Below are 56159 nucleotides of genomic sequence, written 5' to 3'. Positions count from 1 at the left end.
GCTACGCCAGCACCTACAAGATCCCGGTCTACCCCAGCCACCGCAGCGCCGCAGCGCCGCAGGCCATCTACGACGCGGCGAAGCAGAGCGCCCTCCATACCCAGCCGGTCGATGGCGGAAACGGCCTGTCCAACTTCGCCGAGAGCCACTACTACGCTTTCCCGATTCCCAAGGACGGCGTCCAGGTGCTGTGGAACCACATCACCCGCTACCGCGGCGGCAACGCCCGGCGCCTGGTGGTCCAGGCGACGCCACAGACCAACGGTTCCTTCACGCCGGTGCAGTTCGAGGACGAAGTCGCCTTCCCGGCGGACATGAACCAGCTGGACAAGGAAAAGGCGGCCAACGTGCTGCTCTACTTCAAGCAGCGGGTCCTGGCGCCCTCGCGCCTGGCCGGCAATGTGCTGCTGGTCCACGAAACCATCGACCAGGTGAAGGAACCGCGCCTGGCCTGGCTCTACAACGCCGGCCAGCGCCGCGTGCGCCGCGCCCCCCAGGTGGCCTACGACGGCCCCGGCACCGCCGCCGATGGCATGCGCACCTCCGACAACTTCGACATGTTCTCCGGCGCCCCGGACCGCTATGACTGGAAACTGGTGGGCAAGAAGGAGATGTACATCCCCTACAACAGCTACAAGCTCGAATCGCCTGCGCTCAAGTACAAGGACATCATCCAGCCCGGCCACCTCAACCAGGACCTGACCCGCTACGAGCTGCACCGGGTCTGGGAAGTGGTCGCCACACTCAAGCCGGGCGAGCGCCACATCTATGCCAAGCGCCACTACTTCATCGATGAGGACAGCTGGCAAATCGCCTATGCCGACCACTACGACGGTCGCGGCCAGCTCTGGCGCGTCGGCGAAGGCCATGCCAGCTACCACTATCAGCGCCAGGTCAGCTCCTACGCGGTGGAGACCCTCTACGACCTGATTGCCGGGCGCTACATCGCCCTGGGGATGAAGAACGAAGAGAAGCACGGCATCGAGTTCGGCTTCGCCGCCAACGGCGTCGATTACACCCCGGCCGCCCTGCGCAACGCAGGTATCCGCTGATCCACCCAGGCGCCCCGGATCCGGGGCGCCCTTCCCCACCCCTCCTCTTATGGCGCGCCATCAGCGCCGTCCATGCTGCTTCAAGCCCACCAGTCGGCCCACTAGTCTGCGGGAGCCCGGTTCATCCATAACAACAAGTCCGCGAGAACCGCCCCATGCCCCACCCCGGCCAGACACCGCACGCCCTTTCGTCTCGCCTGCCGCGCCTGCCTCCGGCGCACGTACCACGCCCGCAGCTGGTGCAGCGTCTGGCCACCCAGGATGCCCGGCTGCGCCTGCTCTGCGCCCCGGCGGGTTTCGGCAAGAGCGTGCTGCTCAATGAATTCCTTCGCGCCCAGGCCGAGCCCGGCCTGGTCATCTGGCTCAATCTCGCCGGTCAACCGCTGACCCCGGAACAACTGCTCGCCCAGCTCGCCGCCGAGCTGGGCCAGGCTATCCCGGCGCTGCCCGCGGCACTGGCCCTGCAGCAACTGCTGGCCCATCGCAGCCAACGGATCTGGCTGGTGCTGGACGATTATCCCGGTCACCCACCTGCCGGCCTTGACGACTGCATCGACCAGCTGCTGACCCGCGCCCTGCCCGAACTCTGCCTGCTGGTCAGCGTGCGCCAGCGCCCAGCCTGGAACCTGCCGCGCCTGCTCCTGGCCGGTGAGCTGCTGGAACTGGATGCCACGCAACTGGCCCTCGTCCGTGCGGAGCACGAGCGCCTGGTGGACCAACTGGCCCCGCAAACCGGCGCCATCCTGCGCGAGGAACTCTGGCGGGAAACCGAGGGGTGGTGTGCCGGCGTGCGCCTGCAGCTTTCCGGCAAGGCTCCGGCCAGCACCAACGGCAACCATTGCTGGCTGAAGGAGTACCTGGACCACGAGTTGCTGAGCCGACTCGGCCCGGACGAGGCGAACTGCCTGTTCGCCCTGGCGCACCTGCCCAAGGTGTCGGCCAGCCTCTGCCAGCATCTCTGGGAGGACAGCGACGGCGCCGTGCTCTTCGAACGCCTGCTGGCGCGCCAGGCCTTCTGCATGCCGCTGGACGAACACGGCACCTGGTATCGCGTACTGCCTGCCGTGGCCCGCGCCCTGCGCCACCGCATCAGCGAGGCCGCCGCCACCCGCCTGCACCTCAGCGCCTGTCGCATGTTCATCGCCGCCGGCCAGGTGGAAGACGCCATCGAGCAGGCCCTCTGTGCCGACCAGCCGGAAGCGGCGGCCAACTACCTGGAGCGTCTCGGCCAGGAGTGGCTGACCGGCGAACAGCATCTGGCTCATCTCCTTGCCTGGCGCGCGCGCCTGCCCGCCGCCCTGCTGGAAAGCACGCCGCGCCTGCTCAGCCTGAATGCCTGGGGCCTGCTGATTTCCTGGCGCCTGGACGAGGCCGAAGCCTGCATCGCCAAGCTCGCTCATTTCCTGCCGCAGCCAAGCGCCCAACGCAACCGCAAGTTGCTGGCCAACTGGCAAGCCCTGCACGGCGTACTCGCATGCCTGCGCAGCCAATCCGCGGCCGATGCGCGGCAGCACTGCCGCGATGCCCTGGCGCACCTGCCCGAACACGACTGGATGCCCATCCTGTTCTGCTACTCCAGCCTGGCGCGGGCCGCCATGGCCAACGGCGCTCCCGAAGAGGCGCCGCCGCTTCTGCACAAGGCCCTGGAAATCGCCCGCCGCCACGGCAGCCTGCTGTTCGAGGTGTTGATCAACCTCGACCGCATTCGCCTGCTCCTGCTGCGCGGCGAATTCGGCCGCGCCCAAACCCTGCTGGAGCAAAGCTTCGCCCTGATCGGCCAGCGCAAGCAGGTGGATAGCCTGATGCTCGGCCGCCTCCACCTGATCCAGGCCGAACTGCATCTGATCGGCGACCGCCTGGACGCGGCCGAATGCGCCCTGCACGCCGGTCTGGAACAGGCCCAGGGCTGCCTGGACCCCTTCGCCCTCCACGGCTTCCTTGGCCTGGCGGAACTGCACGCCCGCCGCGGCCAGTTCGACCAGGCGTTCCAGGAGCTCCGGGAGGCGGAGCGGCAGATGCACTGCCGCCAGGTCTGGCGCTACGCCTACAGCGGCGTGCTGAACCTGCAGGGCATGCGTGTGCTGGCGCGCCAGGGTCGCTGGGAACGAATCGAGCCGGTGGCCCTGCGCATCCGGCGCTACTTCGTTGGCGAATGCGCCTGGACGGCCCCCCTGGACTACCCGACCCTGCCCCTGCGCAACCAGTTGCTGCTGGCCCGCTCGCTGCTGGAAAGCGGCCGTGCCGAGCAGACCGAAGCCTTGCTCCAACCACTGCTGGAGCAATGCCAGACCCTGCAGTTCGCACCCTTGGCCTGCGAAGTGCGCCTCGCATTGGCTGCCACCTGGCGCGCCCTCGGCCGTGCCGAAGCCGGCCAGTTGCAACGCCAAGCCCTGGAACAGGCCGAACGCCTGGGGATGCATTGCCTGCTGCGCGACGCACCGCGCGGCGACGGCACGGGCGCCTCCGAGAACGACCCCACCAGCCTGCTCAGCCAGCGCGAACGTGCAGTATTGCAATTGCTGGCCGAGGGCTTCTCCAACCAGGAAATCGGCGGCTATCTGTTCATCTCGGTGAACACGGTGAAAACCCACACCAAGAAGATCAACAGCAAGCTCGGGGTGAAGCGCCGCACCCAGGCGGTCATGCGCGCCAAGACGCTGGGATTATTGGTCTAGGTCCACCAGCGTGTAGCGCTCCTCGCATTCACCCTGCGGACATTTCGCCTGCCCCCCGAAAGCGCTTGCAGAAATTCGCTCCTGCGACATCGTCCGTTCCCGTTACGGCAGCCGCGACAAAATGGCGCAGCCCGCGAGGCGACTGGCTTGCATGCGAACTACGCTTCCCCTCACCTATCAGCCGAAATCGCGATCTTGACCCTGTAGTCAGGCATTCAAAAAAACTACAGAACGCCCATTTTCCGCAGCCTTATGGCAACTATTAAAAAGTCTTACTAACAGTGCGCCAGCCATTAACGGCAGGATGTCACGTACCGAAAGCCTCTACTGGCGCTGCTTTGATGGATAGTCATTCAGCCTGGGGATGGAGACCGGTACCGGATTCCTCGTTGAAGGCTCACCTCCACCAGTGATGACGGGGCCTGGAACGGAAGCCAGGGACAACAAGTCTAATCGTGACTTGTAGTTATTGTATCGTTTTACTCCAGAACTGCTTGAAGCAGTTGAGGTTCCGATTGCAGAATGCCGCGCCACCAGGTTTCGGCTGTTGCGATACCAGGCTGTTGAAAGGCGGATCCGCCTCGCCAGAGCACCATCCGCAGTGCACTGGTTCACCAGATCGATCACGCAGGAGATTTGAAGTGCACATCGGTGTTCCTCTCGAAAGCCATGCTGGCGAGACGCGGGTTGCCGCGACGCCCGAAACCATCAAGAAGCTGGTGAGCCAAGGCCACCGGGTGACGGTCCAAAGCGGGGCTGGCGTCAGCGCCTGCATCCCGGACAGTGCCTATGAGGCCGTTGGCGCCACCATTGGCAACGACGCCGCTGCCTTCGGCGCCGATCTGGTGCTGAAAGTGGTTGCCCCGACCGAGGGCGAGCTGGCGCACATGCGCGCCGGTGCCGTACTGGTCGGCATGCTCAACCCCTTCAGCAACGAAGTCATCGCGCGCATGAACGCCCGCGGCATCACTGCCTTCGCCCTTGAAGCGGCGCCGCGCACCTCCCGCGCCCAGAGCCTCGACGTGCTGTCGTCCCAGGCCAACATCGCCGGCTACAAGGCCGTGCTGCTGGCGGCTCACCACTACCCGCGCTTCATGCCGATGCTGATGACCGCCGCCGGCACCGTAAAGGCCGCGCGCATCCTCATCCTCGGCGCCGGCGTCGCCGGTCTGCAGGCCATCGCCACCGCCAAGCGCCTGGGTGCCGTGATCGAGGCCTCTGATGTGCGTCCTGCCGTGAAAGAGCAGATCGAATCCCTCGGCGCCAAGTTCGTCGACGTGCCCTTCGAGACCGATGAAGAGCGCGAATGCGCCCAGGGCGTCGGCGGCTACGCCCGCCCGATGCCGGCCTCCTGGATGGAGCGCCAGGCCAAGGCCGTGCACGAGCGCGCCAAGCAGTCCGACATCGTCATCACCACCGCGCTGATCCCGGGCCGCAAGGCGCCGACCCTGCTGCACGAAGCCACCGTCGCCGAAATGAAGCCGGGCTCCGTGGTCATCGACCTCGCCGCGTCCCAGGGCGGCAACTGCCCGCTGACCGAAGCGGACCAGGTGGTGATCAAGCACGGCGTGACCATCGTCGGCCACAGCAACCTGGCGGCCATGGTGCCGGCGGACGCCTCGGCCCTCTATGCGCGCAACCTGCTGGATTTCCTCAAGCTGATCATCGACAAGGACGGCCAGCTCACCATCAACCTCGAAGACGACATCGTCGCCGCATGCCTGATGTGCCGCGACGGCAATGTCGTGCGTAGCAACGGCGCTCCCGCCGCGACCGCTGCTCCGCAAAAAGCGAACGCATAAGGATAGAGACCATGGACCTGATTTCCGACGGCATCTACAACCTGATCATCTTCGTGCTGGCCATCTACGTCGGCTACCACGTGGTGTGGAATGTCACCCCGGCCCTGCACACCCCGCTGATGGCCGTGACCAACGCCATCTCGGCCATCGTGATCGTCGGCGCCATGCTGGCCGCCGCCCTCACCGTCACCCCGCTGGGCAAGGCCATGGGCACCCTGGCCGTGGCGCTGGCCGCGGTGAACGTCTTCGGTGGCTTCCTGGTCACCCGTCGCATGCTGGAAATGTTCAAGAAGAAAGCGCCGAAAGCGGCTGCGGAGAAACACTGACCATGAGCATGAACCTGATCACTGTTCTCTACCTCGTCGCCTCGGTGTGCTTCATCCAGGCGCTCAAGGGCCTGTCGCACCCGACCTCGTCCCGTCGCGGCAACCTGTTCGGCATGGTCGGCATGGCCATCGCCGTGGTCACCACCATCGGCCTCATCTATAAGCTGGGCGCGGACCTCGCCACCCAGGGCATCGGCTACGTGATCGTCGGCCTGCTGATCGGCGGTACCGCCGGTTCGATCATGGCCAAGCGCGTCGAAATGACCAAGATGCCGGAACTGGTGGCCTTCATGCACAGCATGATCGGTCTGGCTGCGGTGTTCATCGCCATCGCCGCCGTGGTCGAGCCGCAGTCCCTGGGCATCGTTGCCGCCCTGGGCGACGCCATCCCGGCGGGCAACCGCCTGGAACTGTTCCTCGGCGCGGCCATCGGTGCCGTCACCTTCTCCGGTTCGGTGATCGCCTTCGGCAAGCTGTCCGGCAAGTACAAGTTCCGCCTGTTCCAGGGTGCCCCGGTGCAGTTCGCCGGCCAGCACAAGCTGAACCTGCTGGTGGGCCTGGGCATCGTCACCCTCGGCCTGTACTTCACCTTCACCGGCAACATCGGCGCCTTCGCCCTGCTGGTGGCCCTGGCCTTCGTCATCGGCGTGCTGATCATCATCCCGATCGGCGGCGCTGACATGCCGGTGGTGGTGTCCATGCTGAACAGCTACTCGGGCTGGGCGGCGGCCGGTATCGGCTTCTCGCTGAACAACTCGATGCTGATCGTCGCCGGCTCCCTGGTGGGCTCCTCCGGTGCGATCCTGTCGTACATCATGTGCAAGGCGATGAACCGCTCCTTCTTCAACGTCATCCTCGGTGGCTTCGGCGCCGAAGCCGACGCGGGTGCGGCGGCTGGCAGCAAGGAACAGCGCCCGGTGAAGTCCGGCTCGTCCGACGACGCCGCCTTCCTGCTGACCAACGCCGACAGCGTGATCATCGTCCCCGGCTACGGCCTGGCAGTGGCCCGTGCCCAGCACGCGCTGATGGAGCTGTCGGAGAAGCTCTCCCACCGCGGCGTCAACGTGAAGTATGCGATCCACCCGGTAGCCGGCCGTATGCCGGGCCACATGAACGTCCTGCTGGCCGAGGCCGAAGTGCCCTACGAGCAGGTGTTCGAGATGGAAGACATCAACTCCGAGTTCGGCCAGGCCGACGTGGTGCTGGTACTGGGCGCCAACGACGTGGTGAACCCGGCGGCGAAGAACGATCCGAAGTCGCCGATTGCCGGCATGCCGATCCTGGAAGCCTTCAAGGCCAAGACCATCATCGTCAACAAGCGCTCCATGGCCAGCGGCTACGCCGGCCTGGACAACGAACTGTTCTACATGGACAAGACCATGATGGTGTTCGGCGACGCCAAGAAGGTGATCGAGGACATGGTCAAGGCGGTGGATTGATTCCTGCCCTGCGGTAACGAGAACCCCGGCCTGGTGCCGGGGTTTTTGTTTTGGGGTCGCTGCGGGCAGGCTCTTGTGTGGGGGCGAATTCATTCGCCAAGCAGGCCGCAGGCCTGCCATTGAAGTTCCCGGGGCAGCTGCGCTGCCCTTGGCGAATGAATTCGCCCCTACAGATGATGCACCCACCGCCTCCTCCCCGACAGAAGGCCCAAAATAGAGCCATTTCTTCGACCTTGGTATAGAAGTCGGACGCCCCGCCAGCCCCTAGACTGCGCGCTTTCCCCCGTTGTCCGAGGTTATCCCCATGTACTCTGATCGCGTGCGCCTGCCCTCTCTGCTGGGCAAGGTGATGAGTGCGGCCGAGGCCGCTGCCCTGATCGAAGACGGCATGACCGTCGGCATGAGCGGTTTCACCCGCGCCGGCGAAGCCAAGGCCGTGCCCCAGGCCCTGGCCGCTCGCGCCAAGGAGCAGCCGCTGCAGATCAGCCTGATGACCGGTGCGAGCCTGGGCAACGACCTCGACAAACAGCTCACCGAGGCCGGCGTGCTGGCCCGGCGCATGCCCTTCCAGGTGGACAGCACCCTGCGCAAGGCGATCAATGCCGGTGAGGTGATGTTCATCGACCAGCACCTCTCGGAGACCGTCGAGCAGCTGCGCAACCATCAGCTCAAGCTGCCCGACATCGCGGTGATCGAAGCCGTGGCCATCACCGAGCAGGGCCACATCGTGCCGACCACCTCCGTGGGCAACTCCGCCAGCTTCGCGATCTTCGCCAAGCGCGTGATCGTCGAGATCAACCTGGCCCACAACCCCAACCTGGAAGGCCTGCACGACATCTACATCCCCACCTACCGGCCGACCCGCACCCCGATCCCGCTGACCCGCGTGGACGACCGCATCGGCGGCACCGCCATCCCGATCGACCCGGCCAAGATCGCCGCCATCGTCATCACCGAGCAGCCGGACTCCCTGTCCACCGTGCTGCCGCCGGACAGCGAGACCCAGGCCATTGCCGACCACCTGATCGAATTCTTCAAGCGCGAGGTGGACGCCGGGCGCATGAGCAACAACCTGGCGCCGCTGCAGGCGGGCATCGGCAGCATCGCCAACGCCGTGATGTGCGGCCTGATCGAGTCGCCCTTCCAGGACTTGACCATGTATTCCGAGGTGCTGCAGGACTCCACCTTCGACCTGATCGACGCCGGCAAGCTGCGCTTCGCCTCCGGCAGCTCCATCACCCTCTCCGCGCGCCGCAATGCCGATGTCTTCGGCAATCTGGAGCGCTACAAGGACAAACTGGTGCTGCGTCCCCAGGAGATCTCCAACCACCCCGAGGTGGTGCGGCGCTTAGGGATCATCGGCATCAACACTGCCCTGGAATTCGACCTCTACGGCAACGTCAACTCCACCCATGTCGGCGGCACGAAGATGATGAACGGCATCGGCGGCTCCGGCGACTTCGCCCGCAACGCCCACCTGGCCATCTTCGTCACCAAGTCCATCGCCAAGGGCGGCGCCATCTCCAGCGTGGTGCCCATGGTCAGCCACGTGGACCACACCGAACACGACGTCGACATCCTGGTGACCGAACAGGGTCTGGCCGACCTCCGCGGCCTGGCGCCCCGCGAGCGCGCCCGGGCGATCATCGACAACTGTGTGCACCCGGATTACCGCGGACCATTACAGTCCTACTTCAGCGCGGCCTGCGCCAAGGGTGGCCATACCCCGCACCTGCTGCGCGAAGCCATGTCCTGGCACATCAATCTGGAAGAAACCGGTCGGATGCTGGCCAGCTGAGGCGAACTGACCAAAACAGTTATGGGCTTGTAACCATTGAATCTGACAAACAGCCCAGAAAACAGTTTCTAAAAAACCACAACTGTACTGTTCAAAAGCCCTGCTTTTCGACTGGATAACAGGAAAAACATTGGGTGCGCCGTTCAATCACGAGTGATTCAACGGGGCACCCATACAGTTGTGCGTTATTTCAGCAAAACAGTTGATAAGCAACCTAACAAAGACCAGCACAATATCGAGCAACTGTGACTACAGTTGCGGCTGTTCCGGGCGGATCATAGGCACCAGTTGATAACTAACCCCCGCCACAAGCGGGAAGGACCTGCCGCCATGGAACGTACCCTCAGTTCCGACCTGATTTTCGAAAGCGCCGAACAATCCTCGAAATCTTCTTGGGCCCTGCGCACTATTTCCACCCTGCTGCTGTGGCAGCGCCGCATCGCCAGCCGTCATCAACTGGCCATGCTGGACAACCGCCTGCTGGCCGATGCCGGCATCAGCGAAGCCCAGCGCGAAGCCGAACTGAACAAGCCCTTCTGGCGCTAAGCAGTTCGCCGGGCCCAGCGGCCCGCATGCAACACCCCAGACAGAACCCGTCGCCTCCTGCGACGGGTTTCGTCGTTTCTGCGGCCCGGAATTGCAAGCCCCCCGGAGCGTGCGTCACGCGCGCCACCCCGCTCCACACAGGAGCCTCGGTGCGCACAGCGCACCCTACCGATCAGCGCCGTCCTCACTCCCGCTCCGGCACAGCTGCCCGGGATCAGACCAATACAGTTTCAACAAAATCAAATCTGCTGCAGCACAATTCAGATCCACTGTGACTGCACAGACTCACCACGGAACAGGATCATGGCCTTCCATAACCAATCCCCGCGCCACAGCGGGAAGGAAAAGCGCCATGGACCGCACGTTCACTGCCTCCGCTTCCCCAGCCCGGCGCCAGGCCGGTCGCCCCGCCACCCACTGGTACCTGCGTCTGTTCGCCACCCTCGCCCAGTGGCAGCGCAACGTCCGCACCCGCCACCAGCTTGCGCAACTGGACGCGCGCGCCCTGGCGGACGTCGGCATCAGCCCCAGCGAGCGCTACGAGGAACTGGACAGACCCTTCTGGCGCTGAACCAGTGCTGGCCTGGGAAGTCCAATTTGACTAGGCTTTCCCGCTAGCGGCGGCGCTTCTCGTGCCGCCGCCCCGGTCAGTAAGAAGGAGCCCCCCATGACCTCTCTCCGCCTGCTCAGCGCCGCCGCCCTGCTGGCGCTTGCCACCGGCGCTTCCGCCACCAGCTTCGTTGTCACCACCGATGCCGTGGTCGACGGCATCAAGTCCACCTCAGATGCCACCTCCGATGTCACCTCGTCGTTCGACGACGACAAGATCGTGCTCGCCGCCCGTGACGACGCCGCCAGCTTCGTCGCCAGCGCCGGCGATATCCGTGGCGCCCGACTGGAGGCTGCCTTCAAACACATCCGCGGCCTGCAGCCACAACTGGCCGCCAGCGACATGCAACTGGCCCAGGCCATCCTCACCCTCTGATGGGTCCTTCCGGGCCGAGCAGCGCGCTCGGCCCGGAATGCTGCAAGCCCCGCAACGCCTGGCCCTCACCCGCCCATTCCGCTACCCTTCGCGCCCTGCACCCGCGGCCAAGAACTGCCTGCGGGTATTTCCGTCCAATACCTTGGAAACTTCCTACGGAGCCCCTTCATGCGCCGCTCGCTGTCTGTCGCAGCCATCGCCCTGTTCCTCGTCGCCGGTGCCGCCCAGGCCCAGACCCTGGTGGCCACCAGCAACATCATCGTCCGCGCGCTGGATCGCACCATCGACTTCACCTCTGACACCACCACCTCGATCCGCGATATGAAAGTGGTGATGGCCGCCCGGGACGACGCCGCCAGCTTCGTCGCCAGCGCCGGAGAGATCCGCGGCGCCCAGCTGGAGGCCGCGTTCGGCGCCCTGCGCGAGACATTCCCGCAAGCTCGCGAGGCCAGCGACCAGGCCTTGGCCGAAACCATCCTCGCCCTCTGATCCCTCCGAGAACGCCGTCCTGAACGCCTGGTTTCGCCTGCTCTGCCTGGGTGGCCTGCTGCTTGCGGCCACTGCCCGGGCCGATTTGCGCCTGGTGCTGGACGACGAGGACCTGACCCCGGCCCAGCGTCAGGCCAGCCAGCAGCTGCTCGACGAGGCCCGCGCAGCCCTGCCGCCGGCCTTCATCCAGCGCCTGGACCGTGATGTGGAAGTGGGCTGGAGCGACGACCTCCCGGAAAACGGCTACGGCCGCGCCACCCGCTTCGACGCCCTGGTGCTGAACCGCAAGCTGCTGCCAGGTCTCACCGACGGCAGTGCGGCGACACAGCAGACCGGCCGTGTCCACGGCACGGTGCGCCGCGAGATGCTCGCCACCGTGCTCCATGAGCTGACCCACATCTATGACCGTGCCCGCCTCTGGTCCGCGGCTGACAGGACACAACAGTTCCGCTGCCGCAACCGGGCCGACAGCAATGGCCTGGTCGGCCTGCCCGGCGAGTGCCGTGGCCAGACCGCGCGCCGCTTCACCCTGAGCGATGACCCGCGCTTGCTCGACCTCGCCGGCTGGCCGCAGTACGTCGGCAGGCGCGGCGCGCGCGAGCAGGACAACCACCAGGTGGCGCGCAGCCCGGATATCTACGAGCTGAAGAATCCCCGCGAGTTCGTCGCGGTGAACATGGAGTACTTCCTCCTCGATCCGGCCTACGCCTGCCGCCGCCCGGCGCTCTACCGCTACTATCGCGAACACTTCGGCTGGGCCCCGGGACGGCAGGCCGACTGTGCAGGTGGCTTCGCCTACCTCAACGCCGGCCGCGACTTCGGCAAGCAGCCCCTGGGCAGGCTCGACCCGGAGCGGGTCTACGAGGTGGACTACCTGTTCGCCGAGGCCAACCAGAACTGGGTCAGCCGCTGGGGCCACAGCATGTTGCGCCTGGTGATCTGCGCCCCCGGCCGTCCACGCGGGCCGGACTGCCGCCTCGACCTCGACCAGCACCTGGTGCTCTCCTACCGCGCCTTCGTCGGCGACGTTCAGCTCTCCAGCTGGGATGGCCTCACCGGTGCCTACCCCTCGCGTCTGTTCGTCCTGCCGCTGCACCAGGTGATCGAGGAATACACCAAGGTGGAACTGCGCAGCCTGGCCTCGGTGCCGCTCAAGCTCAGCCGCGACGAACTGGAAGCACTGGTGGAGCACGCTGCGGAGATGCACTGGAGCTACGACGGCGACTACTGGTTCCTCTCCAACAACTGTGCGGTGGAAACCCTCAAGCTGCTGCGCAGCGGCACCGACCATCCGGCCTTGCGCGATCTCGACAGCATCATGCCCAACGGCCTGCTCAAGCTGCTGGAAGGCCGCGGCGTGGCTGACCACACACCATTGGACGACACCAAGGAAGCGCGGCGCCTGGGCTACCGCTTCGATTCCTTCCGCGACCGCTACCAGGCCATGTTCAAGATCGTCCGCGAACGCCTGAAGGTGCCCCAGGAAGCAGTGGAGGACTGGCTGGAGCTGACCGCCGAACAGCGCCGGCCCTGGTTCGCCCAGGCCGACCTGCGTGCCAGCGCCGCCCTGCTCCTGCTGGAACAGGCCGCCCAGCGCCGGCAGCTGCTGCTGGCCCAGGACGAACTCAAGCGCAACTACCTGAATTCCCGCGAACAAGCCGGTCAGACCCGCTTCGCCAAGGCCGGCGGCACCCTGGAACAGATGCTCGCCAACAGCGGCTTCCTCAGTCGCCCGGCGGAGATGCTGCAGGGCGGCTACGGCCTGCCACAGAGCACCGAATGGCAACGCCTGGAGGCGGAGAGCAGCAGCCGCCAGCAGACCATGCGCAAGCTCAACGACGACCTCGATCGCGAAGTCCGCAGCCTGCTCGATCCCCAGCGCCTGGCCGAACTCAACGCCACCGAAGCCAATCTCAAGGCGATCGGCGATCACCTGCGCCAGCTGCACAAGGAATCCGGCGGGTTGGTGCTGCCTTGAACCGCCTCTGATGGGTATCGCGGGGCTCCACCCATCCTACGAATCGCGCCGTGCGTTAAGGGTTAGGACGTAGGATGGGTGGAGCGAAGCGATACCCATCGAAACCAGCTCAGAGCCGCTCCTCATCCTCCTCCGGTAACTGCGGATCCAGCGTTATCCAGGGCAGACGGCTCTTCACCCAGATATGCCGGTCCGCCGGAGCGTCCTCCGGGTGATCAAGGGTCGCCACGGTGAGATCCAGGGTTTCCGGGGTGAGCTGGGTGAAGAACGCCAGCTGGCTGCCACAGCGTGGACAGAAGTAGCGTACGGCGCTGCTGGAGGAGGCGTATTCGGCGGGGGTTCCGGCGGTCCAGCGGAAGCTCGCCAGGGGCACCGTCGCCCAGGTGGTGACGATGCCGCCGGTGGTGCGCCGGCAAATGGAGCAGTGGCAATGGGCGACGTCCGTCAGGGGCGCCTCGACGGTGTAGCGCAGCTGCCCGCAATGGCAGCCGCCGGTGTGGAGTGCAGCCATGGTGGTCTCCGGCTTCAGTGCTGTCCTTCACCCTAGCAGGCGGTTGCGCATGACAGGCGACATCACCAAGATGGGTACTTCCCGCTGACCCGGATGTCGCCGTGCTGATCCTCTTGCAAGCCCTCTGGCCGCTCTTCGCCCTGATCGTCGGCGGCTACCTGCTGCGCCACTGGGACTTCCCCGGCGAGGCCTTCTGGCCATCGGCAGAGCGCCTGAACTACTTCATCCTGTTCCCCGCCCTGCTGTTCAGCAGCCTGGCCACCGCCCCCCTCGACAATCCTGCCCTGCCGCGGCTGGCCCTGGCGGTGTTCCTCGGGCTCGGCATCGGCTGGGCGGCGCTGTTGCTCGCCCGACGCCTGCTCGGCTGGCCGGCAGCGCGCTTCGGCGCCATCACCCAGGGCATCCTGCGCTTCAACACCTATCTGGGCCTGGCCGCCATCGGCAGTCTGTACGGCAAGGAGGGGCTGGCCATGGCCGCGCTGATGCTGGCGCTGATGGTGCCGACCGTGAACCTGATGTCGGTCTGGGCGCTGACCGCCGAACGTGGCGTGAGCCTGCGCGGCCTGCTCCTGCCCGTGGCGACGAACCCGCTGATCCTTGCCTGCCTGGCCGGCGCCCTGGTCAACCTGGCAGGCGCGGGCCTGCCCGGCGGCACCGATCGCCTGCTCAACCTGCTGGCGGTGGCCAGCCTGCCACTGGGCCTGCTCTGCGTCGGCGCGGCGCTGCGCCCGCAGGAACTGGCCGGCGAAGTGCCGGCCCTGGTCTGGAATTGCGCCCTGCGCCTGCTGGCCATGCCCGCGCTGGCTTTCACCGTGGCCCGCGTGCTGGGTCTGCCGGCCATGGAGAGCGGCATCCTGGTGCTGTTCTTCGCCCTGCCCACCGCGCCCACGGCCTATGTACTGACTCGCCAGCTGGGCGGCGACAGCCACTTGATGGCCGGCATCATCACCCTGCAGACCCTGCTCGCCGCCGGCACTCTGCTGCTGGTGATGCGCGCTGTGACCACCTGAGGCAAGGCCGCCGTTCGTCGCTTTATCCCCTCGCAATCGGCACCGATCACCACCGAAAGCTCGTTGAAAGGTTGGCACCTTAGCATCCGTCCCACAGCCGGCACCCGACCGGCTACCTGACAACAACAAGATTGGTGATTGCCATGTTCCGTTCCTGCTGCCGCCCCGGCACCGCTCCGTCCTCCCTCCGCACGCCTTCGGCCCAGCGCTGATCGTTCCTCGCCCCACCCGAATCACGTCCGGAGAACCGCCATGCTGACTCTGCTCGGCTTCGCCATGGTCATCTGCTTCATGTACCTGATCATGACCAAGCGCCTGTCCGCCCTGATCGCCCTGATCATCGTCCCCATCGCCTTCGCCCTGATCGGCGGCTTCGCCGCGGGCATCGGCCCGATGATGCTCGAAGGCATCGGCAAGCTCGCCCCCACCGGCGTAATGCTGATGTTCGCCATCCTCTACTTCGCCCTGATGATCGACTCCGGCCTGTTCGACCCGGCCGTGCGCAAGATCCTCAAGCTGGTCAAGGGCGATCCGCTGAAAGTCTCCATGGGCACGGCCGCCCTGGCCCTGATCGTTTCCATGGATGGCGACGGCGCCACCACCTACATGATCTGCGTCGCCGCCCTGCTGCCGCTGTACAGCCGCCTGGGAATGAGCCCTCTGATCATGGCCGGCCTGATCATCCTCGCCGGCGGCATCATGAACATGACCCCCTGGGGCGGCCCCACCGCCCGCGCCGCCAGCGCGCTGCACGTGGACCCGTCGGAAATCTTCGTGCCGATGATCCCGGCCATGGCCGCTGGCGCCATCGCCCTGTTCGGCCTCGCCTGGGCCTATGGCAAGCGCGAGCGCGCGCGCCTCGGCGTGCTGCACCTGCCGGACGACCAGATCAACCATGACGAGATCAGCGTTTCGCAGTACCCGGAAGCCCGCCGGCCCAAGCTGCTGTGGGTGAACGGCGCCCTGACCGCCGCCCTGATGGTGACCCTGATCGCCGGCCTGCTGCCGCTGCCGGTGCTGTTCATGATCGCCTTCAGCCTGGCGATGATCATCAACTACCCCTGCCTGCAGCAGCAGAAGGAGCGGGTCGCCGCCCATGCCGGCAACGTGCTGGCGGTGGTCGGCCTGATCTTCGCCGCCGGCATCTTCACCGGCATCCTCTCCGGTACCGGCATGGTGGAGGCCATGTCCAAGAGCCTGCTGGCGGTCATCCCGCCGTCCATGGGGCCGTACATGGCCGTGATCACCGCGGTGGTGAGCATGCCGTTCACCTTCTTCATGTCCAACGACGCATTTTATTACGGCGTATTACCGGTTCTGGCCGAGGCCGCAGGCCACTACGGCATCAGCCCGGTGGAGATGGCGCGGGCGTCTATCGTAGGCCAGCCGGTGCATTTGCTGAGTCCGCTGGTACCCTCCACCTACCTGCTGGTGGGCCTGGCCAAGGTGGAGTTCGGTGACCACCAGCGCTTCACGTTGAAGTGGGCGGTGATGATTTGTCTGTGTATCCTCCTCGCCGCCTTGCTGCTGGGTGTGTTCCCACTCTTCGGGTCGCACTGACAGTCGCAGAAGTCGCTGAACGACACCTCGATCAAGCCGGAAACTGCGTAAGCTCTTTCCGGCTTGATTGTGCCCCATCCCTAGACCAAGAACCTCGTGAGGACCAACGCATCATGGAATGGCTGACCAGCCCGGAAATCTGGGTCGCCTTCTTCACCCTGACCGCCCTGGAGATCGTCCTCGGCATCGACAACATCATCATGATCGCCATCCTCGTGGGCCGCATGCCGCCCCACATGCAGGCGCGCACCCGCTTCTTCGGCCTGGCGCTGGCGATGGTCACCCGCATCGCGCTGCTGCTCTCCATCACCTGGATCATGCGGCTCACCAACGACCTCTTCCATGTGTTCGACCAGGGCATCTCCGGCCGTGACCTGATCCTCTTCTTCGGCGGCCTGTTCCTGCTGTGGAAGAGCAGCACCGAGATGTACCAAAGCCTGGAAGGCGAAGATGAAGCGGACGAGCAACCTGGTTCCGGTGCGGCGCGCAACTTCATCGGCACCATCATCCAGATCGCCATCATCGACATCGTGTTCTCCCTGGACTCGGTGATCACTGCTGTCGGCATGGTCTCCAACGTGCCGGTGATGGTCGCCGCGATCATCGTCGCCGTCCTGGTGATGATGATGGCCGCCGGCACCATCAGCGACTTCATCGATCGCCACCCGAGCCTGAAGATGCTGGCGCTGTCCTTCCTGGTGGTGGTGGGTACCGTGCTGATCGCCGAATCCTTCGAAGTCCACGTGCCGAAGGGCTACGTCTACTTCGCCATGGCCTTCTCCCTGGCCGTGGAAGCGCTCAACATCCGTGCCCGCACCGCCCGCGGCCGCAAGGAAGACCCGGTGAAACTGCGCAAGGACATTCCTGGCCAGTAAGCCGATGCAATGAGAAACGGGGCCTGATGGCCCCGTTTTTCGTTGCGCCGGGCTCTCCGGAAACCACATCAATTTTCTTCGCCAAGCCCTTGATGAATAACAGGCGGGATCGGCGATGTCAGGCTTTAATACGGAGTACGAACCCAGCGAGTCAGGCGATTGCCGGAGACCGGGCCCGTCCGTGACGGTCTAACGATGGCGACTTTTTTACAACCTGCCTGATTGCGCCGCTGTATCCCCACGCATGGGCACAGCGGCCTTCGAGATCGCCAGGAGGGCCACCATGCTGACGCTGCTCAATCTGCTTTCGGCCGTCGCCTTGCTCATCTGGGGCACGCACATCGTGCGCACGGGCATTCTGCGCGTGTACGGCGCCCACCTGCGCCGCCTGCTCAGCCGCAGCGTGCACCGTCGGCCCCTGGCCTTCGCCGCCGGCATCGGCGTCACCGCCCTGGTACAGAGCAGCAACGCCACGGCGTTGCTGGTCAGCTCCTTCGTCGCCCAGGGACTGATGCTGCTGGCCCCGGCGCTGGCCATCATGCTCGGTGCCGACGTCGGTACGGCGCTGATGGCGCGGGTGCTGACCCTGGACCTTTCCTGGCTGTCGCCCCTGCTGATCTTCTTCGGCGTGATCTTCTTCCTGTCCCGCAAGCAGACCCGTCTCGGCCAGCTCGGCCGCGTCGCCATCGGCCTCGGACTGATCATCCTGGCGCTGCAGCTGATCATCGCCGCCGCCGAACCCATCACCTCCGCCAAGGGGGTGAAAGTGCTGTTCTCCTCCTTGACCGGCGACGTGCTGCTGGATGCCCTGACCGGCGCCCTGTTCGCGATGATTTCGTACTCCAGCCTGGCCGCCGTGCTGCTCACCGCCACGCTGGCCGTGTCGAAGGTGATTTCCCTCAAGGTGGCGCTGTGCCTGGTGATCGGCGCCAATCTCGGCAGCGGCATCCTCGCCCTGATCAGCAGCAGCCTGCAGAACGCCGCCGGGCGCCGCGTGGCCCTCGGCAGCCTGCTGTTCAAGCTGGCCGGCTGTGTTGTCGTCCTGCCCCTGGTGGGGCCGCTGGCCAACTGGATCGACGCCTGGCCAATTTCCAATGCCGAACTGGTGATCGCTTTCCACCTGCTCTACAACAGCGTTCGCTGCGCCCTCTGCCTGCCGCTGACGGTACCCATGGCGCGTTTCTGCGACTGGCTGCTGCCGGACCGCACGCAGCCCGATGACGTGGTCAAGCCGCGCTACCTGGACCCGGCGGCCCTGGATACGCCGAGCCTGGCGTTGGCCAATGCGGTGCGCGAGACCTTGCGCATGGGCGATATCGTCGAGCAGATGCTGCACAACCTGCTTCACCTGTTGCGTGGCGGCGACCCGCTGCTGGGCAAGGATATCCACAGGCTGGACGACGACATCGACGCCCTCTACACCGCCATCAAGCTCTACCTGGCGCGCATGCCCCACGAGGACCTGGGCGATCGCGACAGCCGCCGCTGGGCCGAGATCATCGAGCTGACCATCAACCTGGAGCAGGCCGGCGACATCATCGAGCGGATGCTCGACGACGTGCAGAGCAAGAACAAAGCCCAGGGGCTGGCCTTCTCCGATGAGGGGCTGGAGGAAATTGTCAGCCTCCACGACCAACTGGTGGAAAACCTGCGCCTGGCCATGTCCGTGTTCCTCAACGGTGATCAGGAGAACGCCAAGCGCCTGCGCCGGGCCAAACAGCGTTTCCGCATCCTCGAACGGCGGCTCTCCCACGCCCACGTCGCACGCCTGCACCAACAGGTGGTGCAAAGCATCGAGACCAGCGCCCTGCACCTGGGCCTGATCAGCGACATGAAACGCCTCAACTCGCTGTTCTGCGCCATCGCCTATGCGGTGCTGGACAACCCCGACGCGCCGGAAGTCGCAGCAGAGGAGCTCGACCAGCCAGAGCCCCAGCGCTACTTCGAAGCGGAAATCGGCTCCCACCGCTGAACCGCGCCCTTTGCAGCGCGGCCGCTCCTGCGCCAGAGTGGCGACATCGGCCCAGGAAGCGGTTGCCATGCCCATCAGGAAGCTGCGCATCAGCGATATCGAGGCCCTACATCGGCTGCTCGCCGAGGTGAGCGCCGAGGGCGAGTTCCTGCTGCGCGCCGAAGCGCCGCCCATCGAGCGGATGCGCGCACTGCTGCTGCGGGCGCTGCCGCTGGACCTGCCGCAGTTCATCGCCGAAGTGGAGGGCGAGCTGGTGGGCTCCATCGAGGTTTTTCCCGCCAGTTTCTGCCGCATGGAAGATGCCTTGGGGGAGGATTTCGGCCTGCTCGGCATGCAGGTGAAGAAAGCCCATCGCTGCCGGGGGCTGGGTGGACAGCTCATGGAAGCGGCGCTCGACCAGTTCCGCCGGCTGGGCATGGGCAGGGTGGAACTGGCAGTGCTCAAGTCCAACGGACCGGCCATCCGCCTCTACGAGCGCTTCGCCTTCCGCTGGGTGGAGGACTTGCCGCCCTGCACCCTGCCCAACGGCCGAGCCGACACGCCGCAGAAGATGCGCCTGCTGCTGGGCTGAGCCACGCGCCGTCGCCACAGCGCCGACACGCCTTCTCAGGGCCTGTGGCCGGCAGTATCCTGCGCGTTTTCGCCGCAAGCCGCAGTTGCCGCCGATGTTGCTGACCACCTTCAAACCCCACGTGCTCAAGCTGATCGAGCTGCTGCAGCGTCATCCACGGCTGATCGCCCTCTACGGCTTCTGCTCCGGCCTGGCGAGCTTCTTCCTGGTGGAGCGGGGCGAGCGGGTCGCCAAGGTGATCGCCATCCTGCTGCTGGTGAGCTGGCTCTGGCTGATGCTGGAAAACCTGTTCCGGCGCAGCGTGGAGCGGCTCTTCGGTGTCGAGCTGCCACCGCCCCTGATGCGCTTCCTGACCCAGCTGATCCATCAGGAAAGCCTGTTCTTCGTCCTGCCCTTCTTCTTCGTCACCACCAGCTGGAACAGCGGCCAGGCCCTGTTCACTGGCCTGCTAGGGACAGCGGCGCTGTGCTCGATCACCGACCCGGTGTACAACCGCCATCTGGCGCCGCGCCGCTGGCTGTTCCTCGCCTATCACACGCTGACGCTCTTTGCCGTGTTGCTGGCCGCGCTGCCACTGATCCTCCAGTTGACCACGGCACAGAGCTACCGCTGGGCCCTGGGCGCCGCCGTGGCACTGTCCTTCGTCAGCCTGTTCGGCGTCATCCCCGGACAACGCTGGTGGCGGGTCGTGGGGCTGTTGGGGCTGACCCTGGCACTGGGCGGGCTCGGCTGGGTGACGCGGGTCTGGGTGCCGCCGGCGACCCTCTGGCTCACCGAAGTGGCGGTGACCCCGGAGCTGGACAATCACCGGCGCACGCCGGGCGATGGCGTGAAAGAGGTGACGTCCGGCGACCTGCGCACCAAGGGTCTTTATGCCTACACCGCGATCAACGCGCCGCGCGGGCTGAACGAGCGCATCTACCACGTTTGGCGCTTCAAGGGCCGCGAAGTGGACCGTATCGCCCTGGATATCCACGGCGGACGGGAAGCCGGGTACCGCGCCTGGACCCACAAGCAGAACTTCCCCAGCGACCCGGTGGGCCGCTGGCAGGTGCAGGTACTGACCGAGGCGGGGCAGATGATCGGCACCTTGCGCTTCCGGGTAACGCCCTCGGAACTGCCGCCCAAGCCGCACTGAACGCCCCCTACCCATCCAGCCCAGCGGACGGCTTTTCGTAGGATGGGTCGGGCGGCGTTCCGCGAGCTTGCGATACCCATCAACCGCCGCCGATGGGTATCGCTCCGCTCCAGCGGAACGCCGCCCGCCACCTCCTACGGGCACCATGAGCTCTCGGTTTGTGCTTTACGCACCCTTGGTCCGCGCGGGCGTCAGCAACGTAGGGTGGAAATCCCGCAAGGGATTTCCACCACCCCGGCGCATCAGCCGAAGAACCAGTAGCAGACGACGATCGAGGCCAACACCCCGGACAGGTCCGCCAGCAAGGCGCAGCCCACGGCGTGGCGTGCACGCTGGAGGCCCACCGAGCCGAAGTAGACCGCCAGCACGTAGAAGGTGGTCTCGGTGCTGCCCTGCATGGTGGCGGCCACCAGTGCGGGGAAGCTGTCGACGCCCTGGCTCTGGATGGTCTCGAGCAGCATGGCGCGCGCGGCGCTGCCGGAGAATGGCTTGACCAGGCCGGTGGGCAGCGCGTCGACGAAACGGCTGTCCAGCCCCAGGCCTTCGACCGCCCAGCGGATGACATCGAGCAACTGGTCCAAAGCGCCCGATGCCCGCAGTACACCCACCGCGCAGAGCATGGCGACCAGATAGGGCAGGAGATTCTTCGCCACCTCGAAGCCTTCCTTGGCACCCTCCACGAAACTCTCGTAGACCGGCACTTTCTTCAGCGCGCCCATCACCAGGAAACAGAGGATCAGGGCGAACAGGGTGAGATTGCCGAGTAACGAGGACAGCGCCGTCAGCGCGGTCGCGGAAAGGCCGGCCAGCACCGCCATGAAGCCGCCGAGCAACAGCGCGCCGCCGCCGAACCAGGCGAGCAGCACCGGGTCGGTCAGCCTGATCCGCTGCATGAAGGCCACCGACAGCAGCGCCGTCATGGTGGAAATGGCGTTGGCCAGCAGGATCGGCAGAAACACCAGGGCCGGGTCGCTGGCACCGGCCTGGGCGCGGTACATGAAGATGGTCACCGGCAGCAGCACGAAGGAGGAGGCGTTCATCACCATGAACAGCACCTGGGCGTTGCTCGCCGAGGTGCTGCTGGGGTTCAGCTCCTGCAGGGACTTCATCGCCTTGAGGCCGATGGGCGTGGCGGCGTTGTCCAGGCCCAGGCCGTTGGCGGTGAAGCTCAGGGTGACCAGGCCGAGTGCCGGGTGGCCACGCGGCACCTCCGGCATCAGGCGGGCGAACAGCGGGCCGAGCAGGCGCGCGAGGATATCCACCAGGCCGGCCTTCTCGGCGATGCGCAGGAAGCCGAGCCAGAGGGTGAGGGTGCCGAACAGCAGGACCATCACGTCGACCGAAAGCTTGGCCATGGCGAACAGGCTTTCCACCATCGCCGCCCAGACACCTGGGTCCCCCCCGATCCAGCGCACCAGTGCGGCCACCGCCGCCACCAGGAAAAAGCTCAGCCACAGGCCATTGAGCATGTGCAGTCCCCCAACAATCAGTGACGCGGATTCTAGCGGGGCGGTAGCCGTGGCGGCGAATCCAATCTCTGGTGCGCACGGCGCACCCTACCGGGCAGGACCTTCGCGTAGGGTGCGCCGTGCGCACCTTGGGGAGTCATGCCTGGCCCCGGAGCACCTGCCCGCGAAACGGCCAGAAAAAAAGCCCCGACCAGGTCGGGGCTTCTCTTCAATCACATCAAGGGCTCAGTCGATCACCGCCCGGCCCGTGGGCTGCGCCTCGGCGCTGCTCAAGCTGGGCAGGGAGGCCAGGTAGCGCTGGCCCTTCTCGGCGTCGTACATGCCTTCCCACTTCGCGATCACCAGCACCGCCAGGGCATTGCCGATCACGTTGAGGGCGGTGCGGGCCATATCCATGATGCGGTCGACACCGGCGATGAAGGCCAGGCCCTCCAGGGGGATGCCGACGCTGCCCAGGGTGGCCAGCAGCACGACGAAGGACACGCCCGGCACACCAGCGATGCCCTTGGAGGTGACCATCAGGGTCAGCACCAGCAGGATCTGCTGGCTGAGGGAAAGGTCGATGCCGTAGAGCTGGGCGATGAAGATCGCGGCGATGCTCTGGTAGAGGGTCGAGCCATCGAGGTTGAAGGAGTAGCCGGTGGGCACCACGAAGCTGCTGATGGCGCGCGGCGCGCCGTAGGCTTCCATCTTTTCGATGATGCGCGGCAGCACGGTCTCGGAGCTGGCGGTGGAGTAGGCGAGGATCAACTCGTCCTTGAAGATGCGCATCAGCTTGGTGATGGAGAAGCCGAACAGGCGCGCCACCAGGCCCAGCACCATGAAGGCGAAGAAGGCGATGGCGAAATAGACCAGCACCACCAGCTTGGCCAGCGGCAACAGGGAGGCGAAGCCGAAGTTGGCCACGGTCACCGCGATCAGCGCGAACACGCCGATGGGGGCGTAGGCCATGATCATGTGGGTGACCTTGAACATGGTCTCCGACACGCCCTGGAACACCTTCACCACGGGCTCGCGGGTTTCCGCCGGCAGGCTCGACAAGCCGAGGCCGAACATCACCGAGAAGAAGATGATCGGCAGCATCTCGCCCCGGGCCACGGCAGCGAAGATGTTGGACGGGATCAGGTTCAGCAGGGTCGAGATCAGCGCGTGGTCGTGCTGCACTTCCTGGGCGGTCTGCTGGTACTTGGAGATATCCACCGTACCCAAGGTGCTCATGTCGATGCCGGCGCCGGGCTGGAAGAAATTCGCCAGCAGCAGGCCGACCACGATCGCCACCGTGGTCACCACCTCGAAGTAGAGGATGGTCTTCAGGCCGATGCGGCCGAGCTTCTTGGCGTCGCCCACGCCGGCGATGCCGACGACCAGCGAGGCAATGACGATCGGGATGACGATCATCTTGATCAGGCGGATGAAGATGTCACCGGCCGGTTGCAGGACGTTGGCGATCCACCAGGCCTTCTCGGCGCTGAAGTGGTTGAGCAGGGCGCCAATGGCGATACCCAGCACTAGCCCGATGAGAATCTGCCATGCGAGGCTCAGTCTGGCCTTGGTCATAGTCGTCACCCTCTGATTTCTTGTGGAAGTCGGGAGTGCGGTTTCGTCCGGGGTGGCCGGGCGAACCGCAAAAGGGGCGACATGATTCATAGCGAGCTAATGATCGTCTAATGCCGTAACCGCCTACCCCATGCAGAATCGGCATAACCCAATTCAGATGGAACCATGGTTCCGGCACCTCTCCGATAGCGCTTTCGGCATGGGTGATTTTCTCGAAAGCGCGGCGGCAAAGTAGGTGGACGCCATCTAGGCTGACTGGGTCCGGCCCGATCGGGCCCCGATCTATGGATGAATGGAGAGCGGCGATGAAGAAGATCCTGGTGCTCTATTACTCGATGTACGGTCATATCGAGCGCATGGCGGAATCAGTGGCGGAGGGCGCACGCAGCGTTCCCGGTGTGGAAGTGACCCTGAAACGCGTACCGGAAACCATGCCCGCGGATGTGGCCCGCCAGGCTGGCGCCAAGCTGGACCAGGCCGCCCCCGTTGCCACGCCACCGGAACTCGCGGACTACGACGCCATCTTGTTCGGCACGCCGACCCGCTTCGGCAATATGAGTGCGCAGATGCGCAACTTCCTCGACCAGACCGGCGGACTCTGGGTGAAGGGGGCGCTGATCGGCAAGATCGGCAGCGTCTTCACCTCCACCGGCACCGGCGGCGGCTCGGAGACCACCATCACGTCGTTCTGGCACACCCTGGCGCACCACGGGATGCTGCTTGCCGGCCTGCCGTACTCGGCACCGGAACTCAGCGACATCAGCGAATTGCGCGGAGGCTCCCCCTACGGCGCAGCCACCGTTGCCGGGGCAGACGGTTCGCGCCAACCGAGCGACAAGGAACTGGCCCTGGCGAAGTTCCAGGGCGCGCATGTGGCGAAGATGGTCAGCAGGATGGCGTGAAGCAGCAGCCCAGGGCAGCGGCAATGCTCCACACGGCCGCGATGCCCTGGGCTGCTTCTGGGTTCATGACTCCCGGCGCGTCATGCGGCCGGTATCTCTCTAATCAGGCGGGCTGGCTCGCATCCTGCGGTAGCCACTCGGAGAGCAGACCGAGCAGCCCCAGCAGGCCTATCAGTCCCACCAAGTGGTAGGGGCGCGCTTTCAGGATCTTGAGTGCTTCGAACTTGTACGACAGGAAAGCATTCATTCTCTTGTCCTCCCTCAGGTGGAGTCGGGTTGGAGTTGCCGGACGGGCCGGCGTTGAACCTTCGACAGCACTGCCCATGCCATTAAAAACCCCGAACAACCATGCCTCCGCTAGTTCGATTGGCTATTACCTCTCCCAATCCAACCCCACGGAATCTGGCTCGATTCGGCGTCTATTCCTCAGGCAGATTGCACATCGTCAAAGAAGCCGGAACCCCCTTGTTCCGGGCGGAGCGCACCTGGTCGCGCGAGGGCATAAAGAAGTGCATGGACCCGTTCGCAATCAGGTAAGAGCAATTCAGCAAGACCTGTGCCGCCCCCTGCCAGGGAAGAAACCGCCACCAGATCAGGAAGTTAGCCTTGAGGCTGGGAATACCGATGCGTGCATGCTGCAAGACGGGTGGAAAAAGCGCGTGCGAAATGCACGAAATTTCCTGGACTACGTTCCATGACTCGGAACTGGAGCGAGAGCATCGAACAGGCAACCGATCGCCAGGTACGAGTCCGGCTGCTAGATGGCAATGCGACGATCCTGCACACCTCCCCCTGGCGAGATTCCAGGATGCACAGGTAGCGAAGCGGGTCGGCTGGAGGGAGTGAGGCGCAGCAGTATCCGCTGTCCGCCGGAAGCCGGACGAAATCCAGCCCCCGGCAGCAGCTTGCCTGACCCGGCCCGCATTCGCGGAGGCACCCCTTTTGCCCCCAGGTCGCGCCGCTCCTCACGACGCAGAGCAACCCGGCCCCTTGGTCTGTCAGCCCGGTTCCGGGCTCAGATCCTTCGAGTGCTCGAACCCCCTTGGGGCTCGAATTCAGTTGTCCGTGCCGTTAACGCTAGCCTTCCTCTCAGCCGTTTCGGCGCCCCATGACGAAGGACACGACGAACAGCACCAGGAAGATGATGAACAGTATCTTCGCGATGCCTGTGGCGGCCCCGGCTATGCCGCCAAATCCCAGCACGGCAGCAACGATGGCGATGACCAGGAATGTAAGTGCCCAGCTCAACATGGCCTTTCTCCTTCTTCTGCTTCTGGTTTTTTCACGTCAGCGGCTCACGTGCCGGCTGCGCCCGTACCACCGACACGGCAATCGGCACCGCGCCGGCGGGTGTGACGAACATTGCGAGGGTGCCGCGCAGCCGGGCGAGGCCCCACAGCAGGTTGGTCAGGGTAGAGCTCCACATGGCGTTACTCCTCCACGCCGTTCAGAACACCCAGCGTGCCTGGATTGCGAAATCGGCCCTGGTGCGCTGGCCCACTTCGTGCAGCGGGCCGTCGGAGCGGTCCGGTGCGGCTGAGCTGCTCTGCTCGGTTACAGGGATATCGAGCGGCCTCGGTTGGGTCCGCTCACGCAATTGCCGGTCGACGAACAACCCGAGCAGCACGAGCAGGCCGATCAGCAGGATCGTGAGCAATCTGGATAAGTGCGGTTGGAAACCTTTCATCTCGAGTCCTCCACTGGCACGTAGCGGCCAGGCCTGGATCTTCGAGTGCACTGTCCATGCCACTCGGGTCCGAAGGAAAAACCTCTTGAATTCAATTGGTTGGATCTGCTTTCCATGCTGGCCGTGCGGCAACTTGCACGATCCTGGATCAAACACTCGGGCAATTTGCACGCGTGCAAAAGGCCGGGAACGTCCCTGTTCCGGGCGGAGTGCTCCTGGGGTGCGCAAAGGTCACAAGAGGTAAAGACCGCTGCGACTTCAGGTAAGAGAAATATCGCAAGGCCTGTGCCAGCCCTCTCATCCTTGAAATGTCCTTGGATATCACGCGGTTAGTCTTTTTCTGGGAACTTCCTACACTTGCATGCTGCAAGGCATGTAGGAAAAGCGCGTGCAACTTGCACGATATTTCTTGGACTAACTTTCTATGACTCGGAAATGGAGTGAGAGCATGGAACAGGTAACCGAGAACCAGGGAAGAATCCTGTTGGTGGATGACGAAGCCGCCATCCTGCGCACCTTCCGCTACTGCCTGGAGGACGAGGGTTACAGCGTTGCCACGGCCGGCAGCGCGGCCCAGGCCGACGCGATCCTGCAGCGGCAGGTGTTCGACCTCTGCTTCCTCGACCTGCGCCTGGGCGAGGACAACGGCCTCGACGTACTCGCGCAGATGCGCGTACAGGCGCCCTGGATGCGGGTGGTGATCGTCACCGCGCATTCGGCGGTGGATACCGCAGTGGATGCCATGCAGGCGGGCGCGGCTGATTACCTGGTCAAGCCCTGCAGTCCGGACCAGCTGCGCATGGCCGCGACCAAACAACTGGAAGTGCGCCAGCTCACCGCCCGCCTGGAGGCCCTGGAGGGCGAAGTGCGCCGTGGCGGCGACGGCCTGGATTCCCACAGCCCGGCCATGATGGCCGTACTGGAAACCGCCCGGCAGGTTGCCGGCACCGATGCCAACATCCTCATCCTCGGCGAATCCGGCACCGGCAAGGGCGAACTGACCCGGGCCATCCATGGCTGGAGCAAGCGGGCGAAGAAGCCCTTCGTCACCATCAACTGTCCCTCGCTTTCCGCCGAACTGATGGAGAGCGAACTGTTCGGACACAACCGCGGTGCCTTCACCGGCGCCAGCGAGAACACCCTGGGCCGGGTCAGCCAGGCGGACGGCGGCACCCTGTTCCTCGACGAGATCGGCGACTTCCCCCTGAGCCTGCAGTCCAAGCTGCTGCGCTTCATCCAGGACAAGGAGTACGAGCGGGTGGGCGACCCGGTGACGCGGCGTGCCGACGTGCGCATCCTCGCCGCGACCAACCTGGACCTGGACGAGATGGTCCGCGAGGGGCGCTTCCGCGAGGACCTGCTCTACCGCATCAACGTGATCGCCCTGAACCTGCCGCCCCTGCGGGAACGCCACGAAGACATCCTCGGCCTCGCCGAGCGCTTCCTGGCCCTTTTCGTCGGCGATTACGGGCGGCCCGCGCGCGCCTTCAGCGAAGAGGCGACGGCGGCGCTGCTGGGCTACCGCTGGCCGGGCAACGTGCGGGAACTGCGCAATGTGGTCGAACGCGCCAGCATCATCTGCAACCAGGAGATGGTCGAAGTCAGTCACCTGGGGCTGGGCGCGGCACCCACCACCAACGCGCCGCGGGTAGGCGGGCCGCTGAGCCTGGAAGAACTCGAGCGGGCGCACATCGCCGGGGTGCTGGCCAGTAGCGATACCCTGGACCAGGCGGCCCGGACCCTCGGCATCGACTCCTCCACCCTCTACCGCAAACGCAAGCTCTACGGGCTCTGAACGGTGCAGCGGCCATGCGATTGCGCACACGGCTGTTCCTGAGCATCTCCGCACTGATCACCGTCGCCCTGGTAGGCGTGCTACTGGGACTGGTCGGTGTGATGCAGATGGCCGGTTCCCAGGAGCATCTGATCGACCGCTCCTTCGCCACCATCGATATCAGCCTGCGCCTGCGCCAGCACCTGGGTGACCAGATCGTCAACCTGATGGGCAAGGAACTGGACGTGCCGGCGCTGCAGGCGTCGCAGCAGCAATTCCTCAGCGCCCTGGAGGATGGCATGAACTCGGCGGCGGACACCCAGACCCGTGAGCAATTCCAGAAAATCGCCGCCTCCTACCAGACCTTCCTCGATGCGGTGCGCCAGCCCGCGAGCGTGCGCATGGGTCTTCTGGACGACGACAACTTCAGCCACTCAATGGACGTCCTGAGTACCCGCATGGTGGAACTGCAGCGTCACTCCCTGAACGTGGTGGGAGGGGCCAGCGGCGCGGCGCGCAACCGCGCGCTGCTGATCGCCAGCCTGCTGGGGCTGCTCGGCGTGGCGGTGCTGCTGATCGGTTTCGTCACCGCCCAGGGTATCGCCCAGCGCTTCGGGGAGCCCATCGACGCCCTGGCCAAGGCAGCCGACCAGGTGAGCCGCGGGGATTTCCAGGTCACCCTGCCGCTCTCGCCGATAAACGAGATGACCGCGCTGATCCGCCGCTTCGGCCTGATGACAGAGGCCCTGCGCCTGCTCAAGGAAACCAACATCGAAAAACTGCTGGCCGAGCAGCGGCGGCTCAAGGCAGTGCTCGACAGCATCGACGACGGCCTGTTGATCCTCGACCGCCAGGGCCGCGTGCAACACGTCAATCCGGTGGCCCAGCGACAACTGTCCTGGGAGGAATTACCCAGCGGCCAATCGCTTACGCGCGCCCTCGGCCACCCGGAACTGGAGGAGCTGGCGCAGCGGGTCCTGCGCGGCGAGCCGCTGGAGGACGAACCCGAAGACCTGGTGGTGGACGCCGATGGCGAGCAACGCCTGTTGAGCTGGTGGCTGACGCCGGTGGTGCTGGATGAGGGCCGCCTGCTGGGCGGCGTGATGGTCTTGCGCGATGTCACCGAGGCCCGCCTCTTCGAGCGGGTACGCAACGAGTTCGTGCTGCGCGCATCCCACGAATTACGCACGCCGGTCACCGGCATGCAGATGGCCTTCGGCCTGCTCAACGAACGCCTGCATTTCGACCCCGCGAGCCGTGAGGGCGACCTGCTGAGGACCGTGGACGAGGAAATGCAGCGACTGGTGCGCCTGATCAACGACCTGCTGGACTTCTCCCGCTACCAGAGCGGCGTGCAGGCGCTGGAGCGCGAGCCCTGCGACATCGAGGATCTGCTGGCGCAGCTGCGCCAGCGCTACGGCGCCCAGGTCGCGGAGCGGGGCATCGCGATCGAGCTGGAGCTGCAGCCCCCCCTGCCACGGGTGGCGCTGGACCGCCTGCAGATCGAGCGGGTGCTGGACAACCTGGTGGGCAACGCCATCCGCCACAGCCCGGACGGCGGCCATATCCGCCTGCAGGCCCGGCGCCACGGAGAGCGGTTGCTGTTGAGCGTCACCGACGAGGGCGACGGCGTGCCCTACAGCCAGCAGGCGAGGATCTTCGAGCCCTTCGTCCAGATCGGCCACCGCAAGGGCGGCGCCGGACTTGGCCTGGCCCTGTGCAAGGAGATCGTGCAGCTCCATGGCGGGCGCATCGGCCTCTATTCCCGGCCGGGGCAGGGGTCGCAGTTCTATATGACGTTGCCGGTGTGATCACAGAAGGGCCTGACCCTTCCTTGTAGGGGCGAATTCATTCGCCAAGCAGGCCGAAGGTCTGCCCTGCAAAGCGTCAGGGGGCAGCTGCGCTGCCCTTGGCGAATGAATTCGCCCCTACAGAAAAGAAGTCCCTGCAACGGACGGGTTCATCGCTCGCGCGTCAGTGCCGCATCCCATTGAGCACCAGCAGCAGGGCGGCGGTCTCGGCATCGGGCTGGCCGTCGTAGAGGCGCTGGCGATATTTCATCTGGAAGGCGGCGATGACGTTGCGGGTGGCCTTGTCCAGCACGCCGGTCTGCGGCGTGGTGTAGCCCTGGCGCGCCAGTTGCTGCTGGAACCAGCCGATAGTGGGCAAGGCCACGGCGAAGCGCGCTTGCTCGCGCGCCACGGCGCGGGCATCGGGCCAGGGCACCAGGCCGGCATCGGCGAGGCGTTTCCAGGGGAAGAGGGGGCCCGGGTCGACCTTGCGCTGGGGGGCGACGTCGCTATGGCCGATGATGCTGCCGAGCGGCAGGTTGTGGCGCTGGACGATGTCCTTCAGCAGCAGGATCAAGGCGTCGATCTGCGCCTCGCTGTAGGGCTGGTAGACCCGACCGCCGGGACCATCGCTATACCCCTCGTTGACCAGTTCGATGCCTATGGTGCTGGCGTTCAGCCAGGTACGCCCCTTCCATTCGCTCTCGCCGGCGTGCCAGGCGCGACGGTTCTCGTCCACCAGGCGATAGATCTTCGCCGGGTCGTCGGCGATCAGGTAGTGGCTGCTGACGCCATCGCGGGTCAGCAGGCGAAGGGAGCTCTCCGAATCGGTGGAGGTGTAGTGCAGCACCACGTACTGCACGCGGCTGCTCTGGCTCACCGAGCGGTGGCTGTCGTCGATGAGCAGGCCGCCGGCACAGCCGCCGAGGAAGATGAGGGCGAAGCCGAGGAGCAGGTTCTTCATGGGTTCAGGTGGAGGACGCTTTGCAGGTTGTCGAGCAGCATGTCGACGCTGAGCATGATCAGCAGCATGCCGGTCAGGCGCTCCACGGCCATCAGGCCACGGTCACCGAGGAATCGTTGCAGGAAGGCGGCCTGCAGCAGGATTAGCGCGGTACAGGCCCAGGCCAGCACGACCGCGACATAGAGCTCCCAAAGCTCACCCTGGTGGGTGTTGCGAAGCGTCATCAGCACCGCCAGCGCCGAGGGGCCGGCTACTGCCGGGGTGGCGAGCGGCACCAGCATGGGTTCGCCGCCGGGCAGGTCGCCAAGCACGCCTTCCGGGCGGGGAAAGATCAGCCGCAGGGCGATGATGAACAGGATGATGCCGCCGGCGATGGCGATGGACTCGCGGGACAGGCCCAGGCCGCTGAGGATCTTGTCACCGAAGGTGAGGAACAGCAGGAGCAGGGCCAAGGCGAACAGCAGCTCACGCAGCGCCACCCGCAGGCGCCGCTCCGGCGACACGCCCTTGAGCGCGGCGATGAAGATGGCGATGTTGCCGAAGGGGTCGGTGACCAGAAAGATCAGAACGGCAATGCCTAGGATTTCCATGAGGTGCTCCCCTCAACCAATGGGCAGAAGTGTAATGGCCGGCGGCCTTGGCGTCTGCGCACAGGCGCGGAGGAGGGCAGCGAACCTGTTGCAGATTCTTCCTACGGCCTCGGACCGGAAAGGGGCGCGGATTATACGCGGCTGGTTCCGCGGGGCCAGCCAGCATGGCAATCGGACATGGGGCCTTCAGGCCGGGATGAACGGCGAGGTGAACTGATTGGGCTGCAGATAATGTTGTAGGAAACGGACAGCCTCCCGCCGAGGAAGACCACCATGCGCCGCGCGCTGCTCTGGTTGAAGCAGGATCTCAGACTCGACGATCACCCGGCTCTGCAGGCGGCGGTGCAGGCCGATCGCGTGTTGCCGCTGTATGTCTTCGATCCGACCCTGCTTCGTCCGTCGCCCCTCGGCCCCCGGCGGCTGGGCGTACACCGCGCGCGCTTCCTCCTGGAAAGCCTGGCCGCTCTCGACGCGGGCCTGCGTCAGCACGGCTCGCGGCTGATGGTGGTACAGGGTCATGCCGAACTGGTGATCCCCACGCTGGTGGAGCACCTGGACCTGGACGAGGTGTTCACCCTGGATGAAATGGCGCCCTACGAGCGCGCCGAGTTGCGTCGCGTCCGCCAGGCCCTGGACGTGCCGCTGACCGAACTCCAGGGCAACAATCTGCTGCGTGAAGATGAACTGCCACGGCCGCTGAACGACCTGCCATCGGTGTTCAACCAGTTCCGCGAGCTGGTGGACGAGCGCCTGCACATATTCCAGCCGCGCCCCGTGCCCCACACCCTTCCGCCATTGCCGAGCGGTGCGGCCGCGCTGATGGAGGCCTTGCCGACGCTGTCCCGCCTGGGCCTGGGCGAGCCGTTGGGCGTGCCGACCACGGCCTTCCCCTTTGCCGGCGGCGAACCGGCGGCGCTGGCCCGACTGCGTGACTACCTGTGGGATACCCAGGGCGTGCGCCAGTACCAGGAAACCCGCAATGGCATGATCGGCAGCGAGTATTCCTCGAAGCTCTCACCCTGGCTGGCCAACGGCAGCCTTTCGCCACGCCGGGTCGCTGCCGAACTGCACCGACTGGACGGTCAGCATGGCCGCGACGACTCCACCCAGCAGCTGTGGGTCGAGCTGCTCTGGCGCGAATTCTTCCGCTGGACCCTGCTGCGCTATGGCAGCGCCCTGTTCCGCGCGGATGGCCTCAAGGCCACTTCGCGGGCCCCGCGCAATCTCGACGAGCGCTACCTGCACTGGTGCAACGGACGCACCGGCATGCCACTGGTGGACGCCAACATGCGCGAACTGGTGATGACCGGCTGGATGTCCAGCCGCGGCCGCCAGGTGGTGGCCAGCTATCTGGTGAACGATCTGCAGCAGGACTGGCGCTACGGCGCGGCCTGGTTCGAGGAACACCTGCTGGACTACGACCCGGGGAGCAACTGGGGCAACTGGGCCTACCTGGCCGGCGTCGCCTCCAACCCAAGCCGTGCGCGAGCCTTCAACGTCCTGCGCCAGGCCCGCCAATACGATCCGGACGCCGCCTACGTCAGCCTCTGGCTGCCGGAGCTGCGCGGCCTGCCGGTGGAACAGCGGCACACGCCCTTCATGCTCAACGAGCTGCAGTTCGCCGGGCTGGATTACCCGCGCCTGGAAAACATCCCGGACAACTGGAAGCCCTATATCTCGAGTGCAGCCTGAGTCGGTCTAGCCTGATTGAGCCACGCCCTGCGGATCGGGCTCGCTGCGCCCGACTGAACGTTGCGATGCGGCCAGCTCGACCCGGTTACGCCCATGGTGCTTGGCCCGGTAGAGGGCCTGGTCGGCGCGCTGGAAGGCGGCATCGCCAGGCTCGTCGGCGAACAGGGCGGTGAGTCCGGCCGAGAGGGTGATGCCAACCCGCTCGCCCTTGAAGTGAAAGGGGCAGGCTTCGATCCCCGCACGCAGGTTCTCCAACAGTTGCAGGCCACCTTCGATGGCGGTGGAAGGCAGCAACAGGACGAACTCCTCGCCACCGAAGCGGGCGATGAAATCGGTCTTGCGCAGGCGCCTGCCGAGTTCGCCGGCGATGATCTTCAGCACCTTGTCCCCGGCCAGGTGGCCGAAGCTGTCGTTGACCCGCTTGAAGTGATCGATATCGATCACCGCCAGGAGCAGTTCGCCGCCGTAGCGTTGCTGCCGGGCCAGCTCGATCGCCAACCTCTCGTTCCACGCGGCGCGGTTTGGCAGGCCGGTGAGGGGGTCCTGCAGGGCTTTCTGGCGCTGGGCCTCGAGGTTGTCCTGGAAGCCCTTGGCCTCTTCTTCCATGGCCGCCACTCGCGTCATCAGCGCCTGCAGACGCTCGCCGACTTCCCTTTCACGGACAGACCGTTGCTGCTGGTAACGCTCCATGGTGGCGAGCAGGCCGTCCAGGCGCTGCTCGAGACCCCGCCTCAAGTCGTCGAGGTCGGTGGCGTCCTGCACACTGGCTTGCAGGCCGCTGACCTGCTCACGCAACTGATCGTCCAGGGCCCGGGCACTGTCCCGCGACTCGGCATGGCCAGCCTGGGCCGCACCGAGGTGTTCGATGAAGAGTGCCAGCCGCTGATTGAGTGCCTTGAGGTAGACGGCGAACTGGCGCTGGCCGTTATCGGTCACCGCCAGCACCAGCACACCCAGGTCATCCAGCACCGGCACCAGTTCGTACCAGTTGAGTCCGCCTTGCAAGCGCCGGCGCAGCGAGTCGGCCTGGGACTGGTGGTACTCGGGCAGATCCAGCTCGTCGATCAGCGAACGCAGGCTGTCGGCGACATGGGGCGCGATGGCGCTATAGCCGGGCTCGGGCGAGGCGGGCAGGGCATAGGCGGGGTCGCCTTCGCCGATGATCAGGGAAGCCGCCAGGGGCAGGCTGTCGAGGAGACTGCCGGAGAAGGTACGAGTCCGCGCAGGGCCGGGCCCAGCGGGCTCGGAAAGGGGCGTTTCGTGCAAGGCGGGCGCGGGTGGAACCACCCCGGGCTGGGCCTGCGGCTCCGGCATGGCCACGGTAGGCGCGATGGGTGACATGGGTGGCGCGTCGGCAGGCGCCCCGTCATGGCCACCACCGAACAGGCGCTGCAGCAACCCAGGCTTGGCGACCGCCGTTTCGTCGTTGGCCAGGGACTGCAAGGCCTGGCCCTGGAGCACACCGAGTTCGGCCAGCAGCGCCGGCAGCTCCCGGGACTGGCGCGCACGCTCGTCGATGCGTTTGACGAACTGCCTGAGGCTCTTGCGCACGTCTCGCGGCACATCGAGATCGAGCAGGCGACCGGCAATCCCGGCGAGCGCGCTGACGTTTTGCTCTACGCGCTGCTGGCGGCGATGTTCGGAGTCCAGTACGGCCTTCTCCAGGCGCGGGATCAGCGCCGAGAGGCCAGCGTCGATCTGCTCGCCGCGAATGATCTCGCGCAGCTCCTGCATGCACTGGTCGACCGCCTTGTCAGACCCCTCGGCCGCCAGCGAGCTGCGCACCAGGCCTCGGCGCAACAGGTCGAGGCGGGCGTCCCAGCGCTTTTCCAGCTTCTCCTGCTGCTCGAGGCTTTCCAGGTACTTGGCCTTCCAGCGCTGGGCGTCTTCGCTCATGCAGGGATTCCGCGCTGGGCTTCACTGATGGCCGGAAGGTTGGCTCGCAGTGCATCGGGCAAGCGGATATCCACCGCCACCGGCAGGTGATCGGAAATGGGCTGGCTGAGTACGGCCACCCGCTCCAGTGTCAGGCTGGGGCTGAGCAGGATGTGATCAAGGCAGCGCTGCGGCCGCCAGCTGGGAAAGGTGGCTTCCACCTGGGGCGCCAGCAGGCCGAGGTCGCGCAGGGGCGAGCGCTCCAGCAGGTCATTGGCATGGGTGTTCATGTCCCCCATCAGCACCACGTGGCCGTAGCTACCGACCAGCTCGCGGATGTAGGCCAACTGGCGGGTACGGGTACGGGCGCCAAGGGAGAGGTGCATCATCACCACGGCCAGCGCGTCGCGCCCCTTGCCGAAGCGCATGAGAATCGCGCCACGTCCGGGCGGGCCGGGCAGCGGGTGGTCTTCCAGCAGGCTGGGCTGCAGGCGGCTGAGCAGGCCGTTGCTGTGCTGGGCGAGGCGCCCTAGATTGCGGTTGAGCTGCTGGTACCAGTAGGGAAAGTCGCCGAGTTGGGCGAGGTGTTCGACCTGGTTGATGTAACCGGAGCGGATGCTGCCGCCGTCGGCCTCCTGCAGGGCGACCAGGTCGTAGTCGCCGAGCAGGTCGCCAATGCGCTGGAGGTTTCCGGCGCGGCCCGTGTGCGGCAGCAGGTGCTGCCAGCCACGGGTCAGGTAGTGGTGGTAGCGCTCGGTGCTGATGCCGACCTGGATATTGAAGCTGAGCAGACGCAGGCGACCATCGGCGGGCAGCCCGCCCTTGTCGCTATTGGGGTTCACCCGTGCAGCGCACGAGCTGGCCGCCCGTTCACTCACCCAGCGTCTCAGCATCGGGCGAATGCGCCGCTTATTTCGCGGCGCGCTCCTTCTCGATCAGGTGCTCGGCCACCTTGAGGGTCTGCTCCGGGCCACCCGAGGAGCTGATGTCGAAGCGGTACTTGCCGTTGACCACCAGGGTCGGTACGCCGGTGATCTGGTAGGCCATTGCCAGTTTCTTGGCCTTTTCCATCTGGCCTTTCACAGCGAAGGAGTTGTAGGCCTTGAGGAAGGCATCCTTGTCGACGCCCTGGGTGGCGAGGAACTCGGCCATTTCCTCGGGGGTAGCGAGCTTCTTGCCGTCCTTGTGGATGGCGTCGAACACGGCTTTGTGCACCTGGTGCTCGACCTTCATGCTTTCCAGGGTGATGAACAGCTGGCCGTGAACGTTCCACAGGCCGCCGAACATGGCGGGAATGCGCACGAAGTTCACGTCTTCAGGCAGCTTCTCGGTCCAGGGATTGAGGGTCGGCTCGAACTGGTAGCAGTGCGGGCAGCCGTACCAGAACAGCTCCACCACCTCGATCTTGCCGGGTACGGACACCGGAACCGGGCTGCTCAGCTCGACGTACTGCTTGCCAGCCTCGATGTCGTCAGCCTGGACGGCGCCCATGCCCAGCAGGCTGGCGCCGGCAAGAACGGCGGAAAGGATCAGGTTACGCATGCTTCACTCCTTGACGGGTAATGGCGCCGCGACGGCCATGATTCGACCTGTGGCGAGGCGGCGGGTTCCGGCCATTGTAGCGGGCCTGGGAACGAAAAAGGGTGGCCTGGGCCACCCTTGTTCAGCTTCCGGACAACGGACCTCAGTGCAGGCCCTGGATGTAGCTGGAAACCGCTTCGATGTCCTTGTTGCTCAGCTTCGCAGCGACGGAGCGCATGACCTGAGTGTCGCCATCGTTGGTGCGGTTGCCTTCACGGAAATCGGTGAGCTGCTTGGTCACGTACTGGGCATGCTGGCCGCCCAGGTGCGGGAAACCGGCAGCGGGGTTGCCGGAACCGTCAGGGGAATGGCAGCCGGTGCAGGCAGGCATGCCCTGATCCAGCTTGCCGCCGCGGAACAGCGCTTCACCACGCGCCACCAGCTTCGGATCGGCGGCGCCGACGCTGCCTTTCTGGCTTGAGAAGTAGGCGGCGATGTCAGCCAGGTCTTCGTCGCTGATGTTGGTCAGCAGGCCGGTCATTTCCAGCACGGTACGGTTACCGGCCTTGATGTCCTTCATCTGCTTGAGCAGGTAGCGCTCGCCCTGGCCAGCCAGTTTCGGGAAGTTCGGGGCGGCACTGTTGCCATCCGGACCGTGGCAGGCACCGCACACGGCGGCTTTGGCCTGGCCAGCCTTGGCGTCGCCGGCGGCGTGGGCCATGCCGGTGATGCCCAGGGTCAACAGCAGACTCACGATTACTTTGTTCATCAGCTAATCCAACTACGGCTAAAGGGTAAAGGTGTTATGCACCGGGCTACTTTATTGGCTCATCCACTGGATGACGGCCTTGTAGTCCTCGGCACTGCAATCCATGCACATGCCTTTCGGCGGCATGGCGTTGAAACCATTGGTGACGCTCTGCACAAGATGGTCCATGCCCTTGGCCAGGCGCGGTTCCCAGGCAGCCTTGTCGCCTTTCTTCGGCGCCATCGGCAGCTGGCCATTGTGACAGGCACCGCAAGCCCGGTTGAAGATCGCTTCCGGATCCTGGGCAGCCTGCACGACGAAGGGCATCGCAGCAAGGCACGCGACGAGCAGTATTTTTTTCATGATCACCTCATCGGGAGGGCATCGCCGCGCGTTCTGCTGTGCGTCGGTCTTTGCCGTGGACACTTAGAACCCTCGGGGATAAAGCGCACACTAAATCTGCGGCATTATATACTGGCAATGCATAAACGGAAACGAAACCGCCCTCTGCGACACCGCGTCGCACCCCCGTCTGGATTCCCCATGTCATTGAAGAACCCCATCCTCGGTCTGTGCCAACAGGCCCGCTTCCTCATCAGTGCCGCCAAGGTCGACCAGTGCCCGCCGGATACCGGCCTGGAAGTGGCATTCGCCGGGCGTTCCAACGCCGGCAAGTCGAGCGCGCTGAACACCCTGACCCACGCCAACCTGGCGCGCACCTCCAAGACCCCGGGACGCACCCAGCTGCTGAACTTCTTCTCCCTGGACGAAGAACGCCGCCTGGTGGACCTGCCGGGCTACGGCTACGCCAAGGTGCCGATCCCCCTCAAGCAGCACTGGCAGCACCACCTGGAGGCCTACCTCAGCAGCCGCGAGAGCCTCGCGGGCCTGGTGCTGCTGATGGACATCCGCCATCCGCTGACCGATTTCGACCGCCTGATGCTGGACTGGTCCAGCGCCGGCAACATGCCCCTGCACATCCTGCTGACCAAGGCTGACAAGCTGGCCTTCGGCGCGGCGAAGAACGCCCTGCTCAAGGTGCGCCAGGAGATTCGCAAGGGTTGGGGCGAGGGCGTGAGCATCCAGCTGTTCTCGGCACCCAAGCGCCAGGGCATCGAGGAAGCCCATGCCGTGCTGGCGCACTGGCTGCAACTGGAGCAGGAAGAAGACGAGGCCGAAGCCTGAATTCCGGGCAAAAAAAACCCCGGACTTCGTATGGGGAGGGGGAAGTTCGGGGTCTAAGTCTGAACCGCTAGGGCGGGGTCCAGATATCTGCCAACACTAAACACAGCAAAAGGAGCATCGAAAGGCTTCACCAGCCATTCAGTTGTGTGACTCCACCGCCTCGCAGAAAGTTCAGACTGACATCCAAAACAGTTAGCTATTAGAAAATTCTGTTTATTCGATCAGGAACTAAGCATCTGTATCACCCCTGATACAGATGCCCAGCCCGAGGACGCACTCAGTGCGCCTCGTCCCAGTTGTTGCCCACGCCCACTTCCACCACCAACGGCACATCCAGCTCGGCGGCGCCGCTCATGCGTGGGCGAATCTGCTCGGACACCTGTTCCACCAGGTCCTCGCGCACCTCCAGCACCAGTTCGTCGTGCACCTGGAGGATCACGCGGGCATCCAGGCCGCTCTCCTGCAGCCAGTCGTCCACCGCCACCATGGCGCGCTTCATGATGTCCGCCGCGGTGCCCTGCATCGGCGCGTTGATCGCGGTGCGCTCGGCGCCCTTGCGCATGGCCTGGTTCTTCGAATGGATTTCCGGCAAGTACAGGCGGCGCCCGAACAGGGTTTCGACGTAGCCCTGCTCGGCGGCCTTGGCACGGGTGGACTCCATGTAGGCCAGCACGCCGGGGTAACGGGCGAAGTAACGGTCGATGTAGGCCTGGGCCTCCTTGCGCTCGACGCCGATCTGCTTGGCCAGGCCGAAGGCGCTCATGCCGTAGATCAGGCCGAAGTTGATCGCCTTGGCGCTGCGGCGCTGGTTGGCACTGACTTCCTCCAGAGGCACACCGAAAACCTCGGCGGCGGTGGCGCGGTGCACGTCGCGGTCGTGGCGGAAGGCATCCAGCAAGCCTTCATCCTTGGCCAGGTGGGCCATGATGCGCAGCTCGATCTGCGAGTAGTCCGCCGCCAGCAGCTTGTAGCCCTTGGGCGCGACGAAGGCCTGGCGGATGCGCCGGCCCTCGGCGGTGCGGATCGGAATGTTCTGCAGGTTCGGGTCGGTGGACGACAGCCGCCCGGTGGCCGCCACCGCCTGGTGATAGGAGGTGTGGATACGCCCGGTGCGCGGGTTGATCTGCTCCGGCAGCTTGTCGGTGTAAGTGCTCTTGAGCTTGCTCAGGGAGCGGTACTGCATGATCACCTTGGGCAGTTCGTAGTCCTGCTCGGCCAGGTCGGCGAGCACGCTCTCCGCGGTGGAGGGCTGCCCCGTGGCGGTCTTGGCCAACACCGGCAGGCCGAGCTTTTCATAGAGGATGGCGCCGAGCTGCTTGGGCGAGCCGAGGTTGAACTCCTGCCCGGCCAGGTCATAGGCCTGGCGCTCCAGCTCCACCATTTTCTCGCCCAGCTCCAGGCTCTGCTGGCCCAGCAGCTTGCCGTCGACGAAGGCGCCGTTGCGTTCGATGCGCGCCAGCACCGGCACCAGGGGCATCTCGATGTCCTTCAGGACCCTGGCCAGGGAGGGGATGGCTTCGAGCTTCTGCCACAGCGTCTGGTGCAGGCGCAGGGTGACGTCGGCATCCTCGGCCGCGTAGGGGCCGGCCTGTTCGAGGGCGATCTGGTCGAAGGTCAGCTGCTTGGCGCCTTTCCCGGCGATGTCCTCGAAACGGATGGTGCTATGACCCAGGTACTTGAGGGCCAGGCTGTCCATGTCGTGGCGAGTAGCCGTGGCATCGAGCACATAGGACTCGAGCATGGTATCGAAGGCGATGCCCTGCACGGCAATGGGCGTCGAGGCATTGGCCAGGACGTTCATATCGTATTTGGCGTGCTGGCCAACCTTGGCCTTTTTCGGGTCTTCCAGCAGCGGCTTGAGGGCCTTGAGCACCGCATCGCGGTCCAGCTGCTGCGGCACACCCATGTAGCTGTGGGCCAGGGGCACGTAGGCCGCCTCGCCGGCTTCCACCGCGAAGGACACGCCCACCACCTGCGCCTGCTGGGCGTCGAGGCTGGTGGTCTCGGTGTCGAAGGCGAACAGTGGAGCGGCTTCCAGCTTCTTCAGCCAGGCGTCGAACTGGGCCTGTTCGAGGACGACGTCGTAACGCGCTTCCGCTTTCGCGGCCGGCGCCTCTTCCAGCGCCAGCTGCTCACCGCCGGACTTCGCCTGACGCTGCAGGTCGTCCAGCCAGGTCTTGAATTCCAGAGTCTTGTACAGCTCGGCCAGGGCATCGCGGTCCGGCTCGCCGGGGTGCAGGGCATCGATCTCGACGTTCAGCTCAACGTCACACTTGATGGTGGCCAGCTTGTAGGACAGGTAGGCCATGTCCTTGTGCTCTTCGAGCTTGGCCGGTAGGCCCTTGGCGCCGCGGATCGGCAACTCCGGCACCTTGTCGAGGCTGGCATAGAGCACATCGAGACCGCCGCCCACGCCAGTGAGCAGGCCGAGGGCGGTCTTCTCGCCGACGCCGGGCACGCCGGGAATGTTGTCCACCTTGTCCCCCATCAGCGCCAGGTAGTCGATGATGAGTTCAGGACCGACACCGAATTTCTCCTTCACGCCATCCACGTCCAGCGTGCTACCGGTCATGGTGTTCACCAGCGTAATGTGCCCGTCGACCAACTGCGCCATATCCTTGTCGCCGGTGGAGATCACCACCGGGCGGCCGCCCGCCGCACTCTGCCGGGCCAGGGTGCCGATCACGTCGTCCGCTTCCACGCCCTCCACGCACAGCAGCGGCAGGCCGAGGGCACGCACGCTGGCGTGCAACGGCTCCACCTGCACCCGCAGCTCGTCCGGCATCGAGGGGCGGTTCGCCTTGTATTCGGCGAACATCTCGTCGCGGAAGGTGCCGCCCTTGGCGTCGAAAACCACCGCGAAGGGGCTGTCCGGGTACTGCCGGCGCAGACTCTTGAGCATGTTCAGCACGCCTTTGACCGCGCCCGTTGGCAGGCCGGCTGATGTGGTCAGCGGCGGCAGGGCGTGGAAAGCTCGGTACAGATAGGAGGATCCGTCCACCAGGACGAGGGGGGCTTGGCTCATGCGTGAAATCAACCTTTATTCACCGGACCCGAAGTAGAATGGACCGATCATTGACAAGAAGGGACAAGGTTACCATGCGCGCACTGAACCGCCTTTTGCTGGCCAGCCTGCTGGCAGTCGCCCCGGTCGCCACTTTCGCCGCAGACGAGCCGTCCGCGGAACCGGACGTCACCATTCGCCAGGAAGGCGACAAGACCATCCAGGAATACCGCGTCAATGGCATCCTCTACGCCATCAAGGTGACGCCCAAGGGTGGCAAGCCATACTTCCTCGTCCGTGCCGACGGCGATAACAACTTCGTTCGCTCGGATTATCCCGACATGCTGATCCCGGCCTGGGAAATCTTCAGCTGGTAGCGCCAAGAAACCCCGTAACAAGGTAGTCCAATGTCTGTATTCACCCCACTCGAACGTCCGGAACTGGAAGTTTTCCTGGCCCCTTACGGGCTTGGCCGGCTGAAGGATTTCCAGGGTATTGCCGAAGGCTCCGAGAACAGCAACTTCTTCGTCAGCCTGGAACAGGGTGAATATGTGCTGACCCTGGTGGAGCGCGGTCCCAGCCACGACCTGCCGTTCTTCATCGAACTGCTCGACGTGCTCCACGATGCCGACCTGCCGGTGCCCTACGCCTTGCGCACCGAAGGCGGCGAAGCCCTGCGCGAGCTGGCGGGCAAACCCGCGCTGTTGCAGCCGCGCCTGCCGGGCAAGCACGTGCACCAGCCCAACGCCCACCACTGCGCCGAAGTCGGCGGCCTGCTGGCGCGCCTGCACCTGGCCACCCGCAACCGGGTACTGGAGCGCAAGAGCGACCGTGGCCTGGACTGGATGCTCAACGAAGGCCCGTCCCTGGCCCTGCAACTGAACGACGCCGCGCTGCCGTTGCTACGCGATGCACTGAAGGAGATCGGTGAGCTCAAGGCGCGCTTCCTTGCCCTGCCGCGGGCCAACCTGCACGCCGACCTGTTCAAGGACAACGTGCTGTTCGACGGCACCCACCTGTCCGGGGTGATCGACTTCTACAACGCCTGCTCGGGACCGATGCTCTACGACCTGGCCATCTGCCTGAACGACTGGTGCTCGGACGCCGACGGTCGCCTCGACCCCCAGCTCGCCCGCGCCCTGCTCGGGGCCTATTGCGCACTGCGCCCTTTCACCGCCGCCGAGGCCGAACTCTGGCCCACCGCGCTGCGCATCGCGTGCGTGCGTTTCTGGCTGTCACGGCTGATCGCCGCCAATGCCTTCGCCGGGCAGGATGTGCTGATCCACGACCCCAATGTGTTCCAGGTGAGGTTGGCGCAGCGGCAGCAGGTCGATCTGCCGTTGCCGTTTGCGCTCTGAGGCTTCGCCAGGGGCACTAACCTGTAGGGGCGAATTCATTCGCCAAGGGCAGCGCAGCTGCCCCATGAACCTCCAGGGGCAGACCTTCGGCCTGCTTGGCAAATGAATTCGCCCCTACAAGGTCCCCGGCCCGGCCATCCATGGCCGGTCGTTCGCCGGGGCAACGCATGCTCGATCGGTGTAAAGATCGAACCCACAGCAGACATCCCTGTCGTGACTTATCTGCTCAAGTTCAACCCCGGCCCGGCCATCCATGGCCGGTCGTTCGCCCTTTGCAACGCATGCGTTGCATGCGGGCTCACCCACATTTCGAATGCCCGCAGTTGAGGCACGTCGCGCAGCCATCCATCTGCACCACCGCCTGGGTATTGCACTTGCCGCAGAGCTGGGCGCCGGCCGGGAAGCCTTCGCCGGGCTCGGCGGTGGAGGTGCCGAGACTGGCTTCGTAGGCGGCGCGTTTCTCGGCCAGGTAGAGCTTGTGCTCCTCGTCCAGCTTCTGGCCTTCCATCAGGCCGATGGCCACCAGGTGGCGTTCCAGCACGGCGCCGATCTCGGCCACCAGTGACGGCATGTACACCCCGCCACGCTTGAGGTAACCGCCGCGAGGGTCGAACACCGCCTTCAGCTCTTCGACCAGGAAGGTGCAGTCGCCGCCCTTGCGGAATACCGCCGACATGATGCGGGTGAGGGCGACAATCCACTGGAAGTGCTCCATGCCCTTGGAGTTGATGAAGATCTCGAAGGGCCGGCGCTGCTCGAAGGCGGTGCCGGGGTTCAGCACGATGTCGTTGATGGTCACGTAGAGCGCGTGCTCGAACAGTGGCGACTTGATCTTGTAGGTAGCGCCGACCAGGGTTTCCGGACGCTGCAGGGTCTCGTCCATCTGCACCACGGCGGCCGCTTCCTCGGCGGCCTTGCGGGCCTTCTCCTGGTCCAGGTCCACCAGGCTGAAGCCCTTGATCTTCTTCTCGATCCTCAGGGTCATGACGGCCTCCGCTCGTTCAGTACTTGCCGTAATAGCCTTCCTTCAGCGCCTCGAACAGGTTGGCGGCGGTATGCACTTCACCGTCGTATTCCACCTCTTCGTTGCCGCGCAGCTCCACCAGGGTGCCGTCCTCCAGCTCGAACCGGTAGACCGTCCTGGCCAGGTCCGCATCCTTCACCAGCACACCCTGGAAGGCCGCCGGGTTGAAGCGGAAGGTGGTGCAGCCCTTGAGGCCCTGGTGCCAGGCGCGCAGGTAGATGTCCTTGAAATCCTCGAAGGGGAAATCGGTGGGGACATTGGCGGTCTTGGAGATGGACGAGTCGATCCACTTCTGCGCCGCCGCCTGCATGTCCACATGTTCGGCGGGGCTGATGTCGTCGGCGCTGACGAAGTAGTCCGGCAATCGCTGGGCCGGGTGTTCGGCATCCGGCCGTGCCCGGCTGTTGACCAGGGCGCGATAGGCCAGCAGCTCGTAACTGCACACGTCGATCTTTTCCTTGGTCTTGCGCCCGGGGCGGATCAGGTTGCGCGAATACTGGTGGGCGTAGCTCGGCTCGATGCCATTGGAGGCGTTGTTGGCCAGGCTCAGGCTGATGGTGCCAGTGGGGGCGATGGAGCTGTGGTGGGTGAAGCGCGCGCCCACCTCGGCCAGTTCGGCCACCAGTTCCGGAGCGTGTTCGGCGATCCGCTGCATGTAGCGGGAATAGCGGGCGTGGAGGATGCGCCCGGGCACCCGGTCGCCGACCTTGTAGCCGTCGTCCACCATCTCCGGGCGCTTGCGCAGCATCGCGGCGGTCACCTCGTAATCCGGCAGCAGGATGGGCGCGGGACCTTTCTCCCTGGCCAGTTCCAGCGCGACCTGCCAGCCAGCCAGGGCCATTTCCCGCGCCACCTCTTCGGTGAACACGCAGGCCTCGGGACTGCCATAGCGCAGCCGCAGCAGTGCCAGGGCCGACCCCAGGCCGAGGAAGCCCATGCCGTGGCGGCGTTTGCCGAGGATTTCCTCGCGCTGCTGCGCCAGCGGCAGGCCGTTGATCTCCACGACGTTGTCGAGCATCCGGGTGAATACCCGCACCACGGAGCGGAAGCGCTCCCAGTCGAAATGCGCGTCCTCGCTGAAGGGTTCCTCGACGAAGGCGGTGAGGTTGATCGAGCCGAGCAGGCAGGAACCATAGGGCGGCAGGGGCTGCTCGCCGCAGGGATTGGTCGCGCGGATCGCCTCGCACCACCAGTTGTTGTTCAGCTCGTTGACCCGGTCGATGAGGATGAAGCCGGGTTCGGCGAAGTCGTAGGTGGAGACCATGATCATGTCCCACAGGTGCCGGGCCTGGACGCGCCCGTAGACCTTGCAGGCCACCAGGCCATCCTCGCGGGTGAAGTAGCCGTCGTGCAGCGGCCAATCGCGCCAGATCACCTGGGTCGAGTCATGGAAGTCCAGCTCGTCCCGCTCCTTGGGGTGCACCGGGTAGAGCAACGGCCATTCGGTGTCGTTCTCCACCGCATGCATGAAGGCGTCGCTGACCAGCAGGCTGAGGTTGAACTGGCGCAGGCGGCCATCCTCGCGCTTGGCGCGAATGAACTCGCGCACGTCCGGGTGGCAGACGTCGAAGGTGCCCATCTGCGCGCCGCGGCGACCGCCGGCGGAGCTTACGGTGAAGCACATCTTGTCGTAGATATCCATGAAGGACAGCGGCCCGCTGGTTTGCGCCCCCGCCCCGGAGACGTAAGCGCCATGCGGGCGCAGGGTGCTGAATTCGTAGCCGATGCCGCAACCGGCCTTGAGGGTGAGCCCGGCTTCATGGACCTTGCCGAGGATGTCGTCCATGGAATCGCGGATGGTGCCGGAAACCGTGCAGTTGATGGTCGAGGTAGCGGGCTTGAAGTCCTGGGCGCCGGCATTGGAGATGATCCGCCCGGCGGGCACCGCGCCGTTGCGCAGGGCCCAGAGGAAGCGTTCGTACCAGTGTTCGCGGGCCGCGGCATCGGCTTCCACCTCGGACAGGGCGCGGGCCACGCGCTGCCAGGTGGCGTCCGGGGTCAGGTCGATGGGGGTGCCGTCCTTGTGCTTGAGCCGGTACTTGCTGTCCCAGATGTCCTCCGACGCCGCCTGCAAGGCGATGCCGTGGCTGCCCTGGACCTGCTTGGGTGTCCCCGTCCTGGCCATCCGCCGCCCTCCGTCGATGAAGAGTCCAGACTAGTCTGACCACGAATACCGGCCGCTGATCCACATCAAGGCGGCCCGCGGCCCCTCTCTCACCTTAGCAGGCAACCCTCTCCCCCAACCCCTCTCCCTGAAGAGGAGAGGGGAGCAGTCCGCGCCAAGCCCTGCACCTGCGCTAGTGGGAGCGAATTCACTCGCGAATCAAAGCGCTTCCAGGCACCCCGCCAGGCCATCGCCCAGGTTCTGCAACAGGGTCTCGTAGCCATTGGCGGCCACCGGCGCGTTCGTGCCCAGGGCGTCCAACTCGGCGAGGCGTACCTGCAGGCCGCTGGTGAGGGTGTCGGCCAGTCGCGGACGCACCGGCGGCTCGCTGAATACGCAACTGGGGCCGGCCTTCTGCAGCCGTTCGCGCATGGCGGCGACATGGCGGGCACCGGGCTGCACTTCGCTGGCGACGCTGAACACGCCAGAGTGGCGCAGGCCGTAGGCCGCCTCGAAGTAGTCGAAGGCCTCGTGGAAGACGAAGAAGGGCTTGCCGGCAACGCCGGCCATGCGCGCCTTGAGCTTGGCATCAAGCAAGTCGAGACGACCCTCGAAGGCCTTCAGGTTGGCCTGGTAGCGGGCGGCGTTGGCCGGATCGGCAGCGGCCAGGTCGGCGGCCATGCGCGAAGCGATCACCCGGGCATTGGCCGGCAGCAGCCAGAGGTGGGCGTCCAGGGAGCCAGGGCGATGGTCATGATCGTGCTCGTGTTCGTCATGCTCGCCGTCGTGCTCGTCGTGCAGCGCCTCGAAGTGGCGCAGCGTCAGGCCGGGCTCGTCCTGCAATGCCACGCTGGGCTTGTCGCGTCCCTGCAAAACGCGGGGCAGGAAGCCCTCCAGGCCGGGGCCGATCCAGTAGAACAGGTCCGCCTCGCGCACCCGGCGCACATCCGACGGGCGCAGGGCGTACTGGTGGGGTGAAGCGCCCGGGGGCAGCAGTACATCGGGCTGACCGGCGCCGTCCTGAACGGCGGCGGCGATCAGTTGCAGCGGCTTGATGCTGGTCAGCAGGCGCACGTCGGCCTGGGCCGACAGGGCGCAGGCACTGAGGAACAGGGAGACGAATAGACGGAACACGGCACACACTCGGCGGGAAAAGAGTTATAGAATAACGTCTCTTTCTCCAGACGTCGCCGCCGCCATGCTCAAGCCGATCAGTGCAAAAGCCCCCCTGGCCTGTCGCCCCCACGACCATTCCCACTGCGTGTCCAACGCCCTCGCCGAGGCCGATGCCATCTGCAGCCGCCAGGGCCTGCGCCTGACCGCCCTGCGCAAGCGCGTGCTGGAACTGGTCTGGCAGAGCCACAAGCCGCTCGGCGCCTACGACATCCTTGGCGTGCTGACCGAGGAAGACGGCCGCCGGGCCGCGCCACCCACCGTTTATCGTGCCCTGGATTTCCTCCTGGAGAACGGCCTGGTGCACCGCATCGCCTCGCTCAACGCCTTCGTCGGCTGCAACCATCCGGGTGAAGCGCACCAGGGTCAGTTCCTCATTTGCCGCAACTGCCAGACCGCCATCGAGCTGGAGCAGGCGAGCATCAGCCAGGCCATAGTCGAGAGCGCGAAGTCCGTGGGTTTCGTCGTCGAAGGCCAGACCGTGGAAATCGTCGGCCTCTGCGCCAGTTGCCAGGTGGCGGCATGAGCGATGCGCTGATCCGCCTCGAAAAGGTCGGCGTCGACTTCGCCGGCCAGCCGGTGCTGCAGGATGTGCGCCTGGAAGTGAAGGCCGGGGAGATCGTCACCCTGATCGGCCCCAACGGCGCCGGCAAGACCACCCTGGTGCGCACCGTACTCGGCCTGCTCAAGCCCGACAGCGGCGAGGTATGGCGCAAGCCGCGCCTGCACATCGGCTACATGCCACAGAAGCTCCAGGTGGACGTCACCTTGCCGCTCACCGTGCTGCGTTTCCTGCGCCTGGTGCCCGGCGTCGATCGCAAGGCCGCACTCGCCGCGCTGGACGAAGTGGGCGCCGCCCAGGTGATCGACAGCCCGCTGCAGAACATCTCGGGCGGCGAGCTGCAGCGGGTGCTGCTGGCCCGCGCCCTGCTGCGCGAGCCCGAACTGCTGGTGCTGGACGAACCGGTGCAGGGCGTCGACGTCGCAGGCCAGGCCGAGCTCTACCGCCTGATCAGCCGCCTGCGTGACCGCCACGGTTGCGGTGTGCTGATGGTTTCCCACGATCTCCACCTGGTGATGAGCGCCACCGACCAGGTGGTCTGCCTGAACCGCCATGTGTGCTGCTCCGGTCACCCGGAACAGGTCAGCGGCGATCCGGCCTTCGTCGAGCTGTTCGGCCAGGACGCCAGGAGCCTGGCCGTCTACCACCACCACCACGACCATGCCCACGACCTGCATGGCGAAGTGGTGAAGACCCCCTTCCCCAGCGGTACCCGTTTCACTCCCGTCCACAAGCACGGCCCCGACTGCAACCATGGCTGATTTCCTGCTCAACGCTCTGCTCGCCGGCCTCGCCCTGGCCCTGGTGGCCGGCCCCCTCGGCTCCTTCGTGGTCTGGCGGCGTATGGCCTATTTCGGCGACACGCTGTCCCACGCCGCGCTGCTCGGCGTGGCCCTCGGCCTGATGCTGGACGTCAGCCCGACCCTCGCGGTGACCGTCGGCTGCGTGCTGCTCGCCGTGCTGCTGGTGACCCTGCAACAGCGCCAGCCGCTGGCCTCCGACACCCTGCTGGGCATCCTCGCCCACAGCACCCTGTCCCTCGGCCTGGTGGTGCTGAGCTTCATGAGCGAGGTGCGCATCGACCTGATGGGCTACCTGTTCGGTGACCTGCTGGCCGTGAGCCGCACCGACCTGGCCTGGATCCTCGGCGGCAGCGCCCTGGTGCTGCTGGTGCTGATCCCCATGTGGCGGCCGTTGCTGGCGATCACCGTCCACGAGGAATTGGCGCGGGTCGAGGGCCTGCCGGTGGCGGCCATCCGCCTCGCCCTGATGCTGCTGATCGCCGTGGTGATTGCCGTGGCCATGAAGATTGTCGGCGTGCTGCTGATCACATCCCTGCTGATCATCCCGGCGGCCGCCGCCCAGCGCCATGCCCGCAGCCCGGAGCAGATGGCCCTGGGCGCCAGCCTGCTGGGGCTGGTGGCGGTTTGCGCCGGCCTGGCGCTGTCCTGGTACAAGGACACCCCGGCGGGCCCGTCCATCGTGGTCTCCGCCGCCAGCCTGTTCCTCTTCAGCTTTGCCCTGCCACGGCGCACCTGACGGGGTGCGGCCGGGACGCCGGCCGCCCTCGGGATGCCTCCGGAACTGCCATCTCGGCGTCCGATTTGCCCTGCTTTTTTGTCCTGACGGCCCCGCCCGTGTAGACTCGCGCGTTTTTTGAGCAATCAGAGACCCAACGGAATGAAGTTGTTCGCCACTCGTTGCCTGCCTGTTGTCGCCTTTTCCCTGCTGCTGGCCGCCTGCCAGACCGCCCAGCAAGCGGCCAAAGTGCCAACGGACGAGTTGGCCGGCGGCTTCCATCAACTCGACCGGGAACTCGCCGAAGGCAAGCTCAACGAGGCCGAGGGCCATCTCAAGAGCCTGGAAGAGCGTGCCATCGGCGATCGCCGACTGGAGCAATACCAGCGCCAGCTGGCCGATACCTGGCTGAAGCGCGGCCAGGCCGCCCTGCAGCAAGGCGACCTGGACCACGCCACCAAGGCCCTGAGCCACGCTCGCAGCCTGATGCCCCGGGCCCCGGCCCTGACCACCGGGTTGAACGACGCACTCGACACGGCCCGTGGAGACAGCCAGGCACCGCAACTGGTGCACTGAACGCAACGCTCGGGCGGCGTCTAGACTGGCAGCAGTCCGTCTGTCGCTTATTCCCTGATGCTATAGCCATAGGTCCAGAAAGATTTTCTGCGCCTATACGGCAACAGGTAAACTTGCCGGTTTTTAGCCGATCCGGCTAACGACGAGCCCACAAGGTTTCCGCAGTGATCGAATTCCATAACGTCCACAAGGCGTACCGCGTCGAAGGCCGCGAAATCCCGGCCCTGCAGCCGACCGACCTCGCCATCCAGCGCGGTGAAGTGTTCGGCCTGATCGGCCACTCCGGCGCCGGCAAAAGCACGCTGCTGCGCCTGATCAACCGCCTCGAAGAGCCCACCGGCGGTCGCATCGTCATCGACGGCGAAGACGTCACGGCCTTCGACAGCGAAGACCTGCGCCGCTTCCGTCAGCGCGTCGGGATGATCTTCCAGCACTTCAACCTGCTGGCGTCCAAGACCGTGGCCGAGAACGTCGCTCTGCCGCTGAAGCTGGCTGGCGAACTGTCCCGCGCCGAGATCGATCGCCGCGTCAGCGAACTGCTGGCCCGCGTCGGCCTCAGCGACCACGCCCGCAAGTACCCGGCGCAACTCTCCGGCGGCCAGAAGCAGCGCGTCGGCATCGCCCGCGCCCTGGCCACCCAGCCGAAGATCCTGCTCTGCGACGAGGCCACCAGCGCCCTCGACCCGCAGACCACTGCGCAGGTTTTGCAACTGCTGGCCGAGATCAACCGCGAGCTGAACCTCACCATCGTCCTCATCACCCACGAAATGGACGTGATCCGCCGCGTCTGCGACCGGGTGGCCGTGATGGACGGCGGGGTCATCGTCGAGCAGGGCGCGGTGGCGGATGTCTTCTTGCACCCGCAGCACACCACTACCCAGCGCTTCGTGCTGGAAGACGAGCAGGTGGACGAGGGCGAGCAGCACGATGACTTCGCCCACGTCAGCGGCCGTATCCTGCGCCTGACCTTCCGTGGCGAAGCCACCTACGCCCCGCTGCTGGGCACCGTGGCGCGCCAGACCGGGGTGGACTACAGCATCCTCGCCGGACGCATCGACCGCATCAAGGACACCCCCTACGGCCAACTGACCCTGGCCCTGACTGGCGGCGACATCGACGCCGCGCTTGGCTGCTTCCGCGAGGCGGACGTGCACCTGGAGATCCTGCGCTGATGGACGCCCTGCTCGCCAATATCGACTGGTACGAAATCTGGCTCGCCACTCTCGACACCTTCCTGATGCTGGGTGGCTCGCTGCTGTTCACGGTGCTGCTGGGCCTGCCGCTCGGCGTGCTGCTCTTCCTCACCGGCCCGCGCCAGTTGTTCGAACAGAAGGCCGTTTACGCCCTGCTGTCGCTGGTGGTGAACGTGCTGCGCTCGCTGCCGTTCATCATCCTGCTGATCGTGATGATCCCCTTCACCGTGTTCGTCACCGGCACCTCCCTGGGCGTCGCCGGGGCCATTCCGCCGCTGGTGGTGGGTGCCACGCCGTTCTTCGCGCGCCTGGTGGAAACCGCGCTGCGCGAGGTGGACCGGGGCATCCTCGAAGCCACCCAGGCGATGGGTGCGACCACCGGCCAGATCATCTGGAACGCCCTGCTGCCGGAAGCGCGGCCGGGCATCTTCGCCGCCATCACCGTCACCGCCATCACCCTGGTGTCCTACACCGCCATGGCCGGCGTGGTGGGCGCGGGCGGCCTCGGCGACCTTGCCATCCGCTTCGGCTACCAGCGCTTCCAGACCGACGTGATGGTGGTCACCGTGGTCCTGCTGCTAGTGCTCGTACAGATCCTGCAAACCGTCGGCGACAAGCTGGTGGTGCACTTCTCCCGTAAATGACCTGGCGCCGGCGCCCGTTGCGCCGGCCCGATGACTTCCCACAAGGAGCCGCTCATGAAAAAACTGCTGGTGGCCTTCGCCGCCCTGACCGCCCTCTCCGCCCAGGCCGACACCCTGAAAGTGGCCGCCACCCCGGTGCCCCACGCGGAGATCCTCGAATTCATCAAGCCGCAGCTGGCCAAAGAAGGCGTGGACCTGCAGGTGAAAGTCTTCACCGACTACGTGCAGCCCAACGTGCAGGTCGCCGAAGGCCGCCTGGACGCCAACTTCTTCCAGCACCAGCCGTACCTCGACGAGTTCAACAAGGCTCGCAAGACCAAGGTGAAGCTGGAATCCGTGACCGGCGTGCACGTCGAGCCCTTCGGCGCCTACTCCAGCAAGGTGAAGTCCCTGGCCGAGCTGCCCGAAGGCGCCCAGGTGGTCATCCCCAACGACGCCACCAACGGCGGCCGCGCCCTGCTGCTGCTGGACAAGGCCGGCGTGATCAAGCTGAAGGACAACACCAGCATCACCGCCACCCCGAAGGACATCGTCGAGAATCCGAAGGGCATCAAGATCCGTGAACTGGAAGCCGCCACCCTGCCGCGCGTGCTGAACCAGGTGGACCTGGCGCTGATCAACACCAACTACGCCCTGGAAGCCAAGCTGAACCCTACCAAGGATGCGCTGGTGATCGAAGGCTCCGACTCGCCCTACGTGAACATCCTGGTAGCCCGCGAGGACAACAAGAACAGCGCCGACATGCAGAAACTGGCCGCCGCCCTGCACAGCCCCGAGGTGAAGAAGTTCATCGAGGAGAAGTACAAGGGAGCCGTGGTGCCGGCGTTCTGAGCGCATCCGGTTGAATGAAAAAGCCCGCTCAGTGAGCGGGCTTTTTTGTGGGCGCTGGAAAATCCCTGCATGGCCAACCTTCCCTCACCCCCGGCCCCTCTCCCACAAGGAGAGGGGTGACTCAGGGCCCACCATCCGCATGGACTGCCCCCTCTCCCTCCGGGAGAGGGCTGGGGTGAGGGAAGCCATCCCAGCCGGCGGCGCTCAGCCCTGCGGCGCCACCAACCCCGGCAGCTGCTCCTTGAGCTTCTGGTTGTTCAGCGGCGAGCGGATGAAGCCGCGCTGGGTGCCGTCCGGGCCCAGGACCACCAGGTTGCCGCTGTGGTCCACGGTGTAGTTCTCCTGGCGGGTATCGGCCGGGATGAAGGGAATGCTCACGGCGTTGGCCAGCTTCTGCAGGGTGGGCAGGTCGCTGGTGACGCCGACGAAACTCGGGTCGAAGTAGTTCAGGTACTGCTTGATCTGCTGCGGGGTGTCGCGATTGGGGTCGACGCTGACGAAGACGAAGCGCAGGTTGTCCTGCGCCTGCTGCGGCAACAGGCCCTTCAGTTCACGCATCTGCGCCAGGGTGGTAGGGCAGATGTCCGGGCAGAAGGTGTAGCCGAAGAACACCAGGCTCCACTTGTCCTTGAGCTGGTCCACCGCGACCTTGGCGCCGTTCTGGTCGACCATCTCCAGCGCCGGCAGGGTGCGGCTCTGGGGCAGCAGGACGATGCCGGCATCGAGCAGCTTGGTGGGGTCGGCCTGGCGCTCACCATTGAGCACCCGGTGCACGGTGAGGCCGAGCACCACCGCGACTATGGCAACGAGGACGAAGACGGTTTTCTGGACTCTGGTCATAGGTTCAGCATCAGGTAATGGTCCACCAGCAGGGCGATGAACAGCAGGAAGAGGTAGGCGATAGAGTACTTGAAGGTCTTGATCGCCGCGTGCGGTTTGCTGTCACGGTACAGCACCCAGGCCCACTGCAGGAAGCGTGCGCCCAGCGCCACGGCGCAGACCAGGTAGAGCACGCCGCTCATGTGGATGGCGTAGGGCAGCAGGCTCACGGCGAACATCACCAGGGTGTAGAGCAGGATGTGCACTTTGGTGTACTGCTCGCCGTGGGTCACCGGCAGCATGGGGATGTCGGCCTTGGCGTACTCGGCCTTGCGATGGATGGCCAGGGCCCAGAAGTGCGGCGGGGTCCAGGCGAAGATGATCAGCACCAGCAGCAGCGGCTCGGCGGACAGGTGACCGGTGACCGCCACCCAGCCCAGCAGCGGCGGCGCGGCGCCGGCCAGCCCGCCGATGACGATGTTCTGCGGCGTGGCGCGCTTGAGGAAACCGGTGTAGAGCACTGCGTAGCCCACCAAGGATGCCAGGGTCAGCCAGGCGGTCAGCTCATTGGTGAAGGCCAGCAGCAGGGCCTGGCCGGCCACCGCCAGGACGAAGGCGAAGGTCAGGGCCGCCGCCGGCGAAACCCGTCCATTGACCACCGGGCGCTTGAGGGTGCGCGCCATGATCGAATCGATGCGCCGGTCCACCACGTGGTTGACCGCCGCCGCCGCGCCGGCGCACAGGCCGATGCCGAGGTTGCCGAACAGCAGCACCTCCCAGGGCACCCCGGCACGGGTGGCGAGGAACATGCCCACCAGCGAGGTGATCAGCATCAGCACCACCACCTTGGGTTTGGTCAGTTCCAGGTAGTCGCGCCAGCTGGCGCGGACTTCACTGTGTCCTTGGCTGAGCAGAGTGGCCATGGCGTGTACTCCTCAGTATTCCGGTTATTTGCCGTGTGGGGTCATCGCCGTAGGAGCGAGCTCTGCTCGCGAACCTCCGACGTTTCCCCTTTCGCGAGCAGCGCTCGCTCCTACGAAAAGAGCCGGGCTACGCACCCGGTAATTCACGGAAACCAGCACCAGCAGCAGCAGGGCACCGCCGCCGTTGTGGGCCACCGCCACCGGTAGCGGCAGGTGGAAGATGACGTTGCTGATGCCCAGGCCCACCTGCAGGCACAGGGCCGCCAGCAGCAGGGCGGCCAGGCGCGGCAGGCCGGCACCGCGCAGCTGCCAGGCCAGGGCCAGCAGCACCAGGGTCACGGCCAGGGCGCCGAGGCGGTGGGTCATGTGGATGGCGGTGCGGGCGTCGCTGTCCAGTTGCCCGCCCAGGTAGTTCGGGCCGATGTGCTGGGTCAGGTGGAAGCCGTTGGCGAAGTCCATCGCCGGCCACCACTGGCCGTGGCAGGTGGGTAGGTCGACACAGGCCACCGCCGCGTAGTTGGAGCTGACCCAGCCGCCCAGGGCGACCTGCCCGATCACCAGCGCCAGCCCCAATGTAGCCCAGCGCCGCAGGCGCGTCGGCAACTCCAGCGGCGGGAAGGCGTTGGACAGCCGCAGACTGAGCAGCAACAACAGCGACAGGGTGGTGAAGCCGCCCAACAGGTGGGCGGTGACCACCTGGGGCCAGAGCTGCAGGGTCACCGTCCACATGCCGAAGGCGGCTTGCGCGATCACCACGCCCAGCAGCACCAGCGGCAGCTTGAGTGGCTGGCCATCACGGCCGCGCAGGCGCACGGCGTGGATGGCCAGGCCAAGGATCAGCAGGCCGAGGGTACCGGCGAAGTAGCGGTGGACCATTTCGTTCCAGCCCTTCTCGGCCTCCACTGGTGCGTGGGGGAAGTTGGCCTCGGCATGGGCCAGTTGCGCTTCGGACTGCGGCACGCTGATAAAGCCGTAGCAGCCGGGCCAGTCGGGGCAGCCGAGGCCGGCGTGGGTCAGGCGGGTGTAGGCGCCCAGCAGCACCACCACCAGCGCCAGCAGGGTGGCGAACAGCGCGAGGCGGAATCCGGGCCGGTTCTTGTACTTATCCACAGCAGCCGCTCCTCACCTTTCCGGAGAAAGGGGTCGTTCAACCGATATTGGAAAGCTTCAGCAGGTGGCGCAGGTCATTGAGGACCTGCTTGCCCTTGGTGGTGCCGTCGTAGCGCAGGACGAGATTGCCGTGGGGGTCGACGATCCACAGCTGGGCACCGCCGAGGTTTTCGGTGGCCTTACCGTAGGTGACCGCATCCAGGCCATAGCGTTTCAATTGCGGGTAGTCCTGTTTTAGCTTGTCGGCGTAATCGGCCGGCACCTCGGTGACGGCCAGGGCGTGAGTGGCGCGGGACGCGTCGCGGCCGAGGCCGATATGGATCTGCCGCGCGACGTACACCAACTCCTGACAGTCGGTCTCGCAGCCGGCCGGCGCGGTGACCAGCAGTTGCCAGGCGTCCTGCGGTGCGACGTCCTGCACGCCGAGGTCGGCGAGGGTCTGCCCATTGCCGATGAGGGCGCCGTGGAAGCTGCGCCCTTCCGGCACCCAGAAGCTGAACTTGTACATGGCCGTGGCGAGCATCATCGGGCCGATCACCACCATCAGGATCAGCAGCAGCTGGATGCGCCCACGGCGGCGCGGCGGTGCGGCCTCAGGCATGGCGAGTGCTGGGTTCATTGTTGTTCTCCCGTCCTTTGCGCAGTCCGTAATAGATGAAGAGGCCGAGGAGGGCCGCCGCCAGGGCGAACCACTGCACGGCATAACCGATGTGCTTTTCCGGCCCCATGGCCACTACCGGCCAGTCGGTGCGGTAGCCTGCCGGGCCTTCTTCCAGGCGCAGCTCCAGAGGCAGGCCATCGCGCCCCAGGTGCTGCCAGAGCCCGGCGGCGTCCACCTG

At 65.7% G+C, this 56159-nt stretch carries 54 protein-coding genes (2 of these 54 only partly in view); 31 read left to right on the top strand and 23 right to left on the bottom strand.

Annotation, left to right across the window (positions count from 1 at the left end; genetic code table 11):
• The 11 genes from ACFW0H_RS18070 to ACFW0H_RS18020 form a co-directional block, all read left to right on the top strand.
• Nucleotides 1-1052, top strand: partial view of a DUF1329 domain-containing protein gene (locus tag ACFW0H_RS18070; RefSeq protein WP_422915240.1) — the 3' portion only. 319 nt of this gene lie to the left of the window's left edge; the window shows 1052 of its 1371 coding nt (coding positions 320-1371); the start codon falls outside the window, past its left edge; its stop codon occupies nt 1050-1052.
• A 155-nt stretch (nt 1053-1207) separates the two neighbouring features.
• Complete coding sequence (locus ACFW0H_RS18065; protein WP_422915239.1) at nt 1208-3727, top strand: LuxR C-terminal-related transcriptional regulator; 2520 nt, start codon at nt 1208-1210, stop codon at nt 3725-3727.
• Between the two features lie 641 nt (nt 3728-4368).
• Nucleotides 4369-5529 (top strand): Re/Si-specific NAD(P)(+) transhydrogenase subunit alpha, encoded by a 1161-nt coding sequence (locus ACFW0H_RS18060; RefSeq protein ID WP_422915238.1) that lies wholly within the window; start codon nt 4369-4371, stop codon nt 5527-5529.
• 11 nt (nt 5530-5540) lie between these two features.
• Nucleotides 5541-5855, top strand: a complete 315-nt coding sequence (locus ACFW0H_RS18055) for an NAD(P) transhydrogenase subunit alpha part 2 (RefSeq protein ID WP_044405771.1) — start codon at nt 5541-5543, stop codon at nt 5853-5855.
• Nucleotides 5856-5857: 2 nt separating this feature from the next.
• Nucleotides 5858-7294: an NAD(P)(+) transhydrogenase (Re/Si-specific) subunit beta gene (locus ACFW0H_RS18050; protein WP_422915237.1), complete on the top strand. Its 1437-nt coding sequence runs from the start codon at nt 5858-5860 to the stop codon at nt 7292-7294.
• Nucleotides 7295-7598: 304 nt separating this feature from the next.
• Nucleotides 7599-9092, top strand: coding sequence for an acetyl-CoA hydrolase/transferase family protein (locus tag ACFW0H_RS18045; RefSeq protein WP_422915236.1), 1494 nt, complete (start codon nt 7599-7601; stop codon nt 9090-9092).
• A gap of 330 nt (nt 9093-9422) precedes the next feature.
• Nucleotides 9423-9638 (top strand): DUF1127 domain-containing protein, encoded by a 216-nt coding sequence (locus ACFW0H_RS18040; RefSeq protein ID WP_422915235.1) that lies wholly within the window; start codon nt 9423-9425, stop codon nt 9636-9638.
• Between the two features lie 352 nt (nt 9639-9990).
• The gene (locus tag ACFW0H_RS18035; RefSeq protein ID WP_422915234.1) at nt 9991-10209 is read left to right on the top strand and encodes a DUF1127 domain-containing protein; all 219 of its coding nucleotides are present in this window, start codon (nt 9991-9993) and stop codon (nt 10207-10209) included.
• Between the two features lie 96 nt (nt 10210-10305).
• The gene (locus ACFW0H_RS18030) at nt 10306-10623 is read left to right on the top strand and encodes a DUF2388 domain-containing protein (protein WP_422915233.1); all 318 of its coding nucleotides are present in this window, start codon (nt 10306-10308) and stop codon (nt 10621-10623) included.
• A gap of 168 nt (nt 10624-10791) precedes the next feature.
• Entirely contained in the window at nt 10792-11112 is a 321-nt protein-coding gene (locus ACFW0H_RS18025) for a DUF2388 domain-containing protein (protein WP_422915232.1), read from the top strand.
• 19 nt (nt 11113-11131) lie between these two features.
• Nucleotides 11132-13090, top strand: coding sequence for an Lnb N-terminal periplasmic domain-containing protein (locus tag ACFW0H_RS18020; protein WP_422915250.1), 1959 nt, complete (start codon nt 11132-11134; stop codon nt 13088-13090).
• 109 nt (nt 13091-13199) lie between these two features.
• On the opposite strand, the gene ACFW0H_RS18015 is transcribed toward ACFW0H_RS18020, so the two are convergent.
• Nucleotides 13200-13601: a GFA family protein gene (locus ACFW0H_RS18015; protein WP_422915231.1), complete on the bottom strand. Its 402-nt coding sequence runs from the start codon at nt 13599-13601 to the stop codon at nt 13200-13202.
• 101 nt (nt 13602-13702) lie between these two features.
• On the opposite strand from ACFW0H_RS18015, the gene ACFW0H_RS18010 reads away from it, so the two are divergent.
• The 6 genes from ACFW0H_RS18010 (at nt 13703) to ACFW0H_RS17985 (ending at nt 20727) form a co-directional block, all read left to right on the top strand.
• Nucleotides 13703-14611, top strand: a complete 909-nt coding sequence (locus tag ACFW0H_RS18010; protein WP_422915230.1) for an AEC family transporter — start codon at nt 13703-13705, stop codon at nt 14609-14611.
• Between the two features lie 252 nt (nt 14612-14863).
• Nucleotides 14864-16171: a CitMHS family transporter gene (locus ACFW0H_RS18005; RefSeq protein ID WP_422915229.1), complete on the top strand. Its 1308-nt coding sequence runs from the start codon at nt 14864-14866 to the stop codon at nt 16169-16171.
• A gap of 113 nt (nt 16172-16284) precedes the next feature.
• On the top strand, nt 16285-17046 hold the full coding sequence (locus ACFW0H_RS18000; RefSeq protein WP_422915228.1) for a TerC family protein: 762 nt from the start codon (nt 16285-16287) through the stop codon (nt 17044-17046).
• A 283-nt stretch (nt 17047-17329) separates the two neighbouring features.
• The gene (locus tag ACFW0H_RS17995; RefSeq protein WP_422915227.1) at nt 17330-19018 is read left to right on the top strand and encodes a Na/Pi cotransporter family protein; all 1689 of its coding nucleotides are present in this window, start codon (nt 17330-17332) and stop codon (nt 19016-19018) included.
• A 67-nt stretch (nt 19019-19085) separates the two neighbouring features.
• Nucleotides 19086-19589 carry a GNAT family N-acetyltransferase gene (locus tag ACFW0H_RS17990; protein ID WP_422915226.1) on the top strand — a complete coding sequence of 168 codons (504 nt, stop codon included), beginning with the start codon at nt 19086-19088 and terminating at the stop codon, nt 19587-19589.
• Between the two features lie 94 nt (nt 19590-19683).
• A complete protein-coding gene (locus ACFW0H_RS17985; RefSeq protein ID WP_422915225.1) occupies nt 19684-20727 on the top strand; it encodes a DUF5924 family protein in 1044 nt (347 codons plus the stop codon).
• 242 nt (nt 20728-20969) lie between these two features.
• Here ACFW0H_RS17985 and ACFW0H_RS17980 read toward each other — a convergent pair whose 3' ends face one another.
• Entirely contained in the window at nt 20970-22196 is a 1227-nt protein-coding gene (locus ACFW0H_RS17980; RefSeq protein ID WP_422915224.1) for a nucleoside recognition domain-containing protein, read from the bottom strand.
• 225 nt (nt 22197-22421) lie between these two features.
• Nucleotides 22422-23753 carry a glutamate/aspartate:proton symporter GltP gene (gene gltP / locus ACFW0H_RS17975; RefSeq protein WP_422915223.1) on the bottom strand — a complete coding sequence of 444 codons (1332 nt, stop codon included), beginning with the start codon at nt 23751-23753 and terminating at the stop codon, nt 22422-22424.
• A 305-nt stretch (nt 23754-24058) separates the two neighbouring features.
• Between gltP and wrbA the strand changes: the two genes are divergently transcribed.
• On the top strand, nt 24059-24655 hold the full coding sequence (gene wrbA / locus ACFW0H_RS17970) for an NAD(P)H:quinone oxidoreductase (RefSeq protein WP_422915222.1): 597 nt from the start codon (nt 24059-24061) through the stop codon (nt 24653-24655).
• Nucleotides 24656-24758: 103 nt separating this feature from the next.
• On the opposite strand, the gene ACFW0H_RS17965 is transcribed toward wrbA, so the two are convergent.
• The 4 genes from ACFW0H_RS17965 to ACFW0H_RS17950 form a co-directional block, all read right to left on the bottom strand.
• Nucleotides 24759-24902: a hypothetical protein gene (locus ACFW0H_RS17965; RefSeq protein ID WP_422915221.1), complete on the bottom strand. Its 144-nt coding sequence runs from the start codon at nt 24900-24902 to the stop codon at nt 24759-24761.
• Between the two features lie 842 nt (nt 24903-25744).
• Nucleotides 25745-25906 carry a DUF1328 domain-containing protein gene (locus ACFW0H_RS17960; RefSeq protein WP_422915220.1) on the bottom strand — a complete coding sequence of 54 codons (162 nt, stop codon included), beginning with the start codon at nt 25904-25906 and terminating at the stop codon, nt 25745-25747.
• A 31-nt stretch (nt 25907-25937) separates the two neighbouring features.
• A complete protein-coding gene (locus ACFW0H_RS17955) occupies nt 25938-26081 on the bottom strand; it encodes a hypothetical protein (RefSeq protein ID WP_422915219.1) in 144 nt (47 codons plus the stop codon).
• A 21-nt stretch (nt 26082-26102) separates the two neighbouring features.
• Nucleotides 26103-26342 carry a hypothetical protein gene (locus ACFW0H_RS17950; RefSeq protein WP_422915218.1) on the bottom strand — a complete coding sequence of 80 codons (240 nt, stop codon included), beginning with the start codon at nt 26340-26342 and terminating at the stop codon, nt 26103-26105.
• A 448-nt stretch (nt 26343-26790) separates the two neighbouring features.
• Between ACFW0H_RS17950 and algB the strand changes: the two genes are divergently transcribed.
• Nucleotides 26791-28137, top strand: coding sequence for a sigma-54-dependent response regulator transcription factor AlgB (gene algB, locus ACFW0H_RS17945; protein WP_422915217.1), 1347 nt, complete (start codon nt 26791-26793; stop codon nt 28135-28137).
• 14 nt (nt 28138-28151) lie between these two features.
• Nucleotides 28152-29927 (top strand): KinB sensor domain-containing domain, encoded by a 1776-nt coding sequence (locus ACFW0H_RS17940; RefSeq protein ID WP_422915216.1) that lies wholly within the window; start codon nt 28152-28154, stop codon nt 29925-29927.
• A gap of 163 nt (nt 29928-30090) precedes the next feature.
• Here the strand turns inward: ACFW0H_RS17940 and ACFW0H_RS17935 are convergent, their stop codons facing one another.
• Complete coding sequence (locus tag ACFW0H_RS17935; protein ID WP_422915215.1) at nt 30091-30870, bottom strand: N-acetylmuramoyl-L-alanine amidase; 780 nt, start codon at nt 30868-30870, stop codon at nt 30091-30093.
• Nucleotides 30867-31460: a MarC family protein gene (locus tag ACFW0H_RS17930; protein WP_422915214.1), complete on the bottom strand. Its 594-nt coding sequence runs from the start codon at nt 31458-31460 to the stop codon at nt 30867-30869. Before ACFW0H_RS17930 ends, ACFW0H_RS17935 begins: the two co-directional genes overlap by 4 nt.
• A 273-nt stretch (nt 31461-31733) precedes the next feature.
• Between ACFW0H_RS17930 and ACFW0H_RS17925 the strand changes: the two genes are divergently transcribed.
• Nucleotides 31734-33152, top strand: coding sequence for a DASH family cryptochrome (locus ACFW0H_RS17925; RefSeq protein WP_422915213.1), 1419 nt, complete (start codon nt 31734-31736; stop codon nt 33150-33152).
• Between the two features lie 6 nt (nt 33153-33158).
• Here the strand turns inward: ACFW0H_RS17925 and ACFW0H_RS17920 are convergent, their stop codons facing one another.
• From ACFW0H_RS17920 to ACFW0H_RS17900, 5 genes are all read right to left on the bottom strand, one after another.
• Complete coding sequence (locus tag ACFW0H_RS17920) at nt 33159-35048, bottom strand: diguanylate cyclase (protein ID WP_422915212.1); 1890 nt, start codon at nt 35046-35048, stop codon at nt 33159-33161.
• A complete protein-coding gene (locus tag ACFW0H_RS17915; RefSeq protein ID WP_422915211.1) occupies nt 35045-35920 on the bottom strand; it encodes an endonuclease/exonuclease/phosphatase family protein in 876 nt (291 codons plus the stop codon). Before ACFW0H_RS17915 ends, ACFW0H_RS17920 begins: the two co-directional genes overlap by 4 nt.
• Before the next feature lie 16 nt (nt 35921-35936).
• Nucleotides 35937-36569: a thiol:disulfide interchange protein DsbA/DsbL gene (locus tag ACFW0H_RS17910; RefSeq protein WP_422915210.1), complete on the bottom strand. Its 633-nt coding sequence runs from the start codon at nt 36567-36569 to the stop codon at nt 35937-35939.
• 142 nt (nt 36570-36711) lie between these two features.
• Complete coding sequence (locus tag ACFW0H_RS17905) at nt 36712-37317, bottom strand: c-type cytochrome (protein ID WP_422915209.1); 606 nt, start codon at nt 37315-37317, stop codon at nt 36712-36714.
• Between the two features lie 51 nt (nt 37318-37368).
• On the bottom strand, nt 37369-37659 hold the full coding sequence (locus ACFW0H_RS17900; RefSeq protein ID WP_422915249.1) for a c-type cytochrome: 291 nt from the start codon (nt 37657-37659) through the stop codon (nt 37369-37371).
• 180 nt (nt 37660-37839) lie between these two features.
• Between ACFW0H_RS17900 and yihA the strand changes: the two genes are divergently transcribed.
• Nucleotides 37840-38481 (top strand): ribosome biogenesis GTP-binding protein YihA/YsxC, encoded by a 642-nt coding sequence (yihA, locus tag ACFW0H_RS17895; protein WP_422915208.1) that lies wholly within the window; start codon nt 37840-37842, stop codon nt 38479-38481.
• Nucleotides 38482-38758: 277 nt separating this feature from the next.
• Here the strand turns inward: yihA and polA are convergent, their stop codons facing one another.
• Entirely contained in the window at nt 38759-41506 is a 2748-nt protein-coding gene (polA, locus tag ACFW0H_RS17890) for a DNA polymerase I (protein ID WP_422915207.1), read from the bottom strand.
• A gap of 74 nt (nt 41507-41580) precedes the next feature.
• On the opposite strand from polA, the gene ACFW0H_RS17885 reads away from it, so the two are divergent.
• Both ACFW0H_RS17885 and ACFW0H_RS17880 read left to right on the top strand, forming a co-directional pair.
• Entirely contained in the window at nt 41581-41862 is a 282-nt protein-coding gene (locus ACFW0H_RS17885) for a DUF2782 domain-containing protein (RefSeq protein ID WP_422915206.1), read from the top strand.
• 30 nt (nt 41863-41892) lie between these two features.
• The gene (locus ACFW0H_RS17880; protein ID WP_422915205.1) at nt 41893-42843 is read left to right on the top strand and encodes a homoserine kinase; all 951 of its coding nucleotides are present in this window, start codon (nt 41893-41895) and stop codon (nt 42841-42843) included.
• A 298-nt stretch (nt 42844-43141) separates the two neighbouring features.
• Here ACFW0H_RS17880 and ACFW0H_RS17875 read toward each other — a convergent pair whose 3' ends face one another.
• From ACFW0H_RS17875 to ACFW0H_RS17865, 3 genes are all read right to left on the bottom strand, one after another.
• Nucleotides 43142-43828: a TSCPD domain-containing protein gene (locus tag ACFW0H_RS17875; protein ID WP_422915204.1), complete on the bottom strand. Its 687-nt coding sequence runs from the start codon at nt 43826-43828 to the stop codon at nt 43142-43144.
• A gap of 16 nt (nt 43829-43844) precedes the next feature.
• Nucleotides 43845-45992, bottom strand: a complete 2148-nt coding sequence (locus ACFW0H_RS17870) for an adenosylcobalamin-dependent ribonucleoside-diphosphate reductase (RefSeq protein ID WP_422915203.1) — start codon at nt 45990-45992, stop codon at nt 43845-43847.
• Between the two features lie 198 nt (nt 45993-46190).
• Nucleotides 46191-47105, bottom strand: a complete 915-nt coding sequence (locus ACFW0H_RS17865; RefSeq protein WP_422915202.1) for a zinc ABC transporter substrate-binding protein — start codon at nt 47103-47105, stop codon at nt 46191-46193.
• Between the two features lie 64 nt (nt 47106-47169).
• Here ACFW0H_RS17865 and ACFW0H_RS17860 point away from each other — a divergent pair, with 64 nt between their 5' ends.
• From ACFW0H_RS17860 to ACFW0H_RS17830, 7 genes are all read left to right on the top strand, one after another.
• Nucleotides 47170-47670 carry a Fur family transcriptional regulator gene (locus ACFW0H_RS17860; RefSeq protein ID WP_422915201.1) on the top strand — a complete coding sequence of 167 codons (501 nt, stop codon included), beginning with the start codon at nt 47170-47172 and terminating at the stop codon, nt 47668-47670.
• Complete coding sequence (gene znuC, locus ACFW0H_RS17855; protein WP_422915200.1) at nt 47667-48467, top strand: zinc ABC transporter ATP-binding protein ZnuC; 801 nt, start codon at nt 47667-47669, stop codon at nt 48465-48467. Before ACFW0H_RS17860 ends, znuC begins: the two co-directional genes overlap by 4 nt.
• Complete coding sequence (gene znuB / locus ACFW0H_RS17850) at nt 48460-49245, top strand: zinc ABC transporter permease subunit ZnuB (protein ID WP_422915199.1); 786 nt, start codon at nt 48460-48462, stop codon at nt 49243-49245. The genes znuC and znuB overlap by 8 nt, the downstream gene beginning before the upstream one ends.
• 141 nt (nt 49246-49386) lie before the next feature.
• Complete coding sequence (locus ACFW0H_RS17845) at nt 49387-49800, top strand: hypothetical protein (protein WP_422915198.1); 414 nt, start codon at nt 49387-49389, stop codon at nt 49798-49800.
• Nucleotides 49801-49964: 164 nt separating this feature from the next.
• The gene (locus ACFW0H_RS17840; RefSeq protein ID WP_422915197.1) at nt 49965-50972 is read left to right on the top strand and encodes a methionine ABC transporter ATP-binding protein; all 1008 of its coding nucleotides are present in this window, start codon (nt 49965-49967) and stop codon (nt 50970-50972) included.
• Nucleotides 50972-51637, top strand: coding sequence for a methionine ABC transporter permease (locus tag ACFW0H_RS17835; protein ID WP_422915196.1), 666 nt, complete (start codon nt 50972-50974; stop codon nt 51635-51637). The genes ACFW0H_RS17840 and ACFW0H_RS17835 overlap by 1 nt, the downstream gene beginning before the upstream one ends.
• Before the next feature lie 54 nt (nt 51638-51691).
• Nucleotides 51692-52468 (top strand): MetQ/NlpA family ABC transporter substrate-binding protein, encoded by a 777-nt coding sequence (locus ACFW0H_RS17830; RefSeq protein ID WP_422915195.1) that lies wholly within the window; start codon nt 51692-51694, stop codon nt 52466-52468.
• Nucleotides 52469-52672: 204 nt separating this feature from the next.
• Here ACFW0H_RS17830 and ACFW0H_RS17825 read toward each other — a convergent pair whose 3' ends face one another.
• The 5 genes in view from ACFW0H_RS17825 to ACFW0H_RS17805 are tightly spaced (at most 37 nt apart) and all read right to left on the bottom strand, a layout consistent with a single transcriptional unit that may run on beyond the window.
• Entirely contained in the window at nt 52673-53308 is a 636-nt protein-coding gene (locus tag ACFW0H_RS17825) for an SCO family protein (protein WP_422915194.1), read from the bottom strand.
• Complete coding sequence (cyoE, locus tag ACFW0H_RS17820) at nt 53305-54210, bottom strand: heme o synthase (RefSeq protein ID WP_422915193.1); 906 nt, start codon at nt 54208-54210, stop codon at nt 53305-53307. The genes ACFW0H_RS17825 and cyoE overlap by 4 nt, the downstream gene beginning before the upstream one ends.
• Before the next feature lie 24 nt (nt 54211-54234).
• The gene (locus tag ACFW0H_RS17815) at nt 54235-55320 is read right to left on the bottom strand and encodes a COX15/CtaA family protein (RefSeq protein ID WP_422915192.1); all 1086 of its coding nucleotides are present in this window, start codon (nt 55318-55320) and stop codon (nt 54235-54237) included.
• A gap of 37 nt (nt 55321-55357) precedes the next feature.
• On the bottom strand, nt 55358-55939 hold the full coding sequence (locus tag ACFW0H_RS17810) for a hypothetical protein (protein ID WP_422915191.1): 582 nt from the start codon (nt 55937-55939) through the stop codon (nt 55358-55360).
• Nucleotides 55914-56159, bottom strand: the 3' portion of a protein-coding gene (locus tag ACFW0H_RS17805) for an SURF1 family protein (RefSeq protein ID WP_422915190.1). The gene runs 480 nt beyond the window's last position; only the last 246 of its 726 coding nucleotides appear in the window; its start codon lies beyond the right edge, outside the window; the stop codon is at nt 55914-55916. Before ACFW0H_RS17805 ends, ACFW0H_RS17810 begins: the two co-directional genes overlap by 26 nt.

The organism is Metapseudomonas cellulosilytica (genome assembly GCF_049334135.1).
Lineage (GTDB): Bacteria > Pseudomonadota > Gammaproteobacteria > Pseudomonadales > Pseudomonadaceae > Metapseudomonas.
This window is presented reverse-complemented; position numbering and strand designations above follow the sequence as displayed.

Coding starts and splice junctions, on each gene's coding strand:
- ACFW0H_RS18065 (WP_422915239.1), top strand. CDS start 1,208: ATGCCCCACCCCGGCCAGACACCGCACGCCCTTTCGTCTCGCCTGCCG.
- ACFW0H_RS18055 (WP_044405771.1), top strand. CDS start 5,541: ATGGACCTGATTTCCGACGGCATCTACAACCTGATCATCTTCGTGCTG.
- ACFW0H_RS18050 (WP_422915237.1), top strand. CDS start 5,858: ATGAGCATGAACCTGATCACTGTTCTCTACCTCGTCGCCTCGGTGTGC.
- ACFW0H_RS18045 (WP_422915236.1), top strand. CDS start 7,599: ATGTACTCTGATCGCGTGCGCCTGCCCTCTCTGCTGGGCAAGGTGATG.
- ACFW0H_RS18040 (WP_422915235.1), top strand. CDS start 9,423: ATGGAACGTACCCTCAGTTCCGACCTGATTTTCGAAAGCGCCGAACAA.
- ACFW0H_RS18035 (WP_422915234.1), top strand. CDS start 9,991: ATGGACCGCACGTTCACTGCCTCCGCTTCCCCAGCCCGGCGCCAGGCC.
- ACFW0H_RS18030 (WP_422915233.1), top strand. CDS start 10,306: ATGACCTCTCTCCGCCTGCTCAGCGCCGCCGCCCTGCTGGCGCTTGCC.
- ACFW0H_RS18025 (WP_422915232.1), top strand. CDS start 10,792: ATGCGCCGCTCGCTGTCTGTCGCAGCCATCGCCCTGTTCCTCGTCGCC.
- ACFW0H_RS18015 (WP_422915231.1), bottom strand. CDS start 13,601: ATGGCTGCACTCCACACCGGCGGCTGCCATTGCGGGCAGCTGCGCTAC.
- ACFW0H_RS18005 (WP_422915229.1), top strand. CDS start 14,864: ATGCTGACTCTGCTCGGCTTCGCCATGGTCATCTGCTTCATGTACCTG.
- ACFW0H_RS18000 (WP_422915228.1), top strand. CDS start 16,285: ATGGAATGGCTGACCAGCCCGGAAATCTGGGTCGCCTTCTTCACCCTG.
- ACFW0H_RS17995 (WP_422915227.1), top strand. CDS start 17,330: ATGCTGACGCTGCTCAATCTGCTTTCGGCCGTCGCCTTGCTCATCTGG.
- ACFW0H_RS17990 (WP_422915226.1), top strand. CDS start 19,086: ATGCCCATCAGGAAGCTGCGCATCAGCGATATCGAGGCCCTACATCGG.
- ACFW0H_RS17985 (WP_422915225.1), top strand. CDS start 19,684: ATGTTGCTGACCACCTTCAAACCCCACGTGCTCAAGCTGATCGAGCTG.
- ACFW0H_RS17980 (WP_422915224.1), bottom strand. CDS start 22,196: ATGCTCAATGGCCTGTGGCTGAGCTTTTTCCTGGTGGCGGCGGTGGCC.
- gltP (WP_422915223.1), bottom strand. CDS start 23,753: ATGACCAAGGCCAGACTGAGCCTCGCATGGCAGATTCTCATCGGGCTA.
- wrbA (WP_422915222.1), top strand. CDS start 24,059: ATGAAGAAGATCCTGGTGCTCTATTACTCGATGTACGGTCATATCGAG.
- ACFW0H_RS17965 (WP_422915221.1), bottom strand. CDS start 24,902: ATGAATGCTTTCCTGTCGTACAAGTTCGAAGCACTCAAGATCCTGAAA.
- ACFW0H_RS17960 (WP_422915220.1), bottom strand. CDS start 25,906: ATGTTGAGCTGGGCACTTACATTCCTGGTCATCGCCATCGTTGCTGCC.
- ACFW0H_RS17955 (WP_422915219.1), bottom strand. CDS start 26,081: ATGTGGAGCTCTACCCTGACCAACCTGCTGTGGGGCCTCGCCCGGCTG.
- ACFW0H_RS17950 (WP_422915218.1), bottom strand. CDS start 26,342: ATGAAAGGTTTCCAACCGCACTTATCCAGATTGCTCACGATCCTGCTG.
- algB (WP_422915217.1), top strand. CDS start 26,791: ATGGAACAGGTAACCGAGAACCAGGGAAGAATCCTGTTGGTGGATGAC.
- ACFW0H_RS17940 (WP_422915216.1), top strand. CDS start 28,152: ATGCGATTGCGCACACGGCTGTTCCTGAGCATCTCCGCACTGATCACC.
- ACFW0H_RS17935 (WP_422915215.1), bottom strand. CDS start 30,870: ATGAAGAACCTGCTCCTCGGCTTCGCCCTCATCTTCCTCGGCGGCTGT.
- ACFW0H_RS17930 (WP_422915214.1), bottom strand. CDS start 31,460: ATGGAAATCCTAGGCATTGCCGTTCTGATCTTTCTGGTCACCGACCCC.
- ACFW0H_RS17925 (WP_422915213.1), top strand. CDS start 31,734: ATGCGCCGCGCGCTGCTCTGGTTGAAGCAGGATCTCAGACTCGACGAT.
- ACFW0H_RS17920 (WP_422915212.1), bottom strand. CDS start 35,048: ATGAGCGAAGACGCCCAGCGCTGGAAGGCCAAGTACCTGGAAAGCCTC.
- ACFW0H_RS17915 (WP_422915211.1), bottom strand. CDS start 35,920: ATGCTGAGACGCTGGGTGAGTGAACGGGCGGCCAGCTCGTGCGCTGCA.
- ACFW0H_RS17910 (WP_422915210.1), bottom strand. CDS start 36,569: ATGCGTAACCTGATCCTTTCCGCCGTTCTTGCCGGCGCCAGCCTGCTG.
- ACFW0H_RS17905 (WP_422915209.1), bottom strand. CDS start 37,317: ATGAACAAAGTAATCGTGAGTCTGCTGTTGACCCTGGGCATCACCGGC.
- ACFW0H_RS17900 (WP_422915249.1), bottom strand. CDS start 37,659: ATGAAAAAAATACTGCTCGTCGCGTGCCTTGCTGCGATGCCCTTCGTC.
- yihA (WP_422915208.1), top strand. CDS start 37,840: ATGTCATTGAAGAACCCCATCCTCGGTCTGTGCCAACAGGCCCGCTTC.
- polA (WP_422915207.1), bottom strand. CDS start 41,506: ATGAGCCAAGCCCCCCTCGTCCTGGTGGACGGATCCTCCTATCTGTAC.
- ACFW0H_RS17885 (WP_422915206.1), top strand. CDS start 41,581: ATGCGCGCACTGAACCGCCTTTTGCTGGCCAGCCTGCTGGCAGTCGCC.
- ACFW0H_RS17880 (WP_422915205.1), top strand. CDS start 41,893: ATGTCTGTATTCACCCCACTCGAACGTCCGGAACTGGAAGTTTTCCTG.
- ACFW0H_RS17875 (WP_422915204.1), bottom strand. CDS start 43,828: ATGACCCTGAGGATCGAGAAGAAGATCAAGGGCTTCAGCCTGGTGGAC.
- ACFW0H_RS17870 (WP_422915203.1), bottom strand. CDS start 45,992: ATGGCCAGGACGGGGACACCCAAGCAGGTCCAGGGCAGCCACGGCATC.
- ACFW0H_RS17860 (WP_422915201.1), top strand. CDS start 47,170: ATGCTCAAGCCGATCAGTGCAAAAGCCCCCCTGGCCTGTCGCCCCCAC.
- znuC (WP_422915200.1), top strand. CDS start 47,667: ATGAGCGATGCGCTGATCCGCCTCGAAAAGGTCGGCGTCGACTTCGCC.
- znuB (WP_422915199.1), top strand. CDS start 48,460: ATGGCTGATTTCCTGCTCAACGCTCTGCTCGCCGGCCTCGCCCTGGCC.
- ACFW0H_RS17845 (WP_422915198.1), top strand. CDS start 49,387: ATGAAGTTGTTCGCCACTCGTTGCCTGCCTGTTGTCGCCTTTTCCCTG.
- ACFW0H_RS17835 (WP_422915196.1), top strand. CDS start 50,972: ATGGACGCCCTGCTCGCCAATATCGACTGGTACGAAATCTGGCTCGCC.
- ACFW0H_RS17830 (WP_422915195.1), top strand. CDS start 51,692: ATGAAAAAACTGCTGGTGGCCTTCGCCGCCCTGACCGCCCTCTCCGCC.
- ACFW0H_RS17825 (WP_422915194.1), bottom strand. CDS start 53,308: ATGACCAGAGTCCAGAAAACCGTCTTCGTCCTCGTTGCCATAGTCGCG.
- cyoE (WP_422915193.1), bottom strand. CDS start 54,210: ATGGCCACTCTGCTCAGCCAAGGACACAGTGAAGTCCGCGCCAGCTGG.
- ACFW0H_RS17810 (WP_422915191.1), bottom strand. CDS start 55,939: ATGAACCCAGCACTCGCCATGCCTGAGGCCGCACCGCCGCGCCGCCGT.